The 55,200-nt window shown below is 60.8% G+C and carries 57 protein-coding genes and 1 riboswitch (1 of these 58 only partly in view); of the genes, 35 read left to right on the top strand and 22 right to left on the bottom strand.

The features are described from left to right. Positions 1-1,522, bottom strand: the 5' portion of a protein-coding gene (locus JTJ32_RS22565) for a ribonucleoside-diphosphate reductase subunit alpha (RefSeq protein ID WP_099229278.1). Its footprint begins 1,391 nt before the window's first position; the window shows 1,522 of its 2,913 coding nt (coding positions 1-1,522); its start codon is at positions 1,520-1,522; its stop codon lies off the left edge, out of view. 700 nt (positions 1,523-2,222) lie between these two features. On the opposite strand from JTJ32_RS22565, the gene JTJ32_RS22560 reads away from it, so the two are divergent. The 3 genes from JTJ32_RS22560 to fhuF all read left to right on the top strand — a co-directional run bounded on the left by JTJ32_RS22560 (position 2,223) and on the right by fhuF (position 5,323). Further along, on the top strand, positions 2,223-2,960 hold the full coding sequence (locus tag JTJ32_RS22560; RefSeq protein WP_180274377.1) for a response regulator: 738 nt from the start codon (positions 2,223-2,225) through the stop codon (positions 2,958-2,960). Between the two features lie 6 nt (positions 2,961-2,966). Next, positions 2,967-4,577 carry an ATP-binding protein gene (locus tag JTJ32_RS22555; RefSeq protein ID WP_210043328.1) on the top strand — a complete coding sequence of 537 codons (1,611 nt, stop codon included), beginning with the start codon at positions 2,967-2,969 and terminating at the stop codon, positions 4,575-4,577. Positions 4,578-4,666: 89 nt separating this feature from the next. Beyond that, complete coding sequence (fhuF, locus tag JTJ32_RS22550; protein WP_408004616.1) at positions 4,667-5,323, top strand: siderophore-iron reductase FhuF; 657 nt, start codon at positions 4,667-4,669, stop codon at positions 5,321-5,323. A gap of 30 nt (positions 5,324-5,353) precedes the next feature. Here fhuF and JTJ32_RS22545 read toward each other — a convergent pair whose 3' ends face one another. Both JTJ32_RS22545 and JTJ32_RS22540 read right to left on the bottom strand, forming a co-directional pair. Next, positions 5,354-6,079 carry a 4'-phosphopantetheinyl transferase family protein gene (locus tag JTJ32_RS22545; RefSeq protein ID WP_210043324.1) on the bottom strand — a complete coding sequence of 242 codons (726 nt, stop codon included), beginning with the start codon at positions 6,077-6,079 and terminating at the stop codon, positions 5,354-5,356. Between the two features lie 222 nt (positions 6,080-6,301). Continuing rightward, on the bottom strand, positions 6,302-7,090 hold the full coding sequence (locus JTJ32_RS22540) for a dienelactone hydrolase family protein (RefSeq protein WP_099229274.1): 789 nt from the start codon (positions 7,088-7,090) through the stop codon (positions 6,302-6,304). Between the two features lie 159 nt (positions 7,091-7,249). Between JTJ32_RS22540 and JTJ32_RS22535 the strand changes: the two genes are divergently transcribed. The 4 genes from JTJ32_RS22535 to JTJ32_RS22520 all read left to right on the top strand — a co-directional run bounded on the left by JTJ32_RS22535 (position 7,250) and on the right by JTJ32_RS22520 (position 11,322). After that, complete coding sequence (locus tag JTJ32_RS22535; RefSeq protein ID WP_099229273.1) at positions 7,250-7,594, top strand: hypothetical protein; 345 nt, start codon at positions 7,250-7,252, stop codon at positions 7,592-7,594. A gap of 33 nt (positions 7,595-7,627) precedes the next feature. Then, the gene (locus JTJ32_RS22530; RefSeq protein ID WP_099229272.1) at positions 7,628-8,305 is read left to right on the top strand and encodes a response regulator; all 678 of its coding nucleotides are present in this window, start codon (positions 7,628-7,630) and stop codon (positions 8,303-8,305) included. Further along, positions 8,302-9,648, top strand: coding sequence for an ATP-binding protein (locus tag JTJ32_RS22525; RefSeq protein ID WP_099229271.1), 1,347 nt, complete (start codon positions 8,302-8,304; stop codon positions 9,646-9,648). Before JTJ32_RS22530 ends, JTJ32_RS22525 begins: the two co-directional genes overlap by 4 nt. A 321-nt stretch (positions 9,649-9,969) precedes the next feature. Continuing rightward, complete coding sequence (locus tag JTJ32_RS22520; protein WP_180274376.1) at positions 9,970-11,322, top strand: dicarboxylate/amino acid:cation symporter; 1,353 nt, start codon at positions 9,970-9,972, stop codon at positions 11,320-11,322. 63 nt (positions 11,323-11,385) lie between these two features. Here the strand turns inward: JTJ32_RS22520 and JTJ32_RS22515 are convergent, their stop codons facing one another. Continuing rightward, positions 11,386-11,880, bottom strand: coding sequence for a SprT family zinc-dependent metalloprotease (locus tag JTJ32_RS22515; protein ID WP_004884196.1), 495 nt, complete (start codon positions 11,878-11,880; stop codon positions 11,386-11,388). Between the two features lie 121 nt (positions 11,881-12,001). Further along, positions 12,002-12,601 carry a Yip1 family protein gene (locus JTJ32_RS22510; protein ID WP_099229270.1) on the bottom strand — a complete coding sequence of 200 codons (600 nt, stop codon included), beginning with the start codon at positions 12,599-12,601 and terminating at the stop codon, positions 12,002-12,004. 236 nt (positions 12,602-12,837) lie between these two features. Here JTJ32_RS22510 and ttcA point away from each other — a divergent pair, with 236 nt between their 5' ends. Then, positions 12,838-13,662 (top strand): tRNA 2-thiocytidine(32) synthetase TtcA, encoded by an 825-nt coding sequence (ttcA, locus tag JTJ32_RS22505; RefSeq protein ID WP_099229269.1) that lies wholly within the window; start codon positions 12,838-12,840, stop codon positions 13,660-13,662. A gap of 6 nt (positions 13,663-13,668) precedes the next feature. Here the strand turns inward: ttcA and JTJ32_RS22500 are convergent, their stop codons facing one another. From JTJ32_RS22500 to arsC, 4 genes are read right to left on the bottom strand one after another with little or no spacing between them, the layout of a single operon-like run. Beyond that, positions 13,669-14,340 carry a DNA-3-methyladenine glycosylase I gene (locus tag JTJ32_RS22500; protein WP_099229268.1) on the bottom strand — a complete coding sequence of 224 codons (672 nt, stop codon included), beginning with the start codon at positions 14,338-14,340 and terminating at the stop codon, positions 13,669-13,671. A gap of 38 nt (positions 14,341-14,378) precedes the next feature. Continuing rightward, positions 14,379-14,795 (bottom strand): DUF2069 domain-containing protein, encoded by a 417-nt coding sequence (locus tag JTJ32_RS22495; protein WP_210043322.1) that lies wholly within the window; start codon positions 14,793-14,795, stop codon positions 14,379-14,381. Next, positions 14,788-15,393 (bottom strand): NAD(P)H:quinone oxidoreductase, encoded by a 606-nt coding sequence (gene wrbA, locus JTJ32_RS22490; RefSeq protein WP_210043320.1) that lies wholly within the window; start codon positions 15,391-15,393, stop codon positions 14,788-14,790. Before wrbA ends, JTJ32_RS22495 begins: the two co-directional genes overlap by 8 nt. Beyond that, positions 15,390-15,743, bottom strand: a complete 354-nt coding sequence (gene arsC / locus JTJ32_RS22485) for an arsenate reductase (glutaredoxin) (protein WP_184320553.1) — start codon at positions 15,741-15,743, stop codon at positions 15,390-15,392. Before arsC ends, wrbA begins: the two co-directional genes overlap by 4 nt. A gap of 131 nt (positions 15,744-15,874) precedes the next feature. On the opposite strand from arsC, the gene JTJ32_RS22480 reads away from it, so the two are divergent. Beyond that, positions 15,875-16,342, top strand: a complete 468-nt coding sequence (locus JTJ32_RS22480) for a TlpA family protein disulfide reductase (protein ID WP_099229264.1) — start codon at positions 15,875-15,877, stop codon at positions 16,340-16,342. Positions 16,343-16,523: 181 nt separating this feature from the next. Here JTJ32_RS22480 and JTJ32_RS22475 read toward each other — a convergent pair whose 3' ends face one another. The 4 genes from JTJ32_RS22475 to JTJ32_RS22460 form a co-directional block, all read right to left on the bottom strand. Then, on the bottom strand, positions 16,524-16,931 hold the full coding sequence (locus tag JTJ32_RS22475) for an META domain-containing protein (RefSeq protein WP_210043319.1): 408 nt from the start codon (positions 16,929-16,931) through the stop codon (positions 16,524-16,526). After that, a complete protein-coding gene (locus JTJ32_RS22470; protein ID WP_210043318.1) occupies positions 16,928-17,365 on the bottom strand; it encodes a hypothetical protein in 438 nt (145 codons plus the stop codon). Before JTJ32_RS22470 ends, JTJ32_RS22475 begins: the two co-directional genes overlap by 4 nt. Before the next feature lie 45 nt (positions 17,366-17,410). Further along, entirely contained in the window at positions 17,411-18,400 is a 990-nt protein-coding gene (locus tag JTJ32_RS22465) for a 2-hydroxyacid dehydrogenase (RefSeq protein ID WP_184320545.1), read from the bottom strand. A 237-nt stretch (positions 18,401-18,637) separates the two neighbouring features. Next, a complete protein-coding gene (locus JTJ32_RS22460; protein WP_210043317.1) occupies positions 18,638-21,391 on the bottom strand; it encodes a response regulator in 2,754 nt (917 codons plus the stop codon). Between the two features lie 247 nt (positions 21,392-21,638). Here JTJ32_RS22460 and cysM point away from each other — a divergent pair, with 247 nt between their 5' ends. The 5 genes from cysM (at position 21,639) to JTJ32_RS22435 (ending at position 27,775) form a co-directional block, all read left to right on the top strand. Continuing rightward, positions 21,639-22,541: a cysteine synthase CysM gene (cysM, locus tag JTJ32_RS22455; protein WP_099229259.1), complete on the top strand. Its 903-nt coding sequence runs from the start codon at positions 21,639-21,641 to the stop codon at positions 22,539-22,541. Further along, the gene (gene rlmD, locus JTJ32_RS22450) at positions 22,541-23,896 is read left to right on the top strand and encodes a 23S rRNA (uracil(1939)-C(5))-methyltransferase RlmD (RefSeq protein ID WP_210043316.1); all 1,356 of its coding nucleotides are present in this window, start codon (positions 22,541-22,543) and stop codon (positions 23,894-23,896) included. The genes cysM and rlmD overlap by 1 nt, the downstream gene beginning before the upstream one ends. A 157-nt stretch (positions 23,897-24,053) precedes the next feature. Next, positions 24,054-26,297, top strand: a complete 2,244-nt coding sequence (gene relA / locus JTJ32_RS22445; RefSeq protein ID WP_025993800.1) for a GTP diphosphokinase — start codon at positions 24,054-24,056, stop codon at positions 26,295-26,297. Positions 26,298-26,372: 75 nt separating this feature from the next. Then, a complete protein-coding gene (mazG, locus tag JTJ32_RS22440) occupies positions 26,373-27,206 on the top strand; it encodes a nucleoside triphosphate pyrophosphohydrolase (RefSeq protein WP_184320534.1) in 834 nt (277 codons plus the stop codon). A gap of 26 nt (positions 27,207-27,232) precedes the next feature. Further along, a complete protein-coding gene (locus tag JTJ32_RS22435; protein WP_099229256.1) occupies positions 27,233-27,775 on the top strand; it encodes a DUF2058 domain-containing protein in 543 nt (180 codons plus the stop codon). Between the two features lie 65 nt (positions 27,776-27,840). Here JTJ32_RS22435 and JTJ32_RS22430 read toward each other — a convergent pair whose 3' ends face one another. The 4 genes from JTJ32_RS22430 to purM all read right to left on the bottom strand — a co-directional run bounded on the left by JTJ32_RS22430 (position 27,841) and on the right by purM (position 30,853). Beyond that, positions 27,841-28,020: a hypothetical protein gene (locus JTJ32_RS22430; protein WP_099229255.1), complete on the bottom strand. Its 180-nt coding sequence runs from the start codon at positions 28,018-28,020 to the stop codon at positions 27,841-27,843. A 402-nt stretch (positions 28,021-28,422) separates the two neighbouring features. After that, positions 28,423-29,136, bottom strand: coding sequence for a DUF3108 domain-containing protein (locus JTJ32_RS22425; protein WP_099229254.1), 714 nt, complete (start codon positions 29,134-29,136; stop codon positions 28,423-28,425). 8 nt (positions 29,137-29,144) lie between these two features. Then, on the bottom strand, positions 29,145-29,795 hold the full coding sequence (gene purN, locus JTJ32_RS22420) for a phosphoribosylglycinamide formyltransferase (protein WP_184320531.1): 651 nt from the start codon (positions 29,793-29,795) through the stop codon (positions 29,145-29,147). Then, the gene (gene purM, locus JTJ32_RS22415) at positions 29,795-30,853 is read right to left on the bottom strand and encodes a phosphoribosylformylglycinamidine cyclo-ligase (RefSeq protein WP_099229252.1); all 1,059 of its coding nucleotides are present in this window, start codon (positions 30,851-30,853) and stop codon (positions 29,795-29,797) included. Before purM ends, purN begins: the two co-directional genes overlap by 1 nt. A 356-nt stretch (positions 30,854-31,209) precedes the next feature. Here purM and JTJ32_RS22410 point away from each other — a divergent pair, with 356 nt between their 5' ends. The 6 genes from JTJ32_RS22410 (at position 31,210) to JTJ32_RS22385 (ending at position 36,510) form a co-directional block, all read left to right on the top strand. Further along, positions 31,210-32,283, top strand: coding sequence for a DUF2066 domain-containing protein (locus JTJ32_RS22410; RefSeq protein ID WP_210043315.1), 1,074 nt, complete (start codon positions 31,210-31,212; stop codon positions 32,281-32,283). Positions 32,284-32,322: 39 nt separating this feature from the next. After that, positions 32,323-33,396, top strand: coding sequence for an AI-2E family transporter (locus JTJ32_RS22405; RefSeq protein WP_099229250.1), 1,074 nt, complete (start codon positions 32,323-32,325; stop codon positions 33,394-33,396). 216 nt (positions 33,397-33,612) lie between these two features. Continuing rightward, a complete protein-coding gene (gene hda, locus JTJ32_RS22400) occupies positions 33,613-34,317 on the top strand; it encodes a DnaA regulatory inactivator Hda (protein WP_054986322.1) in 705 nt (234 codons plus the stop codon). After that, a complete protein-coding gene (locus tag JTJ32_RS22395) occupies positions 34,311-35,075 on the top strand; it encodes an NAD-dependent deacylase (RefSeq protein ID WP_210043314.1) in 765 nt (254 codons plus the stop codon). The genes hda and JTJ32_RS22395 overlap by 7 nt, the downstream gene beginning before the upstream one ends. A 75-nt stretch (positions 35,076-35,150) precedes the next feature. Then, positions 35,151-35,873 carry a C40 family peptidase gene (locus JTJ32_RS22390; RefSeq protein WP_210043313.1) on the top strand — a complete coding sequence of 241 codons (723 nt, stop codon included), beginning with the start codon at positions 35,151-35,153 and terminating at the stop codon, positions 35,871-35,873. A gap of 94 nt (positions 35,874-35,967) precedes the next feature. Next, positions 35,968-36,510 (top strand): C40 family peptidase, encoded by a 543-nt coding sequence (locus tag JTJ32_RS22385; RefSeq protein WP_099229248.1) that lies wholly within the window; start codon positions 35,968-35,970, stop codon positions 36,508-36,510. Positions 36,511-36,680: 170 nt separating this feature from the next. On the opposite strand, the gene JTJ32_RS22380 is transcribed toward JTJ32_RS22385, so the two are convergent. Further along, on the bottom strand, positions 36,681-38,009 hold the full coding sequence (locus tag JTJ32_RS22380) for a PQQ-dependent sugar dehydrogenase (protein ID WP_210043311.1): 1,329 nt from the start codon (positions 38,007-38,009) through the stop codon (positions 36,681-36,683). A 161-nt stretch (positions 38,010-38,170) separates the two neighbouring features. Then, a riboswitch (cobalamin riboswitch) is annotated at positions 38,171-38,386 on the top strand. Between the two features lie 92 nt (positions 38,387-38,478). Here JTJ32_RS22380 and cobO point away from each other — a divergent pair. From cobO to JTJ32_RS22320, 13 genes are all read left to right on the top strand, one after another. Continuing rightward, positions 38,479-39,090, top strand: a complete 612-nt coding sequence (gene cobO / locus JTJ32_RS22375) for a cob(I)yrinic acid a,c-diamide adenosyltransferase (protein WP_004884152.1) — start codon at positions 38,479-38,481, stop codon at positions 39,088-39,090. A gap of 25 nt (positions 39,091-39,115) precedes the next feature. Then, on the top strand, positions 39,116-40,411 hold the full coding sequence (locus JTJ32_RS22370) for a cobyrinic acid a,c-diamide synthase CobB (protein WP_210043310.1): 1,296 nt from the start codon (positions 39,116-39,118) through the stop codon (positions 40,409-40,411). After that, on the top strand, positions 40,408-41,058 hold the full coding sequence (gene bluB, locus JTJ32_RS22365) for a 5,6-dimethylbenzimidazole synthase (protein WP_210043309.1): 651 nt from the start codon (positions 40,408-40,410) through the stop codon (positions 41,056-41,058). The genes JTJ32_RS22370 and bluB overlap by 4 nt, the downstream gene beginning before the upstream one ends. Continuing rightward, positions 41,055-41,963 (top strand): adenosylcobinamide-phosphate synthase CbiB, encoded by a 909-nt coding sequence (gene cbiB, locus JTJ32_RS22360; RefSeq protein WP_210043308.1) that lies wholly within the window; start codon positions 41,055-41,057, stop codon positions 41,961-41,963. Before bluB ends, cbiB begins: the two co-directional genes overlap by 4 nt. Continuing rightward, positions 41,956-42,957 (top strand): threonine-phosphate decarboxylase CobD, encoded by a 1,002-nt coding sequence (gene cobD / locus JTJ32_RS22355; protein ID WP_210043307.1) that lies wholly within the window; start codon positions 41,956-41,958, stop codon positions 42,955-42,957. Before cbiB ends, cobD begins: the two co-directional genes overlap by 8 nt. Beyond that, positions 42,957-44,417: a cobyric acid synthase gene (locus tag JTJ32_RS22350; RefSeq protein ID WP_210043306.1), complete on the top strand. Its 1,461-nt coding sequence runs from the start codon at positions 42,957-42,959 to the stop codon at positions 44,415-44,417. Before cobD ends, JTJ32_RS22350 begins: the two co-directional genes overlap by 1 nt. 1 nt (position 44,418) lies before the next feature. Beyond that, a complete protein-coding gene (gene cobU / locus JTJ32_RS22345) occupies positions 44,419-44,940 on the top strand; it encodes a bifunctional adenosylcobinamide kinase/adenosylcobinamide-phosphate guanylyltransferase (protein ID WP_099229241.1) in 522 nt (173 codons plus the stop codon). Then, complete coding sequence (cobT, locus tag JTJ32_RS22340; protein WP_210043305.1) at positions 44,937-45,989, top strand: nicotinate-nucleotide--dimethylbenzimidazole phosphoribosyltransferase; 1,053 nt, start codon at positions 44,937-44,939, stop codon at positions 45,987-45,989. Before cobU ends, cobT begins: the two co-directional genes overlap by 4 nt. Beyond that, a complete protein-coding gene (gene cobC, locus JTJ32_RS22335; RefSeq protein ID WP_099229239.1) occupies positions 45,986-46,558 on the top strand; it encodes an alpha-ribazole phosphatase family protein in 573 nt (190 codons plus the stop codon). Before cobT ends, cobC begins: the two co-directional genes overlap by 4 nt. Position 46,559: 1 nt before the next feature. Next, positions 46,560-47,291: an adenosylcobinamide-GDP ribazoletransferase gene (locus JTJ32_RS22330; RefSeq protein ID WP_210043304.1), complete on the top strand. Its 732-nt coding sequence runs from the start codon at positions 46,560-46,562 to the stop codon at positions 47,289-47,291. A 105-nt stretch (positions 47,292-47,396) separates the two neighbouring features. Continuing rightward, positions 47,397-48,605, top strand: a complete 1,209-nt coding sequence (locus JTJ32_RS22325) for an MFS transporter (protein WP_099229237.1) — start codon at positions 47,397-47,399, stop codon at positions 48,603-48,605. Then, on the top strand, positions 48,602-48,724 hold the full coding sequence (locus tag JTJ32_RS26555) for a hypothetical protein (RefSeq protein ID WP_257108943.1): 123 nt from the start codon (positions 48,602-48,604) through the stop codon (positions 48,722-48,724). Before JTJ32_RS22325 ends, JTJ32_RS26555 begins: the two co-directional genes overlap by 4 nt. Before the next feature lie 61 nt (positions 48,725-48,785). Continuing rightward, entirely contained in the window at positions 48,786-49,337 is a 552-nt protein-coding gene (locus JTJ32_RS22320) for a glutathione peroxidase (RefSeq protein ID WP_099229236.1), read from the top strand. Positions 49,338-49,465: 128 nt separating this feature from the next. Here JTJ32_RS22320 and JTJ32_RS22315 read toward each other — a convergent pair whose 3' ends face one another. The 4 genes from JTJ32_RS22315 to JTJ32_RS22300 form a co-directional block, all read right to left on the bottom strand. After that, a complete protein-coding gene (locus JTJ32_RS22315) occupies positions 49,466-50,740 on the bottom strand; it encodes an OmpP1/FadL family transporter (protein WP_210043345.1) in 1,275 nt (424 codons plus the stop codon). Between the two features lie 159 nt (positions 50,741-50,899). Then, positions 50,900-51,379 carry a hypothetical protein gene (locus tag JTJ32_RS22310; protein ID WP_099229234.1) on the bottom strand — a complete coding sequence of 160 codons (480 nt, stop codon included), beginning with the start codon at positions 51,377-51,379 and terminating at the stop codon, positions 50,900-50,902. Positions 51,380-51,655: 276 nt separating this feature from the next. Next, the gene (locus JTJ32_RS22305) at positions 51,656-51,880 is read right to left on the bottom strand and encodes a hypothetical protein (RefSeq protein WP_083184807.1); all 225 of its coding nucleotides are present in this window, start codon (positions 51,878-51,880) and stop codon (positions 51,656-51,658) included. Between the two features lie 483 nt (positions 51,881-52,363). Further along, positions 52,364-52,669 (bottom strand): hypothetical protein, encoded by a 306-nt coding sequence (locus JTJ32_RS22300; protein WP_099229233.1) that lies wholly within the window; start codon positions 52,667-52,669, stop codon positions 52,364-52,366. Positions 52,670-53,449: 780 nt separating this feature from the next. Between JTJ32_RS22300 and rmuC the strand changes: the two genes are divergently transcribed. Both rmuC and JTJ32_RS26550 read left to right on the top strand, forming a co-directional pair. Next, the gene (rmuC, locus tag JTJ32_RS22295) at positions 53,450-54,814 is read left to right on the top strand and encodes a DNA recombination protein RmuC (protein ID WP_210043344.1); all 1,365 of its coding nucleotides are present in this window, start codon (positions 53,450-53,452) and stop codon (positions 54,812-54,814) included. 176 nt (positions 54,815-54,990) lie between these two features. Beyond that, entirely contained in the window at positions 54,991-55,113 is a 123-nt protein-coding gene (locus tag JTJ32_RS26550) for a PA1414 family protein (RefSeq protein ID WP_143518980.1), read from the top strand. Positions 55,114-55,200 lie beyond the last annotated feature (87 nt).

Below are 55,200 nucleotides of genomic sequence, written 5' to 3'. Positions count from 1 at the left end.
CTTCGGATGGCGAGAACAGGGTCCACGGGCCGTCATCGAAGACGCGCTTCATGAACAGGTCGGGGATCCAGTTGGCGGTGTTCATGTCGTGGGTACGACGACGGTCATCACCGGTGTTCTTGCGCAGCTCGATGAACTCTTCGATATCCATGTGCCAGGTTTCCAGGTAGGCACAGACAGCGCCCTTGCGCTTGCCGCCCTGGTTGACTGCTACTGCGGTGTCGTTGACCACTTTCAGGAACGGCACGACGCCCTGCGACTTGCCGTTGGTGCCCTTGATGTAGGAGCCCAGCGCACGAACCGGCGTCCAGTCGTTGCCCAGACCGCCTGCGAATTTGGACAGCATGGCGTTGTCGTGGATCGCATGGTAGATGCCCGACAGGTCATCCGGCACGGTGGTCAGGTAGCAGCTGGACAGCTGTGGACGCAGGGTGCCGGCGTTGAACAGCGTCGGGGTCGACGACATGTAGTCGAAGGACGACAGCAGGTTGTAGAACTCGATGGCGCGGTCTTCGCGGGCTTTCTCTTCGATGGCGAGGCCCATGGCCACGCGCATGAAGAAGATCTGCGGCAGTTCGAAACGCACGCCATCCTTGTGGATGAAGTAGCGGTCGTACAGGGTCTGCAGGCCCAGGTATGTGAACTGCTGATCGCGCTCGTGGTTGATCGCCTTGCCCAGCTTCTCGAGGTCGAATTCGGCCAGCACAGGGTTGAGCAGTTCGAACTTGATACCGGCAGCGACATAGGCAGGCAGCGCCTTGGCGTACAGGTCGGCCATCTCGTGGTGCGTAGCGCTTTCAGCCACTTGCAGGAAGCTCAGGCCTTCGGCACGCAGGGTGTCCATCAGCAGGCGGGCGGTGACGAACGAGTAGTTCGGCTCACGCTCGACCAGCGTACGGGCAGTCATCACCAGCGCGGTGTTGACGTCTTTCAGCGCAACGCCGTCGTACAGGTTCTTCAGGGTTTCGTTCTGGATCAGGTCGGCGTCGACTTCGGCCAGACCTTCGCACGCTTCGGTGACGATGGTGTTCAGGCGGCCCATGTCGAGCGGCGCGAAGCTGCCGTCAGCGCGGGTGATGCGGATCGAAGGGTGAGCCTGGACTTCGTCTTCCGGTGCACGAACGGCACGCTCCTTGGCGCGCGAGTCACGGTAGATGACGTAGTCGCGGGCCACTTTCTGCTCGCCGGCACGCATCAGGGCCAGTTCGACCTGGTCCTGGATTTCTTCGATGTGGATGGTGCCGCCCGAAGGCATGCGACGCTTGAAGGTGGCGGTGACCTGTTCGGTCAGGCGGGCAACGGTGTCGTGGATGCGCGACGAGGCGGCAGCAGCGCCGCCCTCAACTGCAAGAAACGCCTTGGTGATGGCGACGGTAATCTTGTCATCGGTGTAGGCGACGACAGTGCCGTTACGCTTGATCACGCGCAGTTGACCAGGGGCGGTTGCGGACAGGTCCTGCTGGGCCTGGCCTGACAACGGCGCAGTGGCCGGCGAGTTCTCGCGAGTTGTGTCTGTTTGCATGGGTGTCTCCACGTTCTTTAAGTTTGTTCGGGCAATGGCTGCCCACCGTTCCGTTTTGTGACAGTGAGTCGCCAACCGGACGACTCAATGACTCCAAAACGGAGGTGGAGGCGGGTTTGGCCGCTTCCGGGTTTTGAAGTCAAAAAGGGACTGGGTCAGGTGCCCAATCCCTTGCAGATCTGTTGAAGCTTGCGTGCTCTATGTTGCAAGACGTGTACCGGGTCGCCTGGGTGTGAGCGCGAGCGGTTTGGTTACCGATTACGTCTTAAAGTTCAACCCCTCAAACGCAAGAAAAATGCTTGAATTTCTCGATTGAGTTGTGCTGGAGTTTTCGCAGAAAACCCTACATGTAGGGTGTGACTGCAGGTCGGGCTACAAGATAATGCGTTTCGGACATCAATTGCAACGTACGACCTGTGGATAAACTTGTGAGTACTTTGTGTATGAATCACCTACATCGCGTGTAGGCCGCATGGCTGCTGCGTTGGACCGTTTGTCACTGATTTTTACAGATGTCGTTGGGCCACAGCGGATTTTTACGGGCGCGAACCCTATCACATAAAAAGCGGCCTGCAAGGGGCATCTGGCATCTCGTGTGGTTTGCCGCGCGATTGCTACAATCGCCGGACATCTGCCGGACATTGGCCTGATGCAGCGATGCCCGAATCCGCTTTACGATAACAACAAAAGGAAGCCCCTCGTGGAGCCACATACCTGGCAGGTGCTCATCGTCGAGGACGATCAGCGATTGGCGGAACTGACCTGCGACTACCTGCAGAACAACGGCCTGAGCGTCAGCATCGAAGGCAACGGCGCGCTGGCGACGGAGCGCATCATTCAGGAACAACCGGATCTGGTCATCCTCGACCTGATGCTGCCCGGCGAAGATGGCTTCAGCATCTGCCGCAAGGTACGCGACCGCTACGACGGGCCGATCCTGATGCTCACGGCCCGCACCGACGACACCGACCATGTTCAGGGGCTGGACACTGGCGCTGATGATTTCGTCTGCAAGCCGGTCCATCCGCGCGTGCTATTGGCGCGCATTCACGCTTTGCTGCGCCGTAGTGAAGCGCCACAAGTGCCCGCTGCCGAGCTGCGTCGGCTGGTGTTCGGGCCGCTGGTGGTGGACAACGCGCTGCGCGAAGCCTGGCTGCGCGAAGAGAGTATCGAGCTGACCGGTGCCGAATTCGACCTGTTGTGGCTGCTGGTTGCCAACGCCGGGCGCACGCTGTCCCGTGAAGAAATCTTCACGGCCCTGCGCGGCGTGGGGTATGACGGACAGGACCGCTCCATCGATGTACGCATCTCGCGCATTCGTCCCAAGATTGGCGACGACCCCATCCACCCGCGTCTGATCAAGACCGTGCGCAGCAAAGGCTATCTGTTTGTGCCTGAAGCCGCGCAGGACATGAGCGGCCATGTGTTCAGCGGCTGACCTGTCATGAACTCGATCTTTCTGCGTATCTATGGCGGCATGCTGGGCGTTCTGGTGCTGGTGGCGCTGCTCGGCATGCTGGCGCTGCATGGCCTTAATCAGGCGCGTGGCGAGCAATACCGTGAGCGTCTGGCCCACGGCACGTTCACGGTGATGGCCGATAACCTGATCGCCCTCAACGACGTTGAGCGCCGCCGTGCGCTGGCGGTCTGGGAGCGTTTGCTGGGTATTCCGCTGAGCCTGCAAACCTTCGAACAGTCCCGACTGGACAGCAGCGCACGCAGTCGGCTGGCGCGTGGGCAAGTGGTGGTCGAGCAGATCGGCCCGCATGCGGCGAAGGTTTACCGCCAGTTGAGCGACAAGGAGCCGCTGCTGTTGACGGGCGAGGTGCAGCAGATCACCGAGCAACTGGCGCGGGCCACTATCTACCTGTTGATTGATGAGCTGGTGCGCTACCCGGTCGATGAGCAACCTGCGCGCCTGCAGGCGTTGCGGGTCGACAAGGGTTTCGGTTTTGACATGCACCTGCTGGCGCTGGATCAGGCCGATCTGGATGACGACCAGCGCCGCCGTATTTATGAAGGCGACACTGTCATGGCGCTGGGCAAGGGCGGTGATTCGATCCGCGTGCTGGCCGGGATCGTCGACACTAACTGGGTGCTGGAAATCGGTCCGTTGTATCAGATGAACCCGTATCCGTTGCAGTGGCTGGTGCTGATTGCCCTGCTGGGGCTGTGTTTCATCGGGGTGGTGGTGTACCTGTTGGTGCGGCGTCTGGAAAGAAGGGTGCAGGAACTGGAAGCGGCCGCCACGTTGATCGCCCAGGGCAGCCTGCAGACGCGTGTGCCCACCGAGGGGTCGGATTCGGTCGGGCGGCTGGCGGCGGCTTTCAATAGCATGGCGGAGCATTTGCAGCGCTCGCTGATGATCCAGCGCGAGCTGGTGCGCGCTGTGTCTCATGAACTGCGCACGCCGGTGGCGCGTTTGCGTTTCGGGCTGGAGATGGTCAGCGACGCGACTACATCTGAGGCGCGCCTCAAGTACATGCGCGGCATGGACAGCGACATTCAGGATCTCGACAAGCTGGTGGATGAGATGCTGACGTACGCCCGGCTTGAGCAGGGCGCGCCGACGTTGAATTTCCAGCGCATCGATCTGGAGGCGTTGATCGATCAGGTGATTGCCGAGCTGGCGCCGTTGCGCGCTGAAGTTCGGGTTTCGCGGGGCGAGTGCATCACGGCGGCGGAAGGCGAGACGGCATGGGTCGAGGCTGAACCGCGTTACATGCACCGGGCGCTGCAGAACCTGGTCAGCAACGCCATGCGCCATGCCGAAACGCAGGTGTCCATCAGCTATCGCCTGGGCGCGCAACGCTGCCGCATCGACGTGGACGACGATGGCCCCGGCGTCCCGAAAGACGCCTGGGAACAGATATTCACACCCTTCATGCGCATCGACGACAGCCGCACACGCGCCTCGGGCGGACACGGGCTGGGGCTGTCGATTGTGCGGCGTATCATCAACTGGCACGAAGGGCGTGCGTTGATCGGGCGAAGCGAAAGCCTGGGCGGCGCATGCTTCAGCCTGTCCTGGCCGCGTACGCAGGCGCCGAAGTGAGCCGAGCGTTTATGGGGGATGCCGCTATGTCGCAGCAAGCCGCCTCCCACAAAAGCGTGAACGTCATACAGCCGATTGAGAGGGGACGCTTGAAACACAGTCCTGGCAAGCAGTCTGTAGCGCTGCCCGATTTGCTGCACCCCGAGCGGTTGGATGCGTTGCTGCTGAATCTCTATGGCACAGAGCTGATGCCCAGCCATTTGCCGGTGCTGGTGTCGCAGTGGGCCAAGTACTACTTCATGCAGATCATTCCGGTGGTGCTGTCAGCCAGCCTGCTGGAGGGGCTTCATTATGCGCTGCACCTGGATCAGGTCTCGCTGGTGCTGGATGAGCGAGGTCTTCCGGTGGGTATCCGGTTCGCAGGAGAGGGCGTAGCGTTGGCGCAGACGGAGCTTGATCCGTTCCAGCGCTTTGCCGGTCTGCTCGACGATAACCTGCAGCCTTTCATCACCACGATGAGCCGTTACGGCGGGCTGGCGAGCCGTGTGCTGTGGAGCAGCGCGGGGGATACGCTGGAAACCTGCCTGACCGGACTCGCCGCGAGCAGCAAGGCATCATTGGCCGCAGGGCTCGCCTTGCTGACTGAGCGCAAACGTCCTGATGGTCGCCTCAACCCGCTGTATCACACGGTGAGGTATATACAGCAGGCCGAAAACGCCGCGCCGCGCAGGCAGCGAAAAGCCTGTTGCCTGAGTTATCAGGTCGAGTGGGTCGGTCGGTGCGAGCATTGTCCGCGGCGCGATTGACCCCGACGAAAACGATCACCTAAACACTGATCAAACAGCTATCGCGATCAGGCTCAGCAGATGATCGTCCTGCACGCTGAACTGGCCTTCCAGCTCCTTGCCGTGGTGCCATTCGCTGGACAGGTTGGTCAGCAGACGCAGGCGGGCGCTGCCGTCTTGCGACCACTCCACTAATTCAGCGTGCTCGAAGTAGAAGCGTTGTTGCACGATTGGATAAAGGGCCTTGAACAGCGCTTCCTTGATCGAGAAGGTCAGCGTCACGCGCAGGGCGATCTCATCGTCCGGACCATTGGCCATGTCGGCCAGCTCGTTGGCCGTCAGGATTTCTCCGGCCAGACGCGAGGCGCGGTCGTGGCTCAGCAGGTGTTCGGTGTCCAGCCCCAGTCCGCGCCACTGCTTTTTATGCGCCACGACCGCTGCGGCCCAGCCGGTGCTGTGGGTGATCGAGCCGCAGACATCGTTTGGCCAGACCGGCGCACGGTCCTCAGCGATACCAGGGATATACAGACGCTCGTCGAGCCTGCGCAATGCGTCGCGAGCACACAGACGACCGGCGAGAAACTCGGTCTGGCGCTTGGCAACCGAGCGCTGGATGCTGGCAGGTTTGTCGACAACGGTGCGCTGAAAGTCGCCATCGACCAGCTTGAGCGGATCGAAACGGCCACTGACCAGCACCGCACCGGGAACTGCGTGAGGCAGAGGCCAGTGCTGGATGAGTTCGGGACAGCAGGCGGGAAGGGCGGGTAATGGAGTCATGAACGGCATTTTGCCGGGCGATCAGGTTTGAGGGAAGGCTTGCAATGATGTTCCCATACTCCAGTGCCCATCGTTATAGACACGTCTTGCCGCAATCACGGGCTGTGGGAAGCGGCTTGCCGGCGATGCTTTTTCTGAAGCGGCATCGGGGTGTCTGAACTGACGCCATCGCCGGCAAGCCGCCTCCCACGGGAAGCATGGGCACAATCGGTTGTCGATCAATCAACCAAAGATTTTCTTGAAGAACACCTGCATGTCCGACCACGAGCTCTGGTCGGCGGCCTTGTCGTAGCCGATGTCCGGGCCGCCGTGTTCGCCATGGCTCAGGCGGTCGGCGTCGGGGTTGGTGAAGCCGTGCTTGGCGCCGTCGATGCTGACGAATTTATAGTCAGCCTTGGCGTCGTCCATTTCCTTCTTGAAGGCCGCCACGTTTTCGGGCGTGACCATGCTGTCCTTGGCGCCATGTTCGACCAGCATCGGCACCTTGATGCCCGGTTTGGCTGGTGTGTTGGTGACCAGTGCGCCGTGGAAGCTCACCACGCCTAGCAGCGGCTCACCACGACGGGCCGCGTCGAGAACGATCTTGCCGCCGAAGCAATAGCCGATGGCGGCGATTTTTGCAGGATCGGTCTGTGGCTGTTTTTTCAATTGCTCAAGACCCGCATCGAAACGCTTGTCGGCGGCATCGCTGTCCTTGAGGGCGGCCTGCATGAAGGCCATGGCGTCTTTCGGGTGCTCGGTGTTCTTGCCGTCGCCATACATGTCGATGGCCATGGCGCTGTAACCCAGTGCGGCCAGATCACGGGCGCGGCGCTTGGCGTAGTCATTCAAGCCCCACCATTCATGCACCACCAGCACGCCGGGGCGCGGGCCTTTTATCGCGTCGTCGTAAGCGTAGTAACCCACCAGTTTGGTGCCGTCGGCACTTTTATAGTCGACCTGTTCGGTCTTGATCGCGGCCTGGGCAAGTCCCGCAAGGCCCATCATGATTATTGCCATCCACACGCGCATGTTCAGCTCCTTCTTGAGTGGGTGTCGCATTGAAGGGCAACAATAGCCGATTCGGGGCCATTCAGCGCAGGTTCATGCAGTGTTCAGTCGGGGTTCAGGGCGGCACGCTTACTGTTGAGGCGTACCTTGACAGCGTCCCCGAGCGCAAAAGGAGTCCGCATGTTGAACATCAACAAGTTTTTCCTGGCCCTGGCTTTTCTGGGTGGCAGTGCGGCGGCGCAAGCCGGTGATGGCAGAGTCGAGCCGACGCGTATCGAGTTCGGCAAGACCAGCGAACGCCTTGACGATGCCAACGGCTGGAGCCATGAGCTGGGCCAGCAGGACCGCAGGAATGCTGCGGTGGGGACGCTTTATTCGCCGCCGGTTTACGCCGTCGTGACAGGCACCCACAATGGCGTGCCCGTGAGCCGCGACATTTTGCTGGGCAGCTATGATGTAACCCGGCATATACCTGTAAGTGCTCGGCTGCTGAGTACCGATGCGACGCTGTCGATTCATTCCTGATATTAAGGCTGGGGCTGTGCCTGGGAGGGCTGCATGAAGTTGTTGGTGGTTGAGGATGAAGCGCTGTTGCGGCATCACCTGCGGACCCGTCTGACCGAAGCGGGGCATGTGGTCGAGGCGGTGGCCAATGCCGAAGAGGCGTTGTATCAGGTCGGACAGTTCAATCATGATCTGGCCGTCATCGATCTGGGTCTGCCCGGCATTGGCGGTCTGGACCTTATTCGTCAGTTGCGCACTCTGGGCAAGGCTTTTCCGATCCTGATCCTGACCGCTCGCGGCAATTGGCAGGACAAGGTCGAAGGGCTGGCCGCCGGTGCCGACGACTACGTGGTCAAACCGTTTCAGTTCGAAGAACTGGATGCACGGCTCAACGCCTTGCTGCGTCGCTCCAGCGGTTTCATTCAGTCCACCATCACTGCCGGGCCTTTGCTGCTGGACCTCAATCGCAAGCAGGCCGCGTTGTCCGAACAGCCGCTGGCGCTGACCGCCTATGAATACCGGATCCTTGAGTACCTGATGCTTCATCACCAGCAGGTGGTGCCCAAGGAGCGATTGATGGAACAGCTGTACCCCGATGATGACGAGCGCGATCCAAACGTGATCGAGGTGCTGGTCGGTCGTCTGCGTCGCAAGCTGGACAGCAACATGGCCTTCAAACCTATCGAAACCGTTCGCGGCATGGGCTACCTGTTCACTGAGCGCTGTACGTGATTCGTTCGCTGCGCCTGCGCCTGATGCTGGGCGCTGTGACACTGGCGATCATCTTCATGCTGTTGATGCTGCCTGCGTTGCAGAGCGGCTTCAGCCTGGCACTGCGCGGCGCGATCGAGCAGCGGTTGGCGTCGGACGTGACCACGATGATCTCCGCAGCGCGGGTCGAGGATGACCACCTGTTGATGCCGTCGGTGCTGCCGGGCGAGCAGTTCAACCTGCCCGGCAGCCGCCTGATGGGCTACATCTATAACCGTCAGGGGCAGATGGTCTGGCGCTCGCTGTCCACCGAAGACCTGGACATCGATTACCACCCCAACTATGACGGGCAGGGCAGTCAGTTCACCAAGATCAAGGAAATCAACGGCGACGAGTATTTCGTCTACGACGTCGAGATTCGCCTGCTGGGGGGACGCAATGCCGCTTTCAGTATTGTCGCGGTGCAGCCTTTACGCGGTTATCAGGAAACCGTCAACAATTTGCGTCAGAAGCTCTATCTGGGCTTCGGCGCGGCTTTGCTGGTGTTGCTGGGATTGTTGTGGGGCGGTCTGACCTGGGGCTTGCGTGCCCTGAGAGGACTGAGTCAAGAGCTTGATCAGGTGGAAGCCGGCGAGCGCGACAGCCTGAGTGAAAAGCACCCCAGTGAACTGCTGCGCCTGACCGATTCCCTTAACCGCCTGCTGCGCAGCGAGCGCGAACAGCGGGCACGCTATCGTGATTCCCTCGGCGACCTGGCCCACAGCCTGAAAACCCCGTTGGCCGTCTTGCAGGGCGTCAGCGAAAACATCGCCAAACGTCCCGAAGACGTCGAACAGGCCCGCGTGCTGCAATCGCAGATCGAACGCATGAGTCAGCAGATCGGCTATCAACTGCAACGCGCCAGCCTGCGCAAGAGCGGGCTGGTGCGGCACCACGTCATGCTGCGGCCGGTAATCGAAAGCCTGTGCAACACGCTGGACAAGGTGTATCGCGACAAGCGGGTCAAGGCCACGCTGGACCTGCCCGAGGATTGCCAGGTGCACATGGAAGAGGGCGCACTGCTGGAAATGCTCGGCAACCTGCTGGAAAACGCCTACCGACTGTGCCTGAGCGAAGTGCGCGTCAGCTTCAGAGCATCGGCGTCCGGTGACGAGCTGTGCATCGAAGACGACGGTCCGGGTGTTCCTCAGTACCAGCGGGCTCGCATTCTTGAACGCGGCGAACGTCTCGACCGCCAGAATCCGGGGCAGGGCATCGGCTTGGCAGTGGTCAAGGACATCATCGAAAGCTACAGCGCACGGCTCACGCTGGATGATTCGCCCTTGGGCGGCGCGGCGTTCAGGATTCACTTCATGGCGGAGTAGGTGTCGAACGTGACGCGCTGCGTCCGGTCTCGTGCCCACTGCGAAAGGCGGATACCCGCCACTGCAAGCCGGTTTTCCGCTCAATACGGCGGAAAACCGCCATCTCTTTTTCCGGTTTCCGGCTATCGTTACCCCAGCGCCCTTGTAATACGTGGCGTTGATATCCTTTTGCCTGCATGGCACGCCTATTGCTATTTAACCCGTAGAGGTCTGCCCCGCGCAGCTCGACAAAACAAATCCCTCCAATGCAGGAGGGTTAGCGCTTTATAGGCTCGCGTGCATCCGGTGAAGATGCCGACGACGCCCTTGAGGATAACTGCAATGACGACTCGTCAGCCCATCTACAAATCTCTCTATTTTCAGGTAATCGTAGCGATTGTCATCGGTATCCTGATCGGCCACTTCTACCCTGAAACCGGCAAGGCTCTGAAGCCGCTGGGTGATGGGTTCATCAAGCTGATCAAGATGGTCATCGCCCCCATCATTTTCTGTACGGTCGTCAGCGGCATCGCCGGCATGCAGAACATGAAGTCGGTCGGCAAGACCGGTGGTTACGCGCTGCTGTACTTCGAAATCGTTTCGACCATCGCCCTGTTGATCGGCCTGATCGTTGTGAACGTGGTTCAGCCGGGTGCCGGCATGAACATCGATGTCAGCACGCTCGATGCCTCGAAGATCGCCGCTTACGTGACCGCTGGTAAAGACCAGAGCATTGTCGGCTTTATCCTCAACGTCATTCCGAACACCATCGTCGGCGCGTTCGCCAACGGCGATATCCTGCAGGTCCTGATGTTCTCGGTGATCTTCGGTTTCGCCCTGCATCGCCTGGGTGCCTACGGCAAGCCGGTGCTGGACTTCATCGATCGCTTCGCCCACGTGATGTTCAACATCATCAACATGATCATGAAGCTGGCGCCAATCGGTGCGTTCGGTGCCATGGCCTTCACCATCGGTGCCTACGGCGTAAGCTCGCTGGTGCAGTTGGGTCAGCTGATGATCTGCTTCTACATCACCTGCTTCCTGTTCGTGGTAGTGGTACTGGGTGCGATCTGCCGCGCTCACGGCTTCAGCGTCTTCAAGCTGGTTCGCTACATCCGTGAAGAGCTGTTGATCGTACTGGGCACGTCCTCGTCGGAATCGGCCCTGCCACGCATGCTGATCAAGATGGAACGTCTGGGTGCCCAGAAGTCTGTCGTAGGTCTGGTTATCCCGACCGGCTACTCATTCAACCTGGACGGCACGTCGATCTACCTGACCATGGCGGCTGTGTTCATCGCTCAGGCGACCAACACCCACATGGACATCACCCACCAGATCACCCTGTTGCTGGTCCTGCTGCTGTCCTCCAAGGGTGCTGCTGGCGTGACCGGTAGCGGCTTCATCGTTCTGGCTGCAACCCTGTCGGCTGTCGGCCACCTGCCGGTTGCCGGTCTGGCGCTGATTCTGGGTATCGACCGCTTCATGTCCGAAGCCCGCGCCCTGACCAACCTGGTGGGTAACGCCGTTGCCACCGTTGTGGTTGCCAAGTGGGTGGGCGAGCTGGACACCGACAAGCTGCAGTCCGAACTGGCTTCCGGTGGTTCTGCGATCCTGGAAACCCGTCCTGAAGACGACCTGGGCGTTGCTGAAGGCCCGACGCCAGCCAACGCTGTGAATACCGGTAAACCAGTCTGATTGTCAGGCCATGAAAAAACCCATCTTCGGATGGGTTTTTTTATGCCTGAATTTCAGCGGCGATTATTCGGTTCGCGTCTCGCCGCTGAACACCAACGTCTGACGGCAGCGCCTGCACAGGTAGCGTCGGCCTTTGCTGACCATGCTGTGGCGCTGTGCTGTGAACGGGAAGTCGCTGTCGGCGCACGGGCAACGGTAGATGTAGCGCGTCACGCTGCGACGCTTGACCGCATAGGTGTGGCAACGGTTGGGCGGCAGTTCGTAAACGCCACGCATGATCAGTTGCCACTCTTCGCCGTGCGGCTGGATGCTGCCGCCGAACAGTTGGTGGGCGATCAGGTGCGCGACTTCGTGCGGCACCGTCTGGCGCAGAAAGTCTTCGGCGTTTTCCTGATACAGCTGCGGATTGAAGCGCAGCAGGTTTTCATGCAGATGGGCAACGCCAGCCTTCTGACCGCGCAGCTTGAAGCTGACGACCGGGCGTTTGAACGTGCGTTTGAAGAAGGCTTCGGCTTGTTGGTAACAGGTTTCGACGCGGGAATTGAGTTGCTCGGGCATGCTGTGTGGCTCTCCAATGCGCCAAGTATGCCGTAATGTGGAGGCCGGCTGAAAACGTCAGCCGCCCGGTGGTCATTTACATAGACGGGTCTGTACTGCGACAGACCCGCTCAGCTCCTGCTCAATTGGTGTATTCCGGACCTATTCCGATGCCCCACAGCACGACGGTAAAAGCCATGATTGCGACCAGCATGACCATACCGACCGCCAGTACGGAACTGGAGAACATGAACCCTTCCTCGGAAGGCAGGTTCATGAAGGTCGGAAGGCCAACGTACAGCAGATAGACCGTATAACAGACCGCCGCAGTCCCGGCGACCATGCCGAGCCACAGGTGCGGATAAAGCGCCGCCAGTCCGCCGAAGAACAGGGGTGTGGCGGTATAGGTAGCGAACGCGATGCACTGCGCGAGGGTGGGCGTCGCGTCGTAGGTGCGTGCCATCCAGTGAATGAAACTGCCCATGACTGCCACGCCTGTCAGCATGGAGACATACGACATGATCGCCATCCAGATGGCGCTGCCGTGGGTGAGCATGACCGGCGGGCGCTCGCCGATTACCCAGCCCACTTGCGTGGTGCCTATGTAGGCGGAAACAACCGGAATTGCCGCCAGAATCAATGTGTGCGAGAGGTAAAGGTGGCCGATGGTCTCTTCCTCGCCGCGGATCTGCTTCCATTCCTGGTCGGGGTGCGTGAACAGGCCCCAGACATGGTGGATCATGAGCGTACTCCTTGATATTCGGATTCGGCTTCATGAACCAGTATAGAAACCTGAACCGTCGATATAACCGAATGCTTAGAGCGTTTGGCGATTTCCCCGGTTCTGTTAATAGCCCGAGGCACGCTGGATAGCGCAAGGCGTGGGCACAGGCACGCGTCCATTGTTTAACCCGACTACGGTTTTGCGTAAAATGGCCGCCTTTTCTCACTGTCATCGTCAGCGGATACCACCAGTACATGGGCACCCTTTCAGTCAATCAGAACAAACTGCAGAAACGCCTGCGTCGGCTGGCCGGCGAAGCGGTTGCCGACTTCAACATGATTGAAGAAGGTGACAAGGTCATGGTCTGCCTGTCCGGTGGCAAGGACAGCTACACCATGCTCGATGTGCTGATGCATTTGCAGAAGGTCGCGCCGGTGAAGTTCGACATCGTCGCCGTCAACATGGACCAGAAGCAGCCGGGCTTTCCCGAGCATGTGTTGCCGGCCTACCTGAAAGCGCTGGGCGTCGAATACCACATTGTCGAGAAAGACACTTATTCGGTGGTCAAGGAACTGGTGCCGGAAGGCAAGACCACCTGCTCACTGTGCTCGCGTCTGCGTCGAGGCACGCTGTACACGTTTGCCGATGAGATTGGCGCGACCAAGATGGCGCTGGGTCACCATCGCGACGACATCGTCGAGACCTTCTTCCTCAATATGTTCTTCAACGGCTCGCTCAAGGCCATGCCGCCCAAGCTGCGCGCCGATGATGGTCGCAATGTGGTGATCCGCCCGCTGGCTTACTGCCACGAGAGAGATATTCAGGCGTATTCGGACCTCAAGGCGTTCCCGATCATTCCGTGCAACCTGTGCGGCTCGCAGGAAAACCTGCAGCGTCAGGTGGTCAAGGAGATGCTTCAGGACTGGGAGCGCAAGACGCCCGGCCGTACCGAAAGCATTTTCCGCGCCTTGCAGAACGTGCAGCCTTCACAACTGGCCGACCGCAACCTGTTTGATTTCACCAACCTGCGCATCGACGAAACCGCCGCCTCGCGGTTCGTCAATGTGGTCAATATCTGAGCGTGATCAGTGGTTGACCGTGAACGCCAGCATGGCTGACAGCTGGCACATCGGTCTGCCGCTTTCGGCGTGCCACTGATTGAACGCGTCCTGCACGATGGCCTGATCGCGCTTGCTGGTCGGCACCCGGTCGACGATGTCCTGTGCGTTCAAGGCCGCCACTACGTCGTAGCTGGGAATGAAGGTGTCCTTGCCGACCATGCGCAGGAAGCGTGGCGCGGACAGCCCGCCCATCTGGTTGCCATGTTTGGCCAGGTATTGCCAGAGGCCGGTGATGTCATCGACCGGCCATTGGGCGATGAACTGGCCGAAACTGCCGTGTTCCTGCTCGATGTCCAGAATCAGTTGCGCGTTTCGCGGTACGCTCTTGAGCTTGCCCAGATGACGAATGATGCGCGCGTCCTGCATCAGGCGTTCCAGATGATCGGCCCCCATCAGCACGACTTTTTCCGGATCGAAGCGAAAGAACACCTCTTCGAACGCGGGCCACTTCGAGTCCACCAGACTGTGCTTGAGGCCGGCACGAAACACGCGCAGTGCCAGGGTCGACAGGTAGCGGTCGGCACTGATCGCTTGCAGTTGTCTGGGTGTCTTGGGGGTAGGCAGGTGGGCTTCCAGTGCTTTGGCGGAGCCGAAACGGTTCAGGCAGTACTCGTTCAGCCATTTGTAATCGTGCATCGGTTCTCCAAAGGACAGTCAAAAGGCAGGTCGAGGCTTCAGACCTGCTGCGGTGCTGCAAGTTTGCGGTTTAGCTGAAAGCGCCAGCGTACGTAAAGCAGCGTGCTGATGAAGACCGCGACGCTGAACGCCATTTCCAACAGGCCGAACAGCCAGCGATTCGGGTCAAAAGCGGCGACTGCGCCCTTGATGAAATACAGATTGATGACAAAGCAGGCCCACGAATGGCCGCGTGGACTGCCGCTGATCATACCCGGCGTCAGGATCAGCAAGGGCAGCAGTTCGATGGCCAGAATCACGCCCGGTCGCGCGCCGTGCAGATCGGCGAACATCAGGTAATACACTGACAGCAGCGCGATCATGCCCAGAAAGCAGATCAGGCTCGCTGCCCGGCTGAAGCGCACCCGTGGCTCCAGCCATTCCCTGGCCGGTAGCGCCTTGGGCGTTTTAGCCACGCGGTGTTTCCAGTTGCAGGGCGGTTTTCGCCAGACGCTGACCCAGTGCGCGACACAGATCGGTTTCGTGGCGGTCCAGCGGGCGTTTGCCGTCAGCACCGGCGTGGTGGCTTGCGCCGTAAGGGGTGCCGCCGCCAGTGGTTTCCAGCAGTGCCGACTCGCTGTACGGCAGGCCCATGACCAGCATGCCGTGGTGCAGCAGGGGCAACAGCATCGACATCAGTGTGGTTTCCTGACCGCCGTGCAGGCTGGCGGTGGAGGTGAACACGCTGGCAGGCTTGCCGACCAGCGCACCGGTCAGCCACAGGTTGCTGGTGCCGTCGAGGAAGTACTTGAGCGGCGCCGCCATGTTGCCGAACCGGGTCGGGCTGCCCAGTGCCAGGCCCGAGCAGTGCTTGAGATCATCGAGGGTCGCGTATAGCGCGCCGTTTTCCGGAATGCTCGGCGCAGTCGCTTCGCAATCGGCGGAGATGGCCGGCACGGTGCGCAGCCGCGCTTCCATGCCGCCCAGTTCGATGCCACGGGCGATCTGGCGGCCCATTTCGCTGGTGGAGCCGTTACGGCTGTAATACAGAACCAGAATATAGGGTGTGCTCACGGCAATAGCTCCAGAACGTTCTCGGGTGGGCGGCCGATGACGGCCTTGTCGCCAACGACCAGAATCGGCCGTTCGATCAGTTTCGGATGGGTGGCCATCGCGGCGATCAGTTGTTCGTCGCTCAGGCTCGCGTCGGCCAGGTTCAACTGCTTGTAATCATCCTCGCCGGTGCGCAGCAGTTGTCGAGCGCTGATGCCCAGCTTGTCGAGCAATTGGCGCAGTCGGGCGGCGTCCGGCGGGGTTTCCAGGTACAGGACGACATCGGGACTCAGGCCGCGGGCCTGAAGCAGTTCCAGCGCGCCGCGGGATTTGCTGCAGCGCGGGTTGTGATACAGCGTCAGATCGGTCATTTGCAGGTCGCATCTTGCAGGGAGTGACGCGTATTCTACCCACGCGACGGCACTGTTCGACATATCGGGCGGTCAATAGTCGTATTCGGGTCATAAGTAACCGATCTTCAGAGTCTAGGAAGGAAGCACAGATGGTTAGGCGATTGGCAGCAGCGGTGGCACTTGTCGGCAGCATGCTGCTCAGCGGATGTGGCGCGGATCTGGGGATGGACCAGAACGGCCAGAAAGTCGCTAGCGACCGGATTGACGGTCATTGGCTGGTGGTGAACTACTGGGCCGAATGGTGCGGCCCATGCCGTGTCGAGATTCCGGAATTCAATCAATTGTCCGAACAGTTGAAGGACAGGAAAGTCACGGTGCTGGGCGTCAACTTCGACAACCTGCAGGGTGACGAGCTGAAAAAAGCCGCGAATGCACTGGGCATCAAGTTCACCGTACTGGCGCAGGACCCGGCCGAGCACTACGACCTGCCACCTTCCGAAGCGCTGCCGGTGACCTACATCATCGACGACAAGGGGAAGATGCGTGAACAGTTGCTGGGCGAGCAATCCGCCGCAACCGTGATGCAGAAGCTCAAGGCGTTACGCGGCGAGGGGTGATTCAAGGCTGACGCGGTGACGGCTGAACTGTGCTGTCTTGCAGCAGACGGCCGCGAACAGAGAACCGCGGGAGCCAACTTGCCGGCGGTTCGATTTTTCAGGCGACCTGTCATCGACTGAATTGACGCCTTCGCCGGCAATCCGCCTCCCACAAGTAACGTGTTTGTTCAGCCGTTTTTTCTCAGCTCTCTTCCAGCCAGAACCGCAGCGGCTTGCCTTCGGCGGGCCACAGGCGCAGTTGCTGGATAGGTGAGATGTCCCAGCGCTGTACGCTGGACATGGATTTCAGGAAGCGCTCTTCCTGTTCCATTAGCGCCGGGGCGCACATCTTGCGGGTCTTGCCCAGGGGACCGAAGCTGATGGTGCCATCGCGCAGGGTGTAAGGCGCGAACCAGTGGTTGCACCCGGCATTGCCGTAGGCGCGGCCGTCGGCACCCAGGGTCATGGTCAGGCGGCTGTTGTCGATCAGCGGACGTTCACCGATCCATTCCATCACGTAGCTTTGATCCTGCCGAATGGTGGGCGCTTGCGTCGAGCAGCCCGCCAACAGGGCGCTACCGATCAGGCTCGCCAGCAAAAACTGTTTCATGCCGCCTGCCCCTGGCACTTCTTGCAGAGGTGCTTCTCGCCTTCGGTTTTCCAGCCCAGCTCCGCAATGCGTGCAGTGGCGGCAGGTTTCTGCGCCTTGACGCCCAGCTTGCTCTCGACCATGAACTCGAACTTCAACTCGGCGTTGCAGCTGTCGCAGTGGACCTGCCACTCGTGAATCGCCAGTTCGTCGAAGACCGGACCGTGAGCCACCGCGACCCACTGGCCGGCAGGGTTGATCAGGTGCCGGACTTTTTCGACCGACAGGCGCATGTACAGGCTTTTGCTGCCCTTGATGGTCACCAGCAACTGGTCGTTGTTGTGGATCGAGCCGCCGTTGCCGGTGACCTGATAGCGACCAGGCCCCAGTGTGCGGCACTCGGTCAGGGTGTGTTGAGGGTTGAGCATGCTGTAGCGGAAATCGTGTTCGACCATGGGTCCTCCAAAATTGCGCGCATCCTAACACGCAGCGACGCGAGGTTAACCCTCTACCCGATTCTGCGGCGTGCCCGCCGACCAGGCGACGATGTTGTCCAGCGTGGTGCGGGCAATGGCACCCAGCGCTTCCCTGGTCAGGAATGCCTGATGCGCGGTGACGATGACATTGGGGAAGGTCAGCAGCCGCGCCAGCACGTCATCCTGCAGCGGCAGGTCGGAGCGGTCGGCGAAAAACAGCTGGGCTTCTTCTTCGTACACATCCAGCCCCAGATAGCCCAGTTGACCGGTCTTGAGGGCATTGATCAGTGCTGGCGTTTCCACCAGTGCGCCGCGTCCGGTATTGATCAGCATCGCACCGGGCTGCAGGGTCGCCAGGGACTGCTCATTGATCAAGTGGCGAGTCTGCTCGGTCAGCGGGCAATGCAGGCTGATGATCTGCGCTTGTGCCAGCAGGTCGGGCAGGCTCAGGTATTGCGCGCCCAATGCTTCAACGTCGGGATTGCGGAAGGGGTCATGTGCCAGCAGTTTGCAGCCGAACCCCGCCATGATTTTCGCGAAGGTCGCGCCGATCTGTCCGGTGCCGATGACCCCTACGGTCTTGCCGACCAGATCGAAGCCAGTCAGGCCATGCAGGCTGAAATCGCCGTCGCGGGTGCGATTGCAGGCACGGTGCAGGTGACGGTTGAGCGACAGGATCAGCGCCACCGCATGCTCGGCCACGGCATGCGGCGAATAGGCCGGAACCCGCACCACGCTCAATCCCAGGCGCAGGGCAACAGGCAGGTCCACATGATTGAAGCCGGCCGAGCGCAGGGCGATCAGCTGTGTGCCGCCAGCGGCCAGGCGTTCGAGTATCGGGGCGCTCAGGTCATCATTGATGAATGCGCAGACCACCTCATGACCTTCGGCCAGCGCGGCGGTTTCGATGGTCAGGCGAGCGGGCTGGAAGCTCAGCTCCAGTCCATCCGGCAGGCGTTCGGCGAGGAAACTGGCGCGGTCGTATTCCTGGCTGCTGTAGATGAGTACACGCATGGGGGAGGGTCCTTTTGCGGAATCAAAAATAGATCGTGCCATTGCTCAGCGTTCGCATGCCGCCCGGGACGCGGAGCGGTATACACACATGTGCGGCAACCAACGGACTGTGGGAGGCGGCTTGCCGGCGATGCTTTTTCTGCAGTGCCCTATAGGTGACTGAACTGACGCCATCGCCGGCAAGTCGCCTCCCATGGGGCGTGCATTCAGTCATGCCCGCCCGGGTTCAGCACGTAATCAAGCCGTCACCCGCGCTTCGGCCTCGAGGCGGGTAATGGCCTTGTCCAGATCGTCCAGTGCGTCTTCGGTGTGCGGCGCGTTCTGTTTGAGCAGGGTTTCGGCGCGCTGGCAGGCGGTGCGCAGTTGCGGAACACCGCAGTAACGCGTCGCGCCATGCAGACGATGGACTCGTTCGATGAGGCCTTGAATATCGTCGTTGGCACGTGCCGCCCGAATGGCTTCGCGGTCGGCGTCCAGTGAGGCCAGCAACATGGCCAGCATATCTGCCGCAAGATCCGGCTTGCCGGCTGCCAGGCGCAGCCCTTCTTCGTGATCCAGCACCAACGGGCCGACGTGTGCGGCGGCGCTTTCCGTCTGGCGTTCCGGTATCGGATTACGCAATGCCAAACCGGTCCATTTGAGCACCACCTGCGCCAACTGTCGTTCGCTGATCGGCTTGGTCAGGTAGTCGTCCATACCGCTTTGCAGCAGCGAGCGTTTTTCATTGGCCATGGCGTGGGCGGTGAGGGCGACGATCGGCAGCGATGTCTGATTACGCTCGTTCTCCCATGCGCGAATCGCTTCGGTGGCCTGACAACCGTCCATGCCTGGCATCTGCACGTCCATCAACACGAGATCGAACGCTTCCTGCTGCACCGCGCTGACGGCCGCGTAGCCACCGTCCACCGCCACGACCTCGGCACCCATGTCTTCGAGCAGGGTCTGCACCAGCAACAGGTTGGCCGGGTTGTCGTCGACACACAGCACACGCGGCGCGCGGCTCGACAGCGGCAGGGCGATATCGGTGCGCACGGCCCGCGGGGCGATCAGTTCGGAGAGCGCTTTCTGCAATTTGCGGTTGCACGCCGGTTTGGCCTGCAACTGGGTGTACACATCATGAACCGACATCTGAAACAGCGCGTGCTCGGTGGTCGGACACAGAACCATCACTTTGCAGTTGAGGTTTTCCAGGTCCCAGATGTGCTGGCGCAGCCGTTCCGGCGAAATCTCCAGCGCCGTCACGCCCAGCACCACAAGGTCGATGGCCAGCGGCGTTTCGTGCGCAGCGGTCACGCCGTTGAGCAGGTTTTCCAGATTGCTGAAGACCACGGTTTTCAGGCCACAGTCTTCCAGTTGATGCTCCAGCGCCTGACGCGCCAGGTCGTGATGTTCCAGCACGGCCGCACGCAGGCCTTCGAGGGCCCGGTTGGCGGTCTCCTCCCTGTCTTCCCGCGCCTTGGGCAGGCTGAGGCTGATCCAGAATTCCGAACCCTCGCCCGGCGTACTGTCGACGCCGATTTCGCCGCCCATCTGTTCGATCAGACGCTTGGATATCACCAGCCCCAGACCCGTGCCACCCGGTTGCCGGGAAATGGAATTGTCGGCCTGGCTGAACGCCTGAAACAGCGCCCGCACATCCTGGCTCGACAGGCCGATGCCGGTGTCCTGCACGCTGATGCGCAGTTGCGCGTGTTCTTCGGTTTCTTCTTCGAGCATGGCGCGGGCGACGATCGTGCCCTGACGGGTGAACTTGATCGCGTTGCTGACCAGATTGGTCAGGATCTGCCGGAGCCGCAGCGGGTCGCCCGACAGCGCCAGCGGCGTATCGCGGTAGACCAGACTGACCAGCTCCAGCTGTTTGGCGTGGGCGGCCGGTGCGAGGATGGTCAGGGTGTCCTGCAACAGGTCTCGCAGGTTGAACGGAATGTTGTCCAGCACCAGCTTGCCGGCCTCGATCTTCGAGAAGTCGAGAATCTCGTTGATGATGCTCAGCAGGTTGTCGGCGGATTTTTCGATGGTGCCCAGATAATCGTACTGGCGCGGAGTGAGCTCGCTTTTCTGCAGCAGGTGGGTAAAGCCGAGGATCCCGTTGAGCGGCGTGCGGATTTCGTGGCTCATGTTGGCCAGGAACTCGGATTTGATCCTGCTGGCCTCGAGCGCTTCCTTACGGGCCAGGTCCAGTTCGATGTTCTGGATTTCGATGGTTTCCAGATTCTGCCTGACGTCCTCGGTCGCCTGATCAATGCTCATCTGCAGTTCTTCCTGCGCATTCTGCAGGGTCGCGGCCATGCGGTTGATGCCTGAGGCGAGTTCGTCCAGTTCGCGGCTGCCCAGCAGCGGCAGACGTGTCTCCAGGTTGCCGTCCTTCAATTGCGACACGGCCTGCTTGATCTGGCTCAGTGGGCCGTTGATGGTGCGGCTCATGCGCACCGCCAGAATGGCCGTCAAGGCCAGTCCGGTGAAAATCAGCAGCAGGCTGGCGAACAGGCTGCGATAACCGCGCAACAGCGTGCCGTTGTGGGAAATCTCCAGTTCAACCCAACCCAGCAGTGTATCGGCTTCGGCAGGGATGATCGGGCTGGTCAGGTGGCGTTGATGACCGAACACCGGCAGCAGGTAGCGGGTGGCGTCATTGCCCGACGAGCTGAGCAATTGGGTGCTGCTGCCGATGGGCGACGGGCTGATCATGGTCGGCCCGGCGTGGGCAAGTACGCTGCGGTCGGTATCCAGAAACGACACGGCGCGCACATCGGATTGTTCAAGGGTCTGGGTTGCTATGCGGGTCAGCAGGATTTTGTCCTTGCGACCCAGCGCATTGGCCGACAGCGGTGCCAGGTCCTGCGCGATCATCTCGCCACGCTGCAACAGCTGGCTCTGCAACTCGTACAGTTGCATCCAGGTGAAATAGCCACCCAGCACCGCCGCCATCAGGCTGGCGGGCAAGATGGTCAATAGCAGTACGCGGCCTTTGATGCCCAGCTTGTTCAGCACGCTCGTTCTCCAGCAACCGGTATCAGTCCGTCGATTTCAGGCAGCAGTCGCCTGGCGTTATCGGCACAAGGGGATGAGTTTAGCCATTTACCGACAGTGTGGGCACATTAGTGTTGCGGTCCGCATCCACGGAGTCGCACAGGTCTGTTTATGCGTTTCAGTTATAGGCCGCGCACTTTGCGTGATATGGGGTTTGAGCGTTTGCCGTTATGATAGGCGTCCCCGCAGTCTGGATTGCGAATACGCCATGACCCTGCAGTATCAAACCATTGCCGATTGCGTCGGCAACACCCCGCTCGTGCGTCTGCAACGCATGGCGGGTAACACCAGCAATACCCTCTTGTTGAAGCTTGAAGGTAACAATCCGGCCGGCTCGGTGAAAGACCGTCCTGCGCTGTCGATGATCACCCGCGCTGAACTTCGCGGCCAGATCCATGCCGGTGATACCCTGATCGAAGCCACTTCCGGCAACACCGGGATTGCGCTGGCCATGGCTGCTGCCATCAAGGGCTACCGCATGATCCTGATCATGCCGGACAACTCCAGCGCCGAGCGCAAGGCCGCGATGACGGCCTACGGTGCCGAGCTGATTCTGGTCAGCAAGGAAGAAGGCATGGAAGGCGCGCGTGATCTGGCCGAGCGCATGCAGGCCGAAGGTCGTGGCAAGGTGCTGGATCAGTTCGCCAATGGCGATAATCCCGAAGCGCATTACACCTCCACCGGTCCGGAAATCTGGCGGCAGACGGGCGGTACGGTCACTCACTTCGTCAGTTCCATGGGCACCACCGGCACCATCATGGGCACGTCGCGCTACCTCAAGGAGCAGAATCCCGAGGTGCAGATCGTCGGTCTGCAGCCAATGGAAGGCGCTTCCATTCCCGGCATCCGTCGCTGGCCCTACGAGTACCTGCCGAAGATTTATCAGGCCGATCGCGTCGACCGCATCATCGACATGGGGCAGGCCGAAGCCGAAGACACCATGCGCCGACTGGCTCGCGAAGAAGGCATCTTCTGCGGTGTGTCCTCCGGTGGTTCGGTGGCGGGCATGCTGCGTATTTCCCGTGAAGTCGAAAACGCCGTGATCGTGGCAATCATCTGTGACCGAGGCGACCGTTACCTGTCGACTGGCATTTACGACGCGCCCAACTGATGGCCAAGCATGAGAGAGGGTTGCGCTTCCAGCCGACTGGAGGCGTCAAGTCCGTGCAGGTGCCTGTCGGTAAAAAACAGCGCCTGACCATCGAGCGCCTGTCGGATGACGGGCGTGGCATTGCGTTTCTGGAAGGCAGGACCTGGTTCGTCGCCGGCAGTCTGGCGGGCGAAGAAGTTGAAGCGCGGGTGCTCAATGCCCGCGGCAAGGTCGTCGAGGCGCGCACCGAGCGTGTGTTCACCGCCAGCGAAATGCGCCGTGCGCCCCTGTGCAAGCACTTCGGGCGTTGCGGGGGCTGCAGCGTGCAACATGTGCCTCATGACGAACAGCTTGCCCTGAAACAGCGCATGCTCACCGAGCAGCTTCTGCGCGTGGCCAACGTTGCACCTCAGGAATGGGCACCGCCGCTGACCGGCTCCGAACTGGCCTACCGCAGACGCGCGCGGGTCGCCGTGCGCTGGGACGTGAAGGCCAGACGGCTGGAGGTCGGCTTCAGGGCGACGGCCAGTCAGGACATCGTCAGCATCGAGGAATGTCCGGTGCTGGTACAGGCCTTGCAACCGATCATGGTGCAACTGCCGACGATGCTGCGCAGCTTGAGCAAACCTCAGGCGCTGGGGCATGTCGAGTTGTTCAGTGGTTCTGCAACGACGGTCCTGCTGCGCCATACCGCGCCGCTGGCCGATGCGGATCTTGCGATTCTCAAGGCATTCTGCGCAGAACACGGCGCGCAGTTGTGGCTGCACGGCGAGGGCGATCCGCAACCGGCAAACCCGGACGATCAACCGGGCTATCGCCTGGAGCCCTGGAACCTGCAACTGGACTGGCGTCCGGGGGATTTCATTCAGGTCAACGCGGCGGTCAACACCGCGATGATCCAGCAGGCGCTGGAGTGGTTGGCACCGCAGGCCAATGAAAGGGTCATGGACCTGTTCTGCGGCCTCGGCAATTTCGCCTTGCCGCTGGCCGGGCTGGCGAAGGAAGTGGTGGCGGTCGAAGGCGTTGCGACTATGGTCGAGCGTGCGGCGGCAAACGCAGTGAGTAATGATCTGCACAATGTGGCGTTTTTTCAGGCGGATCTTTCGCAGCCGCTGACGAACGCGAGTTGGGCAGCCGAGGGGTTTTCTGCGGTACTCTTGGACCCACCGCGTGACGGTGCATTTGAAGTGGTGCGCCAGATCGGCAAAACAGGCGCCCGGCGGTTGCTTTATGTGTCATGCAACCCGGCAACTTTGGCTCGTGATACGGTCGAATTGGTCAATCAGGGCTACCGTTTAAAACGTGCCGGAATACTCGATATGTTTCCTCAGACGGCGCATGTCGAGGCGATGGCTTTATTTGAAATGAGTAAGTGAGCAGCGGTTCATTGGATCGAGTCAGCGGCTGACAGGGAATCTCATTTAATCCGACTGGCCCGCGAATGCCGGTCCTTGCTTGCCCGGCAAGTGGCATTCGCTCAGAAGGCTGGCGACTGATGGCGCTATTCATCGCGCCGTAGGGAAGGTAAGCAGCATGGTACAGGTGAGAGCGCACCAGCCGATAAACACAGACGGCAGCATCAACCTCGACGCATGGCTTGATCATATTGTCAGCGTCGACCTGGTCCTGGACCGGGAAGTCATGAAAAAGGCCTGTGAGTTCGCCCGGCAAGCCGAGCAGAACGACAAGGCACTCAAGAATCACTGGGCAGACGGCACCTCCAGTTTCCAGACCGGTCTGGAAATCGCGGAGATCCTGGCTGACCTCAAGCTGGATCAGGATTCGCTGGTCGCAGCGGTCATCTACCGGGGCGTGCGCGAAGGCGTGATTCCGCTGCCGGATGTCGAGCAGCAGTTTGGTGCAACAGTGGCCAAGCTGATCGACGGCGTGCTGCGCATGGCGGCGATCAGTGCCAGTCTCAGCCCGCGCCAGTCGCTGGTGTTGGGCAGTCAGGCGCAGGTCGAGAACCTGCGCAAGATGCTGGTGGCAATGGTCGACGACGTGCGCGTCGCACTGATCAAGCTTGCCGAGCGTACCTGTGCGATTCGGGCGGTGAAAAACGCCGACGATGAAAAGCGCAACCGCGTGGCGCGGGAAGTCTTCGACATCTATGCGCCGCTGGCCCACCGGCTGGGTATCGGGCACATCAAGTGGGAGCTGGAAGACCTGTCTTTCCGCTACCTTGAGCCTGACCAGTACAAGCAGATCGCCAAGCTGTTGCATGAGCGTCGTCTGGATCGCGAGCGGTTCATCAGTGACGTCATGTCCCAGCTGGAAAACGAGCTGCTGGCGACCGGCGTCACCGCCGATATCAGTGGCCGTGCCAAACACATCTATTCCATCTGGCGCAAAATGCAGCGCAAGGGGCTGGCGTTCAGCCAGATCTATGACGTGCGTGCGGTGCGTGTGCTGGTCCCGGAAATGCGCGACTGCTATACCGCGCTGGGCATCGTGCACACCTTGTGGCGGCACATTCCCAAGGAGTTCGACGACTACATCGCCAACCCCAAGGAAAACGGCTACCGCTCGCTGCACACTGCGGTCATCGGACCGGAAGGCAAGGTGCTGGAAGTCCAGATCCGTACTCATTCGATGCACGAAGAGGCCGAACTGGGCGTCTGCGCGCACTGGCGCTACAAGGGCACGGACGTCAAATCCGGCTCCAACCATTACGAAGAGAAAATCTCCTGGCTGCGTCAGGTGCTGGAATGGCACGAAGAGCTGGGTGACATCGGCGGGCTGGCGGACCAGTTGCGGGTCGATATCGAACCGGACCGGGTTTACGTGTTCACGCCTGATGGTCACGCCATCGACCTGCCCAAGGGCGCGACGCCGCTGGACTTCGCCTATCGGGTGCACACCGAGATCGGCCACAACTGCCGTGGTGCGAAGATCAACGGCCGGATCGTGCCGCTCAACTACAGCCTGCAGACCGGTGAGCAGGTCGAGATCATCACCAGCAAGCACGGCACGCCGAGCCGCGACTGGCTGAACTCCAACCTGGGTTACATCACCACGTCGCGGGCGCGGGCCAAGATCGTTCACTGGTTCAAGCTGCAGGCGCGCGATCAGAACGTCGCGGCGGGCAGAACCTTGCTCGAGCGCGAACTGGCGCGCCTGGCGTTGCCGCAGGTCGATTTCGACAAGCTCGCCGACAAGGCCAATCACAAGACCGCCGACGACATGTTCGCCGCGCTCGGTGCCGGTGATCTGCGTCTGGCGCAACTGGTCAACCTCGCTCAGCAGCAGGTCGAACCCGACCGCATGAACGAACAGCTTGAGCTGATTCCGCGCAAGGCCACCGGCTACAAGCCGGGCAAGCGCGGCGATATCCAGATCCAGGGCGTGGGCAACCTGATGACGCAGATGGCCGGCTGCTGCCAGCCGCTGCCGGGCGATGCCATCGTCGGTTACATCACCCAGGGGCGCGGGGTGAGCATTCACCGTCAGGACTGCGCCTCGGTGCTGCAACTGGGCGGACGCGAACCCGAGCGGATCATTCAGGTCAGCTGGGGGCCGGTGCCGGTGCTCACGTATCCTGTGGACATCATCATCCGTGCCTACGACCGTTCCGGTCTGTTGCGTGACGTGACCCAGGTGCTGCTCAACGAGCGGATCAACGTGCTGGCGGTCAACACGCGCTCGAACAAGGAAGACAACACCGCGCTGATGTCGCTGACCATCGAGATTCCGGGTCTGGACGCGCTGGGGCGGTTGCTGGGACGTATTTCCCAGCTGCCGAACATCATCGAGACGCGCCGTAACCGGACGCCCTGATCCGGGGTATCCATCGTCGTCATTGCCCGCAGATATTCCGGGCAGTGGCGACCCTGCGGTAAAAGAGATTTTGCAATGCACACACTTCAAGATCTGCTGCACCTCATGGCCCGGCTGCGCGACCCGCAGTACGGTTGCCCCTGGGATCTGAAGCAGACCTACGCCACCATCGTCCCGCACACGCTGGAAGAAGCCTATGAAGTGGCCGACGCCATCGAACAGGGCGACTTCGATCAGCTTCAGGGCGAGCTCGGCGATCTGCTGTTTCAGGTGGTGTTCTACGCCCATCTGGCCAGGGAAGAAGGGCGCTTCGAATTCGAGGGCGTGGTCGATGGCATTGTCCGCAAACTGCTGCGCCGTCATCCGCATGTGTTTCCGACCGGCGAGTTGTATGCGCCTGAGGAAACCCCGCGTCTGACGGACGAAGAGGTTAATCGGCGTTGGGATGAGATCAAGGCTCAGGAGCGTGCGGAAAAATCGTCCGCGCCCGAACAGTTGTCCCTGCTCGACGACGTGCCCGTTGCACTGCCTGCGCTGAGCCGCGCCACCAAGCTGCAGAAACGCGCCGCTCAGGTCGGCTTCGACTGGCCTGCCGCTTTGCCGGTGATCGACAAGGTGCGCGAAGAACTCGATGAAGTGCTCGAAGCGATGGTCGATAATGACGCTGACGGCATTGCCGAAGAAATCGGCGATCTGCTGTTTTGTGTGGTGAATCTGGCTCGACACCTTAAAGTCGATCCGGAAACTGCGTTACGCTCGGCCAACAGCAAGTTCGACAGACGCTTCCGATTTATTGAACAGGCGTTGCGCCACGCCCGGCGACCCATCGAGGAGTGCAGCCTCGAAGACATGGACGCGCTGTGGGGCGAAGCCAAACGTCAGGAAAAAAACGCACCCCGCTGCGGCTGAGTGGTTGCTTAAGAGAGAGAAAAGAGATGGCGGGTATTTCACTTCGCGACCAGTTGCTCAAGGCGGGCCTGGTCAACCAGAAGCAGGCCAAGCAGGTCAGCAAGGAAAAGCAGAAAGAGCAGCGTCTGGTGCACAAGGGCCAGGCTCAGGTCGATGATTCGCAGAAACGTGCCGCTCAGGAAGCGCTGGCCGAGAAGGTCAAGCGCGATCAGGAGCTCAATCGTCAGCAACAGGAGAAGGTCGAGCAGAAAGCTCGTACTGCACAGGTCAAGCAACTGATCGAGGCCTCGCGCCTGCCCAAGCTGACCACCGAGGATTACTACAACTTCGTCGATGACAAGAAGGTCAAGCGCATCTCGGTCAACACGCTGGTGCGCAACAAGCTCAGCAGCGGCTCGCTGGCCATCGTTCATCATGGCGGCGGCTACGAGATCATTCCGCGCGAAGCCGCGCTGAAGATCCAGGAACGCGATCCGCGCCGCGTGGTATTGCTCAACACCCCGACCGAAGCGCCGGATGCGGACGACCCGTACGCGGCCTATCAGGTGCCCGATGACCTGATGTGGTAAGCACCGCCAGAAAGACAAAACCCGCCATGAGCGGGTTTTGTTTTTTTACGATTCTGAAGTTGCGGTCAATGGTTGCTCTGGCTTTCCAGCGCTTCCAGCTCTTCTTTATACCGGTAAGCGTCGGATTCTATGTGAAACATGCCCACCAGTTGATCCTGTTGATGCACGTCCCAGATCTGAATGCCGTCGGCAACGGCTTCGTGAGAGAGGTGGGCGTCGTCGCGTTCAGTAACTCTGACAGTCATAGTGTTAGCTCCTGACTTTGGCAGCCTTGATGATTAGGCTTCTGGATACTGCGGCGATGTGTCGCAGGACTCTTTTATAGAATCCGTTAGCAGGCTAAGTAAATAGCCCGTTCAGGTTCCCGGCTGGTCAGAAATTAGCCACTGCGCTGCAGCCCTCGGAACACGTGGGCTGCGGCCAAGTGCTGGTTAAATGAAGGATTTTTCATGTGGCCCGGTGGAAGGTGCAACTGCCATAAACGGCGTTGCCTGATGATGCGGACACGGAGCGTCCTGGGAGGCATTACCCTGCTCTGGGTCGGTATGCAGCCGTGGCGCTCTGCGTCACAAGCACGGTGTTGAAGGCCAGACAATAAAAAGCCCCGCATCAAGCGGGGCTTCGTGCAGCGAACAGAGTCAGGTCAATCAGGTGCCTTTGACAGCCTTGCCGTTCACCGTACCGTCCTGCAGCATGATGTTGTATTCCTTGCCGTCGGTTTCGACCTGTTGCAGGCGGACCAGCAGGTAGTCCCAGTCCTTGGCGAACCACAGCACGGTGATACGTTTGCTTTGAGTCGGGTCGCGCACGCGCTCGACCTTGATCGCGTCGACCTGACCGGCCTTGGTGTCGACCTTTTCCGAGCCCAGCACGCGGAAGTCGTAGGTATCGACTTCGTCACCATCAACCACCTGGTAGCTCATGCTTTTCTTGCCCGCAGCGACATCATGCTGCAGGGCGAGCTGATAGGTGGACTTGTCGAGAATACCGCGGTTGAGCGGCAGCTTGATCGCATCACCGCGGTCGGTGCCGGTGACGAACTTGGTGTTCCAGTCGAAGGCCAGATCGACCTTCTTGGACTTGCCCAGACCGCTACGCTCGAAGGTGTAGGTCTGCGGCAGCAGGGTGTCCTTGTCGACTTTCAGCGTGCTGACTTCGGACAGGCTGGCGATCATCATCGATGCCTTGAAGTTCAGGGTCCAGGTGCCGTTGGGTCCGGCTTCCAGGCTGCGTTCTGCCGTGCCGCTCATGGGCAGCTGTTTCCAGTCGGCGGTGTAGCTGGCGGAGAAAGGTTGAAGGTCTGCGGCCTGTGCAGCAGGTATGGCAAGCAGAGCGAAAGCGAAGAGCAAAGCGCGGCGCATAATATCTCCTAGTGTCGAATCAAATGGCCGGTGGCCGGGAGTGCCTGGCCATCCAGTAACGCGCCTTCTTCGCCCAGGCTCAATCGGCCCTCGGCGAACCAGCGTATTGCCAGCGGGTAGATCCGGTGTTCTTCAACATGCACCCGTTGCGCGAGCGTGGCGGGTGTGTCGTGTAACTGTACCGAAACAACTGCCTGTACGACCAGCGGTCCGCCATCGAGTTCCTCGGTGACGAAGTGCACGCTGCAGCCATGTTCGGTGTCACCGGATTCCAGCGCCCGCTTATGCGTATGCAAACCTTTGTAGCGCGGCAGCAGGGAAGGGTGAATGTTGAGCAGACGCCCTTGATAATGCCTGACGAAGTCAGCGCTCAGTATGCGCATGAATCCGGCCAGTACCACCAGTTCGGGCTCGAAAGTATCGATCAGCTCGACCAGCGCGGCGTCGAAGGCTTCGCGACCTTCGTACGCCTTGTGGTCCAGCACGCACGCTTCGATGCCTGCGTCTCTGGCACGTTGCAGGCCGAAGGCATCGTCACGGTTGGAGATCACAGCACGGATGCGGACGGGGCTGGCCCCGTCCTTGAAGCTGTCGATCATCGCTTGCAGGTTGCCGCCGGTGCCGGAGAGCAGCACCACGACATTGCAGGTGGCTGACATCAATGAGCCTTGAGGTTTTTCAGCTCGACCTGTGCAGCACCTTCTGGAGCAGTGGCGATCTGGCCGATCACCCAAGGTTGCTCGCCTGCGTCACGCAGTACGTTCAGTGCAGTCTCGACGTGCTCCTGAGCCACGCAGATCACCATGCCTACGCCGCAGTTCAGCACGCGGTGCATTTCGTTTTCTTCAACGTTGCCTTGCTGCTGCAGCCAGTCGAACACGGCCGGACGCTGCCAACTGGCGACGTCGACCACGGCCTGGGCGCCTTTTGGCAGAACGCGCGGGATGTTGTCCAGCAGACCGCCACCGGTGATGTGGGCCATGGCCTTGACGGCACCGGTTTCCTTGATGAGTTTGAGCAACGGCTTGACGTAGATGCGGGTCGGCGCCATCAGCAGTTCGGTCAGCGGCTTGCCGTCCAGCTGGATGTTTTCGATGTCGGCACCGGCCACTTCGATGATCTTGCGGATCAGCGAGTAACCATTGGAGTGTGGGCCGGACGACGGGAGTGCCAGCAGGGCATCGCCTGCGGCGACCCTGGAGCCGTCGATGATTTCAGCTTTTTCGACAACGCCGACGCAGAAGCCGGCCAGGTCGTAGTCTTCGCCTTCGTACATGCCTGGCATTTCAGCGGTTTCGCCGCCGACCAGCGAGCAACCGGCCAGTTCGCAGCCTGCGCCGATGCCGGTCACGACCTGGGTTGCGGTCTCGACGTTCAGCTTGCCGGTGGCGTAGTAGTCCAGGAAGAACAGCGGCTCTGCACCGCAGACCACGAGATCGTTGACGCACATGGCAACCAGATCGATGCCGATGCTGTCGTGCTTGTTCAGGTTGAGTGCCAGACGCAGCTTGGTGCCGACACCGTCGGTGCCGGAAACCAGAACCGGTTGCTTGTAACCAGCCGGGATTTCGCAGAGGGCGCCGAAACCTCCCAGGCCGCCCATGACTTCCGGACGCTTGGTGCGCTTGGCGACGCTCTTGATGCGTTCGACCAATGCTTCACCGGCGTCGATGTCTACACCGGCGTCTTTGTAGCTCAGGGAGGGTTGCTTGCTCATAAAAAATCCAGGCCTTTAGGGGGGATTCGGAGGTATCGACCGCTGCGGTGGCACCCGTTCAGCAAAGTGCTGTCGCGCAGTGCTATGTTGGGCCATCGCGATTGCCGGTCTGCGAAGGCGCGCGATTTTATCAGGCTTGCCCTCGTGGGGCCATCCTTGCGCCGACGGTAGGAGGAGGTTCTACTAAATAAACCTCACGGTCTTGCCGGGGCCGACTTCGACTCCAGATGTTTAGGGTGTACTTTAGGCGGGCAGTGAATGATTGGTGGCAAAGCGCTGTCTCACGCTTGTCCATTCAATGAATCCACCTTCCGAGACCGCTCTTTCTTTACCTTTTTTCCGTTCGGGAACTGTCCATGCGTTTTTCCAGAATTCTTCTCATCGGCTGTCTGTCGCTGTTCAGCCTGCCGACCCTTGCTGAAACAGTGAACAACCTCTATCAGGTGCGCGAGCCGGTCAACGGCCAGTCGCCCGATGAGCGTACACGCGCCACTCAGGCGGCCGTCGAAACCCTGGTGCTGCGCCTGACCGGCGACACCAAGGCCGCGCAGGGTTCGGCGCTGGCCGCCTTGCGCAAGGACCCGCAGCAGATCATCAGTCAGTATGGTTACGAAGCGGGTCCGCCCGAGACCCTGCTGGTGGATTTCGATCCGGCGACCACCGACCGCGCCTTGCGTCAGGCCGGCTTGCCCATCTGGGGCAGCAATCGCCCGTCGATTCTGGGCTGGTGGCTGAATGACTCGGTCGAAGGCTCCAATCTGGTCGGCGACGGTCAGGCGGCTGCCGAGCCTTTGCGCCGCGCCGCGCAGCACCGTGGTCTGCCGTTGCGTCTTCCCCTGGCGGACCTGAGCGAGCAGGGCATCGGCACCGCCAAGACCCTTGAAGGCATTGATGCCGCACCGCTCAAGCAAGCCTCGGAACGTTATGGTGCCGACGCGATTCTGGCGGTTCATGCCAAAGAGGACGCCGGGCAATGGCAAGCCAAGTGGAATCTGTGGCTGGGCGAGCAGCGTGAACAGGGCACTGCCACCGGTGCCACGTCCGACGCCCTGGCTGACGCGGTACTGCTGTCGGTGAGTCAGCGTCTTGCCCCGCGTTTTGTGGCTAAACCGGGTGCGTCAACCGGGCTGCTGATGCAGGTTCAGGGCATGAACCTTGAGCGTTATGCGCAACTGTTGCAGTTGCTCGATCCGTTCGGCGTGCGTGTGACGCTGGTCGAAGGTGATCGTGTGACATTCGAAGTCAACGGCAGCGCCGATCAGCTTCGTTCGCAGATGTCACTGGCTAAACTTCAGGAAGTACCGGCGAGCGAGGCAGCAGCGGCTGTGCCGCCTGCACCTGCGGCACCGGTCGATGCGTCGGCGCCTGTCGCTGCGCCAGCGCCGATGATCGTCCCGGCGTCCGCGCCACAACTGTATTTCCGCTGGTAATGCGGCAAGCGCAATTTTCCCTTGGGTTGAGAGACATTGATGACTGATACGCGACGTTGGTTCTGGATTGGCGGGCTGGCCCTGCTGGTCGCATTCGTGGTGTTGCTGCACACGATCCTCACCCCGTTTCTGGTGGCGCTGCTGCTGGCGTACATGGGCGATCCACTGGTGGATCGTCTGGAACGGGCAGGCCTGTCTCGTACGTTGAGCGTCGTGGCGGTATTCGGCCTGTTTACACTGGTGCTGATGGCATTGCTGCTGGTGCTGGTGCCGATGCTCGCCAAGCAGTTGTATCGCCTGTATGAGCTGGCCCCGCAGATGCTCGACTGGTTGCAGCATTCGGCGCTGCCGTGGGTGCAGACCAAGTTCGGGCTGTCCGATGGCTTCTGGAAGTTCGACAAGATCAAGGCCGCGCTGTCCGAGCACATGGGGCAGGCGGGCGATATCGTCTCCATCGTGCTGTCCCAGGCCACGGCATCGAGCCTGGCTCTGATCGGCTGGCTGACCAATCTGGTGCTGATCCCGGTGGTGTGCTTCTACCTGCTGCGTGACTGGGACGTGATGGTGGGCAAGATTCGCGGCCTGCTGCCGCGCCAGCGCGAAGGGCAGATCGTCAAGCTGGCTGGTGAGTGTCATGAAGTGCTGGGTGCGTTCATTCGCGGACAGTTGCTGGTCATGGTCGGCCTCGGAGTGATCTACGCAAGCGGCCTGATGCTGGTCGGCCTGGAACTGGGGCTGTTGATCGGCGTGATCGCGGGTCTGGCGGCCATCGTGCCTTATATGGGCTTCGTGATCGGGATCGGTTCGGCGCTGGTGGCGGGGCTGTTCCAGTTCGGCGGCGACCTGTACCCGATGATGGGCATCGTCGCGGTGTTCATGATTGGTCAGGCGCTGGAAGGCATGGTGCTCACGCCTTTGCTGGTGGGAGACCGTATCGGACTGCACCCGGTGGCGGTGATCTTCGCGATCCTTGCCGGCGGCGAGCTGTTCGGCTTCACCGGCATTCTGCTGGCCTTGCCGGTGGCAGCGGTGATCATGGTGCTGGTCCGCCATGCCCATGACGTGTACAAGGATTCACAGATCTACGCCGGGGCCGAAGACCCTGATCTGTAAGCCGTTCCAGCCGCTGATCAAGCGACCCTTTCACGGACGCAGGCCAGGTCCGTGAAGGGGGCGCAGATGCCTGAAACACCTCATCGCTTTACACAGCCTGACGCAACCCTTTGATTTTGCTTGGGGTCTGTCGCATTGTGCGACCAGCGTCACGGGTATAAACTTTGCGCACTTTACACAGAGGCCCTTGGCGGTTCGCATGAACCGTTCGTCAGCATGAAACCGATTCAGCTGCCCCTGAGTGTGCGTCTGCGTGATGACGCCACTTTCGTCAATTATTATCCAGGCGCCAATGCCGCTGCACTCGGCTATGTCGAGCGGCTGTGCGAAGCCGACGCCGGGTGGACGGAAAGCCTCATTTATCTGTGGGGCAAGGACGGGGTAGGGCGTACGCATCTGTTGCAGGCGGCCTGCCTGCGCTTCGAGCAAATGGGTGAACCTGCGGTCTATCTGCCGCTGGCCGAAGTCATTGATGAAGGGATCGAGCTGTTCGACCATCTCGAACAATACGAACTGGTGTGTCTGGACGACTTGCAGGCCGTGGTCGGCAAGCCGGACTGGGAAGAGGCCCTTTTTCACCTGTTCAACCGCCTGCGTGACAGTGGACGGCGTCTGCTGATTGCGGCGTCCAAGTCGCCTCGCGAACTGCCGGTCAAGCTGCCGGACCTCAAGTCCCGCCTGACCATGGCGCTGGTGTTCCAGATGCGCGGCCTGTCCGATGAGGACAAGCTGCGCGCTCTGCAACTGCGTGCTTCGCGACGCGGCCTGCACCTGACGGACGAAGTCGGGCATTTCATCCTCACCCGCGGCACCCGCAGCATGAGTGCGCTGTTCGAATTGCTGGAGCGCCTCGATCAGGCCTCGCTGCAGGAGAAGCGCAAGCTGACCATTCCTTTCCTTAAAGAGACGCTGGGGTGGTAGACGACGCACTGGTCATGCAAACGGCGGCGGCACTGCGTCACGCCAGGCGAATTCTGATCATTACCGGTGCCGGACTGTCCGCCGACTCGGGCTTGCCGACTTACCGAGGCATAGGCGGACTCTATAACGGTCGAACCGATGACGGTCTGCCCATCGAAGTGGCATTGTCCGGTCCCATGCTGCGGCGTGATCCCGAGCTGTGCTGGAAATACATCGCTCAACTGGGCAAGGCCTGCCTGGGCGGGCAACCCAATTCTGCTCATTACGCCATTGCCCAGTTGCAGCGCATCAAGCCTGAGTGCTGGGTGTTGACCCAAAATGTCGATGGTTATCATAGGGCTGCAGGCAGCCCGCCTGAGCGTCTGATCGAGATTCATGGCCAGATGGCTCCGCTGTTCTGTCAGTCCTGTGGCGCAGAAGATCCGCAACTGAGCGAGCACCTGCAACGGCCGTTGCCACCTTTATGCTCAATGTGTAGTGGCGTTTTGCGACCGTCCGTCGTTCTTTTTCAGGAAATGCTCCCGGAACAGGCCCTGGAAACACTGTATGAACAACTGGCTATAGGCTATGACGCGGTGCTGACCATTGGCACTACGGCAAGCTTCCCCTATATCCACGAACCGGTAATCAGGACCAGAGTTTCCGGGGGGTTTACCGCTGAAATCAATCCTGAAGCAACCGATCACAGCGCGCAAATGGACGTATTTTTGAGGTGCCGGGCGGCACATGTCATGGAAAAACTCATAAGTCACATTTAGTTCGATTGAATTTGCAAATGACTTGGATAGCGGGCATAGTCTCGCCTTCTTAACAGTTCAGCCACGGTCGTGCCCATGCAAGTTGTTCGCTTCGCACCCCTCGTGCCCCTCGCACTCGTTACATTCCTGTTCGGTTGCTCGGCCAATATGCCGGTTTCTCAGCAAGAACAGGCTCAGCAAGCGCCTCGTTATCAGAACACTGTCACGGCCCAGTCCGCAGCTCGTCGCGCCGACGCCGCTGCCCTGCAGGACGAGATGGCTACAGAAGACGAACTGGCCCAGTTTGCTGACAACCAGTCCTACAAACTGCCGGTTCTGGCCGACAGTATCCTTGAACGTGGCAAGGCTCTGATCGGTACGCGTTACCAGTTCGGCGGCACTTCGACACGTTCGGGCTTCGATTGCAGCGGCTTCATCGGTTTCCTGTTTCGCGAAGAGGCCGGCATGAACCTGCCACGCTCGACTCGCGAAATGATCAACGTCGACGCACCTCTGGTGTCGCGCAACAATCTCAAGCCGGGTGATCTGCTGTTCTTCAGCACACGTGGCCGCGGTCGTGTCAGCCATGCAGCAATCTATGCCGGTAACGATCAGTTCATCCACTCCAGCAGCCGCCGCAGCGGTGGCGTGCGCATCGACAGCCTCGATGACGCGTACTGGAGCAAGACCTTCATCGAAGCCAAGCGTCCTCTGGCAATGGCACCCGGTGCCGTTGCAGTGAAGGCGCCCGGAGTTGCCGAGCAGACAACGGCGATGACATCGACTACAGTCAAGCCCGCAGTAAAACGCCATAAGTAAACGAAATATGGAAAACGCAGACAGGCCGATGGCCTGTTTTCGTTTTTGAGCTTCTCGGCAGCGTAAGCCGCATCCGGATCAGGTTGTTGTGGTTATGTCGATTGCTTTGCGCCTGATGGTCATCTCTGTTGTTGCGTTGCTTGGCGCCTGCGCCAGCGCACCGCCGCCTCCCCAGCCCCGGGTCGTTCAGCGTCCGGTGGTGACTGCTCCTCCCCAGATTCTTTCCCAGGCTGCCGAAGATGTGCTGTTTCGCGCATTGGGACTGGTCGGCACGCCTTATCGTTGGGGTGGCAACACCCCGGATTCGGGTTTCGATTGCAGTGGCCTGATCGGCTATGTGTACCGTGATGCTGCGGGGATATCCCTGCCACGCTCCACGCGTGACATGGTGGTGATGGGCGCGCCGAACGTGCGCCGTGAACAGCTGCAATCAGGGGATCTGGTTTTCTTCGCCACCTCGGGTGGCTCGCAGGTTTCCCATGCCGGGATCTACGTTGGCGAAGGCCGCTTCGTGCATGCGCCGGCCACCGGTGGCACGGTCAAGCTGGACAGCCTCGACAAGCCGTATTGGCAGAAGGCCTACCTCAACGCCAAACGCGTGATTCAGCCGTCGAGCCTGGCACAGAATCGTCCCTGATTACCGCCGTTTCGAGGGCGCAAGCGCCTGCCGATGTCTGGCAGTTGGCAGGGGAATGCGGGAGGCGGCTTGCCGGCGATCCGGTTTCCTGGCCAGCGTCTCAGCGCCTGAAACAGCCCTGTCGCCGGCAACCGCCTCCCATAAAACTTACGCCCTGAGGCGGCTTGTATCTACTGGGCCGCCTTTATCGACGTCACCCGCCAGATCTTATTGCCCACATCATCCGCCACCAGCAACCCGCCGCGATGGTCATTGACTACTCCTACCGGGCGGCCCATGGCTTTTTCGTCTTTGTTGAGGAAACCGGTCAGCACATCAACCGGTGCGCCGTTGGGTTTGCCGCCGCTGAAGGGCACGAACACGACCTTGTAGCCGCTGTGCGGTTTGCGGTTCCAGGAGCCATGCTGGCCGATGAACAGACCTTCGTTGAACGGTGCTGCCAGTGTCTTGCCGTCAGCGAAGACCAGCCCCAGTGAAGCCGTGTGCGGGCCGACCGCGTAATCCGGGGAGATGGCCTTGGCGACCAGGGCCGGGTTCTGCGGTTTGACGCGCTCGTCCACGCGCTGGCCGTAGTAACTGTAAGGCCAGCCGTAAAAACCGCCGTCCTGCACCGAGGTCACGTAGTCGGGCACCAGATCGCTGCCGATCTCGTCACGCTCGTTGACGGCGGTCCACAGCTTGCCAGTGGCAGGTTCCCAGTCCATGCCATTGGGGTTGCGAAGGCCCGAGGCGAAGATGCGGTGGTTGCCGGTGGCAGGGTCCACTTCCCAGATCGCTGCACGGCCTTCTTCCTTGTCCATGCCGTTCTCGGCCACGTTGCTGTTGGAGCCGACGGTTACGTACAGCTTGCTGCCGTCCTTGCTGGCAATGACGTTCTTGGTCCAGTGGTGGTTGAGCGTGCCGCCCGGCAAATCGACCACTTTGGTCGGCTGCGCGCTGATCGAAGTCTGGCCGCTTTCGTAGGGGAAGCTGATCAGCCGGTCGGTGTCGGCCACGTACAGCTTGTTGCCCACCAGCGTCATGCCGAACGGCGAATTGAGGTTCTGCAGGAAGACACTGCGGGTTTCGGCCACGCCGTCGTTGTCGGTGTCGCGCAGCAGGGTAATGCGGTTGGCGCTCGGTACGCCTGCACCGGCGCGGCCCATGACCTTTTCCATGACCCAGCCGCGGATGCCTTTTCCGTCGTCCGGCTTGGCCGGTGAGTTGGTTTCGGCAACCAGCACGTCGCCATTGGGCAGCACATACAGCCAGCGCGGGTGATCCAGATCTTCAGCGAAGGCGCCGACCTGGGTGCCTGGCGCAGCCACCGGTTTGGCGTCTTTTTCCCAGCCGATGGCCGGAGCGATGTTGACCGTCGGAATCAGTGTCTTATTGGGCTCCGGCAGTGTGGGAGAAGGCCCTGTTCCATCCGAGACCTGCAAGGTCGAAGACTCGCCGCACGCCGCAAGGCCGCCTGCGAGCAGAAGCAGTACGGCGTACTGTGGTCTGATTTTGAACATCGTGAATCTCCATCGAAAAAGGCTGGGTCCAGTAAGGGATAGAGACACCCTGATGGCCGAGGTTCAATTGCGTGTCGCCCTCCGGCGCTGCCGTGCAGCTGAATGGCCTTTATGCCCTTGGGACTGCGGTGTCGATTGACGCTCCACCCCCAACCCTCTACCCTTCGCGGTTTGTTTCAGGTGCTCTGCAATCCTCCCGATTGGCAGGGTGAAACAGGGAAGCCGGTGAGGGTCTGACGATCCGATTCCGGCGCTGCCCCCGCAACGGTAAATGAGTCAAGGCTGTGCATGATGCCACTGCGTTTCGACGCGGGAAGGCGCACTGTCAGGATGACCCGCTCATGAGCCCGGAGACCGGCCTGAAATACTCAATGGCATCACGGAGGGTGATGCTCTGTGCAGGGCGTTGCCGTGCTGTTCAGTGCTGTCCTTCCGTCTGCTTTCGCGACCCCCCCAGCGGAGAGCCGAGATGAACGAATCCCCCGAACGCGACGAACGCCATCTGGCGCGCATGCAGCGCAAGAAAGCCGTGATGGACGAGCGTATCGCCAGCTCACCCAATGAATGCGGTCTGTTGCTGGTGTTGTCCGGCAACGGCAAGGGCAAAAGCAGCTCGGCGTTCGGCATGCTCGCGCGCGCCATGGGCCATGGCATGCAGTGCGGTGTGGTGCAGTTCATCAAGGGGCGCAACAGCACAGGCGAGGAAATGTTTTTCCGCCGTTTCCCCGAGCAGGTGCGCTATCACGTGATGGGCGAGGGCTTCACCTGGGAAACCCAGGATCGCCAGCGCGATATCGCGGCCGCCGAAGCCGCCTGGGCCGTGAGTCTCGAAATGCTGCGCGACCCGGCCATCGGTCTGGTCGTGCTCGACGAGCTGAACATTGCCCTCAAGCACGGCTATCTGGATCTTGAGCAGGTATTGACCGACCTGCAGGCCCGTCCACCGATGCAGCATGTGGTGGTAACCGGCCGTGGTGCCAAACCCGAATTGATCGACCTGGCGGATACCGTTTCGGATATCGGCGTCGTCAAACATGCATTTCAGTCCGGCATTCGGGCGCAGAAAGGTATAGAACTGTGAGCCTTTCAGTTGTGAGCATTCGGTCATGAGAACCCCCAGGGATTGTCCGGCAGTACTGATCGCTGCACCCGCGTCTGGTCAGGGCAAGACCACGGTCACGGCGGCGCTGGCACGCCTGCACCGCAATCAGGGGCGCAAGGTGCGCGTATTCAAGTGTGGTCCGGACTTTCTTGATCCGATGATTCTGGAGCGCGCGAGCGGGGCACCGGTGTTTCAACTGGACCTGTGGATGGTCGGTGCCGACGAAAGCCGTCGCCTGTTGTGGGAGGCGGCCGGAGAGGCGGACCTGATCCTGATCGAAGGCGTGATGGGCCTGTTCGACGGTACGCCGTCCAGCGCTGATCTGGCGCGCCATTTCGGTGTGCCGGTGCTCGGCGTGATCGATGGCACGGCCATGGCACAGACCTTTGGTGCTCTGGCGCTGGGGCTGGCGCGCTATCAGCCTGATCTGCCGTTTGCCGGCGTGCTGGCCAACCGCGTGGGTACGGTACGTCATGCGCAGTTGCTGGAAAACAGCCTGACCGAAGGCTTGCGCTGGTACGGTGCGCTGTCCCGTGAAACCGGCTTCGAGCTGCCCAGTCGCCATCTGGGGCTGGTCCAGGCCGACGAACTCAACGACCTTGATCTGCGCCTGGACATGGCTGCCGCAGCGTTGGCCAGCACCTGCGAGGTAGCCTTGCCTCCAGCGGTAACATTCACGGCGCCAGAACCTGTTCATGTCGAGCGCTGGCTGGAGGGCGTGCGCATTGCGGTGGCCCGCGATGGAGCCTTTGCGTTCACCTACGGCGCAAGCCTCGACCTGCTGCGCACCATGGGCGCCGAACTGACCTTCTTCTCGCCGATCCGCGACAGCCATTTGCCGGAGGCTGACAGCCTGTACTTGCCCGGCGGCTATCCGGAGCTGCATCACGTCGAACTGTCCGCCAACACCACGATGCTGGCCGACATCCGCGCGCACCATGCGGCCGGGAAACCCACGCTGGCCGAATGTGGCGGCATGTTGTATCTGCTGCAAGCCCTGACCGATGTCGAAGGCGTGCGTGCCGAGCTGGTTGGCCTGCTGACGGGCGAGGCGGCCATGCAGAAGCGTTTGGCAGCGCTGGCCCTGCAAGCAGTCGAGATGCCGGAAGGGGAGTTGCGCGGCCACACCTATCACCACTCGCTGACCACGACTGAATTGCAGCCGATTGCCCGAGGCATCAGCCCCAACGGCGGGCGCGGTGCCGAAGCGGTTTATCGCGAGGGTCGCCTGACCGCTTCCTACATTCACTTCTATTTCCCGTCCTGTCCCCAGGCGATTGCGGCCCTGTTCAAGCCATGACCGAGCACGCGTTCAATGATGAAGAGCGGGCAGCGGTGTACCGCGCTATTGCCGAGCGTCGCGACATGCGGCACTTCGTCGGTGGCAGCGTGGCGCCCGAACTGCTCGCCCGTTTGCTGGAGGCTGCACACCAGGCACCCAGCGTCGGACTGATGCAGCCCTGGCGGTTCATCCGGATCAGCGACCCGGCACTGCGCGGCAGGATGCAGGCGCAGGTCGAAGAAGAGCGGGTCCGCACGGCCGAGGCACTGGGCGAGCGCACCGAAGCGTTCATGAAGCTCAAGGTCGAAGGCATCAATGACTGCGCCGAGGTGTTGGTTGCCGCGCTGATGGAAGGTCGCGAGCAGCACATCTTTGGTCGTCGCACCTTGCCGGAAATGGACATGGCGTCGTTGTCTTGCGCGATCCAGAACCTGTGGCTGGCCGCACGCGCCGAAGGGCTGGGCATGGGCTGGGTGTCGCTGTTCGACCCTGATGCATTGGCCGATCTGCTGAACATGCCCGAAGGGGCCAAGCCGCTGGCGATTCTCTGTCTGGGCCCGGTAAAGGAATTTTATCCCGCACCGATGCTGGTGCTGGAAGGCTGGGCGCAGGCGCGTCCGCTGAGTGAGCTGTTGTATGAGAATCAATGGGGAGTGAGTCAATGAGTGTGGCGCTGTTGAGCGTGGCCGGGGTTGCGCTGGACGCGCTGCTGGGCGAGCCGAAACGCTCTCATCCACTGGTGGCGTTCGGACGCTTTGCCAATCGTCTGGAACAGCGCTTCAACAGCGGCGGTCGCGGCTGGCGCAGCCATGGCGTCACCGCCTGGTTCGTGGCGGTGATTCCGCTGACGCTGTTGGCCACGCTGCTGAGCTGGGCGCCGTTCGTAGGCTGGCTGGTGGAGATTCTGGCGCTGTATTGCGCGCTGGGCATGCGCAGCCTCGGTGAGCATGTGCAGCCGGTGGCTCAGGCATTGCGCAGCGATGATCTGGAAGAGGCGCGCCGTCGGGTCGGCTATCTGGTCAGCCGCCAGACCAGCGAACTGGATGCCACTGAAGTCGCCCGCGCGGCCACCGAGTCGGTGCTGGAAAACGGCAGTGATGCGGTGTTTGCTGCGCTGTTCTGGTTTGTGGTGGCCGGTGTTCCGGGCGTGGTGCTCTATCGACTGAGCAATACGCTGGACGCCATGTGGGGCTACCGCAACGAACGTTTCGAGCGATTCGGCTGGGCGGCGGCAAAGATCGACGACCTGCTCAACTACATTCCGGCGCGTCTGGTGGCGTTGACCTACGCGCTGCTGGGCAAAACCCGGCTGGCACTACGCTGTTGGCGCACTCAGGGACCGACCTGGGACAGTCCCAACGCAGGTCCGGTGATGGCGGCCGGTGCTGGCGCATTGGGCGTCGAACTCGGTGGCGCGGCGATTTATCACGGCGAGTTGCACCAGCGTCCGCAACTGGGCGAGGGCGTTCCGGCCGATGCCGACGCTATCGACCGTGGCTGGGAGCTGGTGCAGCGCGGCGTGTGGCTGTGGTTGCTGGTGCTGTGCATCGGGACGGAATTCTATGCTTGAGCACGGCGGCCGACTGCGTGCAGCGGCGCAGCATTACGGCATCAATCAGGCCGACTGGCTGGACCTGTCTACCGGTATCGCGCCGTGGTCCGCGCCGGTACCGGACATTCCTTTGCGTGCATGGGCGCGCCTGCCCGAGAACGATGACGGTCTCGAGACTGCCGCCTGCGCTTATTACGGCGTGTCACAGGTGTTGCCGGTAGCGGGGTCGCAGGCGGCGATTCAGGCGTTGCCGCGGGTGCGCAGCGCCGGTCGGGTGGGTGTACTGTCGCCGTGCTATGCCGAACATGCCCATGCCTGGCGCAAGCATGGTTATGTGGTGCGCGAAGTCGGCGAGCACGAAGTGGATTACTTTCTCGACAGCCTTGATGTGCTGGTGGTGGTCAACCCCAATAACCCGACCGGTTTGCACCTGAGCGCCGAGCGCCTGCTGGGATGGCATGCGCGGCTGGCAGAGCGGGGCGGCTGGCTGGTGGTGGACGAAGCCTTCATGGATAACACGCCTGAGCTGAGTCTGGCAGCCGAGACCTGGCGCATCGGACTGGTCGTGCTGCGTTCGTTCGGCAAGTTTTTCGGGTTGGCCGGCGTCAGGCTTGGCTTCGTGCTGGCCGAACCCACACTGCTCAGGCTGCTGGCGCAGGAAATCGGCCCGTGGTCGGTCAGCGGCCCGACGCGGATGCTGGGGCAGGCGTGTCTGAATGACCGCGAATGGCAGGTGCAGCAGCGCTTGCGCAGCGATCAGGCGCGTGACCGTCTGGTGGCCCTGCTTGAGCTGTACGGACTCGCACCACATGGCGGCTGTGCCTTGTTTCAGTGGCTGGTCACGCCTGAAGCCCAGGCCATTCATGAGTTCTGTGCCCGACGCGGGGTGTTGCTGCGCTTGTTCGAAGGCCTGACCCCTGAAGTCTCCAGCCTGCGTTTCGGGCTGCCCTGCGACGAAGCCGACTGGCGGCGTCTGCACACTGTTCTGTTCGAATACCGCAAGGAATCCTGATGGCCACGCTGATGGTACAAGGCACCACGTCCGACGCCGGCAAAAGCACGCTGGTGACCGCGCTGTGCCGCTGGTTGACGCGACAGGGTGTCAAGGTCGTGCCGTTCAAACCGCAGAACATGGCGCTCAACAGCGCCGTGACCGCCGACGGCGGCGAGATTGGTCGTGCACAGGCGGTGCAGGCGCAGGCCTGCTACCTGCAACCGCACACCGACATGAATCCGGTGCTCCTCAAGCCCAACAGCGACACCGGCGCACAGGTCATCATCCATGGCCGTGCGGTCACCACCATGAATGCGGTGGCGTATCACGGCTATAAAGAGATCGCCATGCGCGCGGTGCTGGAGTCCCATGAGCGGCTGGGGCACAGCTATCCGGTGATCATGGTCGAAGGCGCCGGTTCGCCTGCCGAGATCAACCTGCGTGCCAACGACATTGCCAACATGGGCTTCGCCGAAGCCGTCGATTGTCCGGTGCTGCTGATCGCCGACATCAACCGTGGCGGCGTTTTCGCGCATCTGGTCGGCACCCTGGAGCTGCTGTCGCCCAGCGAGCAGGCGCGGGTCAAAGGCTTCATCATCAACCGTTTTCGCGGTGACATCGCCTTGCTGCAGCCGGGCCTGGACTGGCTGGAAGCGCGCACCGGCAAGCCGGTGGTGGGCGTGCTGCCGTACGTGATGGACTTGCATCTGGAAGCTGAAGACGGTCTGGATCAGCGTCAGACCGACAAGGTCGAGCAGGTGCTGAATGTGGTGGTGCCGGTGTTGCCGCGCATCAGCAATCACACCGACTTCGACCCGCTGCGCCTGCATCCTCAGGTCAATCTGCAATTCGTCGGGCCCGGTCAGGCGATACCGCCTGCCGATTTGATCATTCTGCCTGGCTCGAAAAGTGTGCGCAGTGACCTGACATACCTGCGTGCCAATGGCTGGGAAGACGCCATCCGCAAGCACCTGCGCTACGGCGGCAAGCTGATGGGAATCTGCGGCGGGTTGCAGATGCTCGGCGAGCAGATGCATGACCCGCTGGGTCTGGAAGGCGCGGCGGGTTCAAGCCCGGGTCTTGGTCTGTTGGCGATGAGCACCGTGCTGGAATCCGAGAAGCAACTGCGTAACGTGCGTGGCCGCCTGACGCTGGAAGACGCCGAGGTCAGCGGCTATGAGATCCATGCCGGTGTCACCACGGGGGCGGCGCTGGAACAGGCTGCCGTTCGGCTGGACGACGGCCGTTGCGATGGCGCGCAGAGCGCAGACGGGCAGATTCTCGGGACCTACCTGCACGGGCTGTTCGAGTCGCCTGCCGCGTGCAGCGCCTTGCTGCGCTGGGCCGGTCTTCGCGATGTGCAGGCGGTGGATTATCACGCCCTGCGCGAGCGTGACATCGAGCGTCTGGCGGATCTGGTAGAAAAGCACCTGGACGGCACCTTGCTGCGTCAACTGTGCGGGCTGGAGGCAAACTGAAATGCTGCAACTGATTTTGGGGGGCGCGCGCTCCGGCAAGAGTCGACTGGCTGAAAAGCTGGCGGCGGAATGCGGCCTCAACGTGACCTACATCGCCACCAGTCAACCGCTGGACGGCGAGATGAACCAGCGCGTCGCCAGCCATCGCGCCCGTCGCCCCGAGCAATGGGGATTGGTGGAAGAACCGGTCGAGCTGGCACGCGTGCTGCGAGACAATGCCGCGCCCGATCACTGTTTGCTGGTGGACTGCCTGACCCTGTGGTTGACCAACCTGCTGATGCTCGACAACCCTGAGCGTCTGGCGCAGGAGCGTGATGCGTTGCTCGACTGTGTGGCAGCGCTTGCGGGCGAAGTCATTTTCGTCAGTAACGAAACCGGACTTGGCGTTGTGCCCCTCGGCGAGCTGACCCGTCGCTATGTCGACGAAGCCGGCCTCCTGCATCAAGCCTTGGCCGAACGCTGTCAGCGCGTAGTGCTGACCGTGGCGGGCTTGCCCCTGACTTTGAAAGGAACTGCGCTATGAGTAACGCCTGGTGGCTCGAGCCCGCACAAGCCATCGACGCGTCGATGCGTGAAGCCGCGCTGGCCCGTCAGCAACAATTGACCAAACCGGCCGGCTCACTGGCGCAATTGGAGCGTCTGGCCGTGCAGCTTGCCGGTCTGCAGGGGCGTGAGCGTCCGGCGGCTGATCAGGTGTGGGTCGCGATTTTTGCCGGTGATCACGGCGTGGTCGCTGAAGGCGTTTCGGCTTATCCGCAGGCAGTGACCGGCCAGATGCTGCACAACTTCGTCAATGGCGGCGCAGCCATCAGCGTGTTGGCGCAGCAGCTTTCGGCGCAGCTGGATGTCGTGGATCTGGGCACGGTTCTGCCGGTGGACCTGCCGGGTGTGCGTCATTTACACCTGGGCGCAGGTACCGCCAATTTCGCCCAAGGGCCGGCCATGACGGCCGACCAGGGGCTGGCAGCGTTGCAGGCCGGGCGCGACAGCGTCTTGCGCGCCAAGGCGGCAGGGACCGAATTGTTCATCGGTGGCGAGATGGGCATCGGTAATACCACCGCTGCCAGTGCGGTTGCCTGTTCGATGCTGGAGTGTGCGGCTCAGTTGTTGGTCGGCCCAGGCACTGGCCTGAACGCCGAAGGCATCGAACACAAGACTCGGGTCATCGAGCGTGCCTTGAAGCTGCACGCCGAGGATGCAGGCGATCCGCTGCACAGCCTGTTCAGCCTCGGCGGTTTCGAGATTGCCGCGTTGGCGGGCGCTTATCTGGCCTGCGCGCAGGAAGGTATCGTGGCGCTGGTGGACGGTTTTATCTGCAGTGTGGCGGCATTGGTGGCGGTGCGCCTGAATCCGTCGTGCCGCAACTGGCTGTTGTTCGGCCATCGTGGCGCTGAAACGGGTCATCGTCATGTGCTGGAGATTCTCCAGGCCGAACCACTGCTCGACCTCGGTCTGCGACTGGGCGAGGGCAGCGGTGCTGCGTTGGCCGTCCCCTTGGTGCGCATGGCCTGTGCGCTGCACAACGGCATGTCGACCTTTGCCGAAGCCAGCGTGTCGGATCGCCCGGCATGACCCTGCGTCTGGACTTGCTGCGCCATGGTGAAACCGAACAGGGCGGCGGCCTGCGGGGCAGCATCGACGATGCGCTGACTGATCGGGGGTGGCAGCAGATGCGCTCGGCCGTCACTGAAGCCGGGCCTTGGGACCGAATCGTCAGCTCACCCTTGCAGCGCTGCGCGCGTTTCTCTGAAGAGCTGGCCGGCCGCCTGTCCCTGCCCATCGAGCTTGAGCCTGGACTGCAGGAACTGCATTTCGGTGACTGGGAGGGTCACAGTCCTGCACAACTGATGGAAACGGATGCCGAAGGTCTGGGGCTGTTCTGGAACGACCCTTACGCCTTCACACCGCCCAATGGCGAGCGTGTAATCGACTTTTCAACACGGGTGCTGAGTGCGGTGCAACGTCTGCATGACAGGTACACCGGCGAGCGGGTGCTGCTGGTCAGCCATGGTGGCGTGATGCGCCTTTTGCTGGCCCAGGCGCGTGGCTTGCCGCGTGAACAATTGCTGCAAGTGGTGGTGGGGCATGGCGCTCTGTTGTCGATTGATGTCGCCGCTCATGGCGTGTTGACGGAGGTCTGAGATGCTCCCGTTCTGGATTGCCCTGCAATTTCTCGGCAGCTTTCCGATCCGTTTGCCCGGCATGCCGAGGCCTGAAGAAACCGGCCGCTCGCTGTTGTTCTATCCACTGGTGGGCGTGCTGTTCGGCATCGTATTGATGAGCCTGAATGCATTGCTGGCCGGTGCACCCTTGATGCTGCACGCTGCCTTGCTTCTTTGTGCCTGGGTGCTGCTCAGTGGCGGATTGCATCTGGACGGCCTCGCAGACAGCGCCGATGCCTGGCTGGGTGGCTTTGGTGATCGCGAGCGAACACTGGCCATCATGAAAGATCCGCGCAGCGGGCCGATTGCCGTGGTCACGCTGGTGCTGGTGCTGCTGCTCAAATTCACCGCCATTCTGGCGCTGATCGAAAATCATCACAGCATCGCATTGCTGTCGGCACCGCTGATTGGGCGCAGTGCCATACTGGGTCTGTTTCTCAGCACGCCCTATGTGCGTGCCGGTGGTCTGGGGCAAGCGCTGGCCGACCATTTGCCGCGTGGCGCTGCACGTCAGGTGCTGCTGGTCAGCGGCGCGGCCTGTGTGCTGCTTGCGGGCTGGTCGGGGCTGGCTGCTGTGGTGGCTTCGATCGCCTGTTTTCTGTGGTTGCGTCAGGTGATGATCCGACGTCTGGGCGGTACTACCGGTGATACGGCGGGCGCGCTGCTGGAACTGCTCGAAGTGGTGGTACTGCTGGCGATGGTGCTGTTCTGAGCATCCGCTGATATCCGATTGACAGGCTCTTGCACCAAGGCGTAATTTCGCCGTTATCGATTTACGGGTATATCCACGCATTTCCGTTCAGGGAGCATGAGAACAATGACATCAGTCTGGCGTACCAGTGGCTGGATACTGCTTGGGAGTGCGCTGATCCTCGCGCTTTCCTTGGGCACACGGCACGGTTTCGGTCTGTTTCTCGCGCCCATGAGCGCAGACTTCGGATGGGGTCGTGAGGTCTTCGCGTTCTCCATCGCCCTGCAAAATCTGATGTGGGGTCTGGCCCAGCCATTTGCCGGCGCGCTGGCCGATCGGTTCGGCGCGGCCAGGGTCGTGTTTGTCGGCGGTGTGCTGTATGCCGTCGGCCTGCTGTGCATGAGCATGGCGGATTCGCCGCTGAGTCTTTCGCTGAGCGCGGGCCTGCTGATCGGCATCGGTCTGTCCGGCACATCGTTTTCCGTGATCCTTGGCGTCGTCGGGCGGGCCTTGCCAGCCGAGAAACGCAGCATGGGCATGGGAATCGCCAGTGCTGCCGGTTCTTTCGGCCAGTTCGCGATGCTGCCCGGCACGCTGGGTCTGATCGGTTGGCTGGGCTGGTCCGGCGCTTTGATGGTGCTGGGTGTGATGGTGGCGCTGATCCTGCCGCTGGTGGGCATGCTCAAGGACAAGCCGACCGAATCCGTGGGCATTCAACAGACGCTGGGTGAAGCGTTGCGCGAGGCCTGTTCGCATTCGGGCTTCTGGCTGCTGGCGTTGGGTTTTTTCGTCTGTGGTTTTCAGGTGGTATTCATTGGTGTGCACCTGCCGGCCTATCTGGTCGACCAGCATTTGCCCGCCAAGGTCGGCACCACGGTGCTGGCGCTAATCGGCCTGTTCAACATCTTCGGTACTTACACGGCGGGCTGGCTGGGGGGGCGCATGTCCAAGCCGCGCCTGTTGACGACGCTGTATCTGCTGCGCGCCGTTGTGATCGTGCTGTTCCTGTGGATTCCGCTCAGCCAGACCACCGCTTACCTGTTTGGTGTCGCAATGGGCCTGTTGTGGCTGTCCACAGTGCCGCTGACCAACGGTACGGTCGCGACCCTCTTCGGGGTACGCAACCTGTCGATGCTCGGGGGTATCGTCTTCCTGTTCCACCAGTTGGGCGCGTTCCTCGGCGGCTGGCTGGGTGGGCTGGTGTATGACCATACCGGGAGCTATGACTTGATCTGGCAAGTGTCGATCCTGCTCAGCCTGTTGGCGGCGGCCCTCAACTGGCCGGTGCGTGAGCGTCCTGTGGCGCGGTTGCAGGCGCAGGCAGGTGTCGCGTGAGCCGGCACTGGCCTTTGCTGGCGGCGCTTGTATCTGGCGGCGCAGTGCTGGCGCTCGTCTGGTGGGGCTGGCAGCAGGTCGGGCTGGCCGCGTTGCAACTGGGCATGGGCGCTTGCTAGGCAGAAGGCGTCCGTTGCGGTAGCGTGTCGGCAGACAGCCACCGACTCCAGGGACGCCTTGATGAACACTCGCTTTGTATCGATTCCCTTCCTGCTGCTGGCCATGAGCGGCACTGCCATGGCCGCCGACTGCCCGGCACTGCTGCAAGGGGAACTGCCCAAGCTGCGCTCCAAGGAAAACATCGACCTGTGCCAGCGCTATGCAGGCAAGCCGATGGTGGTGGTCAACACGGCCAGCTTCTGCGGCTTCGCTCCCCAGTTCAAAGGGCTCGAAGAACTCAACCAGCGCTACAAGAGCCAGGGCCTTGAGGTGCTGGGTGTGCCTTCCAACGACTTCAAGCAAGAGGCTAAGGACGGTGAAGAAACCGCCAAGGTCTGCTACGTCAATTACGGCGTAACCTTCACCATGACCGAACCGCAGGCTGTGCGAGGCGATGACGCCACCCACCTGTTTAAGGTGCTGGCCGAACAGAGCAGCGCCCCGCGCTGGAACTTCTATAAGTACGTGGTGGATCGCCAGGGCAACGTGGTCGCCAATTTCTCGAGCATGACCAAGCCGGATGATCCTGATCTGATTGCGGCGATCGAGAAGGCGATTGCTTCGAAGCCTTGAGGTGGCCGGCATGAGGAGACGCTCTGCGTCGTTCGAGATCAGACGCAAAGCCTTTACCGAGCACAACAAAAAACCCGCCATCCCTGAGGATGTGCGGGCTTTTTTTTCAGCCGGTTCTTAGTCGTTTATCAGAAGCGATAGGTAACCGAGGTGCCGATGCCGTGCGCAGTGTTGCGGAAGTCCGCGCTGTACGAGCCTTTGGTGGCGCTGCTGTTGCGGATCTTGGCTTCGTCTTCACGCAGGTACGAGTACGCCACGTCGATGGTCAGATCGTCGGTCGGGCTCCAGCCAGCACCGAAGCTGACGATCTTGCGGTCGCCGGTCGGGATGCGTGGAGAGCGATTGACGTTGTTGGTCGGTGCCTGATCCACGGAGAAGCCAGTGCGCAGTGTCCACTCCTTGTTGACCTTGTAGGAAGCACCGATGGCGTGAGCCCAGGTGTCGTGCCAGTCCTGCTCTTCGGAGATGGTACCGATCGGGCCTGCAGAGCCACCCAGTTGTGGGGGAACGCCGTCGTTGTTGACGGTGATGTCGGACAGACGACTCCAGCGGGTCCAGGTGCTGCCTGCGTAGACAGTCCAGTTTTCATCGATCTGCTGGGTGATGGAGAAGTCCACCGACTCGGGCGTGGAGATGTCCAGCGAGGCGTCGTATTTCTGGCCGCCGAACGGACCGAAGCCGGAGCCTTCTACCTTGGTCTTGCCCTTGAGCTTGTAGTCCACCTTGGAGTGGTAGGTCAGACCCAGGCGCGTGGTGTCAGTGGCCTGTACCAGCACGCCGACATTGAAGCCCAGCGCGGTGTCGTCACCTTCGATCTTCACCTTGCCGTCGTTACGACCCGGCGTTGCGGCGTTGAGGGTGGAGGAGGTCAGCTCGCCGTCGATACGGTTGATCGTGGGGCCGAAACCGATGGATACCTTGTCATTGAAAGCGTAACTGACGGTCGGCTGGAGGGTCACGACCTGTACGTGACTCTTGTCGCCCCAGTAGCGGCCGGCGAAGCCGCTTTCGTAGTCGGTTACGAGGCCGAACGGGGCGTACATGCCCAGGCCGAATGCCCAGTGATCATCGATCGGCTTGACGTAGTAGCCCATGGGCACGCCCACGACAGGGACCATGTCGCCGTCGTTGCTGCCACCGAAGGTTCCACGGCCATTGTCGATGTCGGTCTTGGCAATCACGGCTGCCGCGCCCACGCTGATTTCTTCGCGCTTGAGACGGGACATGCCGGCAGGGTTGCCAAAAACGGTGCTTGCATCATCGGCAGACGAGGAGCGACCGGCAAAACCGGTGCCCATGCCGCTGACGCTTTGTTCGTTGAGTGCGAAGCCGGCAGCGAAGAGCTGAGAGGAAGCCAGACCGATAGCCAGACCCAGTGTTGTCCTGTTCATTACTTTTGTCATTGTTTTCATTATTAGAACTCCTTGTGATCACCGGGCGGAAATTACCAACATTTTCGACGGCGCGCTATAGCCTGAAGAGCCCGAGTTAGAGCTATTCTTGTAGGACAATCCATCTATCTTGCAGCGAACACTGCCGATCTTCGAATTCCGGTGTCGGCCTCATGCCGGCAAATACAAAGGTGCGACACTGGCATTCCAGCATGCGACGAAGTCTCTGAGCCGTCCCTGCGGCTGAAAAACAGTTCTCCAGATTCTGGCCATTGCCAATGGATCGTATTCGGCGGGCAGGACGGTGTTTCCGGCTTCGATCATCATCCAGGCGATGGCGGTCGAATAGCGCAGATTAACGGTCAGTTCCAGGTGCGGGCCGCTGAGGAACGCGTGCTGGCTGGCCAGGCCTCTGACTCTGCTGGCGAGGTCGGGGTCCAATGCCAGATAGTCATCCCAGAGTTGCCGGTGCCTGGGCTCCGGGATGCGGTAGAGACCATGCCCGCGGCGGCTGTCCAGGGCGGCACCGAGTGCTGACTGGCTGGCGGCAATGCCCAGCAGCAGGGATTCGGCACGGTGGCTTCGGCGATCCAGATACGTCAGGGTCGGGCGGATGACGTGACGGCATAAATCTATGGCTGCAATACCCATAATACTGTCGGCGCTCGGATGTGAGACTGATTGCCCCTGTTACATGGCGGAGGTAATGATGCGGGGGCTGCCCTGGGCGGCTTCAGGTCGCCCGAGTTGAAGTGTAGTGTCAAATTTGCAGCGTAAAGGTCTGTTTTTAAATTGTTTGCAGCCTTGCCATCAAAGAGATAGATCAGTTGGTGATTAGCCAGACGGAGCGGGCCGCCGGATGCCGGGCAATAAAAAACCCCGCCAGGTGAGGGCGGGGTTTGGGGCTTGCGGTGTTGTGTTCGTCTTTTAGGCGGTGAGGGCCTGACGGGTACGCTCGATCACGGCCTGCAGCGGTTCGGCGCTGGCGTATTGATCGGGGTACAGGCGCTCGCTATGGCGGGCGATGCCGTGCTCGTTGACGATGGTGAAGCTGAAGCAGCCTTTACGGGCCGCCATGATCAGGCAATTCATGGGCGCGAATGCGTTGGTCAGCGTATGAATGGCATGTTGGGTCTGGTTATGGTGAGTCATGTTAGGTGTTTCCTGAATCAACACGGAACAATACCGTGCATAAATAAAGATTCCAGTAAACGCGGGCCGGCAGTGATTGGTAAAGCCTGGCTGGGCGGAGAACCTGACTGGAACAAGACAGTCAATTGAAGCGCGCTTTATCGTATGGCGCTCTGGCTGGCTGGTAGGTACTTAGGAGGGCAGGCAACACAACAGGAGCAAAGGTTCGACGCTCCGGGTGAAGATCCTGATCAATTGCAGGCTGGTTGAAGCAGAACATGATAGCCGTGACTGCATTGTCGCCAAGGTATGGCTCACATGTGCGAAAGGGTCATGCCTGGAAACCATCGAGGTGGTCGATCCCTTGTAGCCAGCATTCTCTTTCCTTGGAAAGAGCTGAAACTGGGGGACTTGTCGACCGGAATTGATTTTCAGCTTGGTACTAACGGCGACCATGCTAATCAAGCCCGAAGCGAATTGCAAGGGTGCACAAAAAATAAACGGTTACCAAGGGCCCGAGATTCGATAGATCAGCACCGTGGCACAGGCGACCATCGAGCAGCCCAGCACGTAGGCTGCCATGGTGAGGCGTGTGGACGTGCGACTTTCGATGGCGCGCATGATATCGCCGACGTTGTTGATGCGGCCCGTGCTCAGGTCACTGCAGATGATCAGGGCAACGGCGATACCCGACAGCAGAATGGTGTAGGCGAAAACGGCGCCATCCGGCGGCGGCAAGACGATGCTGGCACCCACCGCCGTGATGCAGACAGCCATCAGCAGCACGAAGAACTTCACTACTTCTTTCATCGTGTCCCTTCAATAATCGAGGCATGAGCCGTGACGCGCTGTTCTCGGCGCTCGTTTGGACCACAGTGGACGCCTTTTGTCGCACCCAAGGATTTAGAGACGCGATCCGGCTCGCCCTCGGGTCGTCGGAGGGTGATGCAGCGTGTTGAGAAAATGCCCTGTGAGCCACGGTTTTATTGAGAAAACGTCGCAATCAGGTGGCTTCTGCAACGGATTTGAAACGCTTGAAAATACGGTCGTTTCAGAGTTGTGCACATTAGCGTCACAAGCTGCCACATCACTGTCACATGCATCGCTAAGGGTTTGATTTCTGATGGTGAATTATTAAGTCAATGAAAAACATCGTTTTTTTAAACTGGTGAAAAAATCGTCAGTTTGAGCGCAAGCCCCATTCTGCCTGCGTTTGAGAGAGTTAAAGGGGTGTTGTCCACTGAGTTATCCACAGCTTCTGTGGATTGTCCCGATCCGAAACGACACAGAATGGGGGTGTCGCTGACACCAAAAGCGAGTAGAATCTCGCCCCCCCTATTTGCCCGGCGCTGGTCTCGATGGCTGTCCGAGGCGCTGTCACTGCTGCCCGCTCCATCGTCATTGATGCACTCTCTATTTTTCTGAACGCTTTACGCATAATGCGGCTGGCACTCACTCGCCACGTACGGAGTCGTTATGGCATTTGACTTGAACAGCCTGTTGTTTGGCCTTGGCGCTGCAGCGTTGCCGTTGCTGGCGTGGGTCTGGCAGCTGCAACGCCGTCTCACACGTCGTGATGCCGATACCGCCTTGCTGGACGAGCGCCTGAGCATGGCGCAGATGGCTCTGGACGGCCTCAATGCGCAACTGGACGCCAGCCGTGACGAGATCAGCGATCTGAGTCAGGCCAACGCCGCCAAGCAGGCTGACCTTGCGGCCTTGCGTCGGGAAGTCGAGTTGTTGCGGCAGGAATCCGATAATGCCCGCGATGTTGCTCAGGGCCTGAACCAGGAGCGCGCCATCAAGGAAGCCGAGTTGCGTCGCCTGGATGCGCAATGCGCGGCGCTCGGTGCCGAATTGCGTGAGCAGCAGGACAGCCATCAGCAGCGGCTGACGGACCTTCAGGGTTCTCGTGACGAATTGCGTGCCCAATTCGCGGAACTGGCGGGCAAGATTTTCGATGAGCGCGAGCAGCGCTTCGCCGAAACCAGCCAGCACCAGTTGGGGCAATTGTTGACGCCCTTGAAAGAGCGTATTCAGTCGTTTGAAAAGCGCGTTGAAGAGAGCTATCAGAATGAAGCCCGTGAGCGATTCTCGCTGGCCAAGGAGCTGGAGCGCCTTCAACAGCTCAATCTGCGCCTGAGCGACGAGGCCACTAACCTGACGCGCGCACTCAAGGGGCAGAAGACTCAAGGGAACTGGGGGGAGTTGATCCTCGAGCGAGTGCTGGAACATGCAGGGCTCGAGAAAGGGCGCGAGTATCAGACCCAGGTCAGCCTCAAGGGGCCGGATGGCGAACGGTTTCAGCCTGACGTGCTGATCATGCTGCCGGGCGACAAGCAGGTGGTGGTGGACGCCAAGGTCAGTCTGACGGCTTATCAGCAATACGTTTCGGCAGATGACGAGGTCATCGGACAGGCCGCACTCAAGCAACACGTCCTGTCTCTGCGCAATCATGTCAAAGGTCTTTCGGGCAAGGATTACAAGCGCCTTGAAGGACTGCACAGTCTGGATTTCGTGTTGCTCTTCGTGCCGATCGAAGCCGCCTTTTCCGCCGCGCTGCAGGCCGAGCCGAACCTGTTTCAGGAAGCCTTCGACCGTAACATCGTGATTGTCAGCCCCACGACGCTGCTGGCCACGCTGCGGGTGATCGACAGCCTGTGGAAGCAGGAGCGCCAGAGTCAGAATGCCCGCGAGATCGCCGAACGTGCCGGCTGGCTGTACGACAAGTTCGTGCTGTTCATTCAGGATCTTGACGAGGTGGGCAATCGTCTTCAGCAATTGGACAAGGCCTATTCGGCCGCTCGTAACAAGCTGACGGAAGGGCGCGGGAATCTGGTCAGTCGCAGTGAACAGTTGAAGCTGTTGGGGGCGCGTGCCAGTAAAAGCCTGCCGCCCGATCTGCTTGAGCGGGCGATGACCGACGAAGAAGGTCTGGTCCGTTTGCCTGAATAAGAAAATGTCGGTGTCCGTCCGTCGCAAAGACTAGAAGGAATTTCCCGCAGCTGTCACATTGCCCATATCGGGAAAATTGTTTTCCGTAACGCTCGGCGAACCGAACGGATGCTTCTATGATCTCTATTGAGTGATCAGCACAGGTTGGTTGCCGTGTTTTCCCTGAAGGGGGCTTTATGAACAGCAAACTGCAAGAATGGCTCCATGATCTGGGTGTTGCGCTGGGTCTGATCGAACGACCAAAGCTGCAGCCCATTCCGGTTCGCACGAACGACACACGTCGCCGCCCGCGCCGATAAGCTGTACCGGCTCGTGCTGTCGCAAGGACAGCACAACAATGCCATTGCATCGGGGCGCGCCCGCGTCCCGACATGAAACCACGCTAT

This window comes from Pseudomonas alliivorans (assembly GCF_017826695.1).
GTDB lineage: Bacteria > Pseudomonadota > Gammaproteobacteria > Pseudomonadales > Pseudomonadaceae > Aquipseudomonas > Aquipseudomonas alliivorans.
Note: the sequence above shows the minus strand (reverse complement) of the source record. Positions and strands in the feature narration are given on the sequence as shown.

Excerpts from the sequence above, each read along its gene's own strand:
- JTJ32_RS22555 (WP_210043328.1), top strand. The coding sequence starts at position 2,967 with ATGAACTCGATCTTTCTGCGTATCTATGGCGGCATGCTGGGCGTTCTG.
- JTJ32_RS22545 (WP_210043324.1), bottom strand. The coding sequence starts at position 6,079 with ATGACTCCATTACCCGCCCTTCCCGCCTGCTGTCCCGAACTCATCCAG.
- JTJ32_RS22540 (WP_099229274.1), bottom strand. The coding sequence starts at position 7,090 with ATGCGCGTGTGGATGGCAATAATCATGATGGGCCTTGCGGGACTTGCC.
- JTJ32_RS22535 (WP_099229273.1), top strand. The coding sequence starts at position 7,250 with ATGTTGAACATCAACAAGTTTTTCCTGGCCCTGGCTTTTCTGGGTGGC.
- JTJ32_RS22530 (WP_099229272.1), top strand. The coding sequence starts at position 7,628 with ATGAAGTTGTTGGTGGTTGAGGATGAAGCGCTGTTGCGGCATCACCTG.
- JTJ32_RS22520 (WP_180274376.1), top strand. The coding sequence starts at position 9,970 with ATGACGACTCGTCAGCCCATCTACAAATCTCTCTATTTTCAGGTAATC.
- JTJ32_RS22515 (WP_004884196.1), bottom strand. The coding sequence starts at position 11,880 with ATGCCCGAGCAACTCAATTCCCGCGTCGAAACCTGTTACCAACAAGCC.
- JTJ32_RS22510 (WP_099229270.1), bottom strand. The coding sequence starts at position 12,601 with ATGATCCACCATGTCTGGGGCCTGTTCACGCACCCCGACCAGGAATGG.
- ttcA (WP_099229269.1), top strand. The coding sequence starts at position 12,838 with ATGGGCACCCTTTCAGTCAATCAGAACAAACTGCAGAAACGCCTGCGT.
- JTJ32_RS22500 (WP_099229268.1), bottom strand. The coding sequence starts at position 14,340 with ATGCACGATTACAAATGGCTGAACGAGTACTGCCTGAACCGTTTCGGC.
- arsC (WP_184320553.1), bottom strand. The coding sequence starts at position 15,743 with ATGACCGATCTGACGCTGTATCACAACCCGCGCTGCAGCAAATCCCGC.
- JTJ32_RS22480 (WP_099229264.1), top strand. The coding sequence starts at position 15,875 with ATGGTTAGGCGATTGGCAGCAGCGGTGGCACTTGTCGGCAGCATGCTG.
- JTJ32_RS22475 (WP_210043319.1), bottom strand. The coding sequence starts at position 16,931 with ATGAAACAGTTTTTGCTGGCGAGCCTGATCGGTAGCGCCCTGTTGGCG.
- JTJ32_RS22470 (WP_210043318.1), bottom strand. The coding sequence starts at position 17,365 with ATGGTCGAACACGATTTCCGCTACAGCATGCTCAACCCTCAACACACC.
- JTJ32_RS22465 (WP_184320545.1), bottom strand. The coding sequence starts at position 18,400 with ATGCGTGTACTCATCTACAGCAGCCAGGAATACGACCGCGCCAGTTTC.
- cysM (WP_099229259.1), top strand. The coding sequence starts at position 21,639 with ATGACCCTGCAGTATCAAACCATTGCCGATTGCGTCGGCAACACCCCG.
- rlmD (WP_210043316.1), top strand. The coding sequence starts at position 22,541 with ATGGCCAAGCATGAGAGAGGGTTGCGCTTCCAGCCGACTGGAGGCGTC.
- relA (WP_025993800.1), top strand. The coding sequence starts at position 24,054 with ATGGTACAGGTGAGAGCGCACCAGCCGATAAACACAGACGGCAGCATC.
- mazG (WP_184320534.1), top strand. The coding sequence starts at position 26,373 with ATGCACACACTTCAAGATCTGCTGCACCTCATGGCCCGGCTGCGCGAC.
- JTJ32_RS22435 (WP_099229256.1), top strand. The coding sequence starts at position 27,233 with ATGGCGGGTATTTCACTTCGCGACCAGTTGCTCAAGGCGGGCCTGGTC.
- JTJ32_RS22430 (WP_099229255.1), bottom strand. The coding sequence starts at position 28,020 with ATGACTGTCAGAGTTACTGAACGCGACGACGCCCACCTCTCTCACGAA.
- JTJ32_RS22425 (WP_099229254.1), bottom strand. The coding sequence starts at position 29,136 with ATGCGCCGCGCTTTGCTCTTCGCTTTCGCTCTGCTTGCCATACCTGCT.
- purN (WP_184320531.1), bottom strand. The coding sequence starts at position 29,795 with ATGTCAGCCACCTGCAATGTCGTGGTGCTGCTCTCCGGCACCGGCGGC.
- purM (WP_099229252.1), bottom strand. The coding sequence starts at position 30,853 with ATGAGCAAGCAACCCTCCCTGAGCTACAAAGACGCCGGTGTAGACATC.
- JTJ32_RS22410 (WP_210043315.1), top strand. The coding sequence starts at position 31,210 with ATGCGTTTTTCCAGAATTCTTCTCATCGGCTGTCTGTCGCTGTTCAGC.
- JTJ32_RS22405 (WP_099229250.1), top strand. The coding sequence starts at position 32,323 with ATGACTGATACGCGACGTTGGTTCTGGATTGGCGGGCTGGCCCTGCTG.
- hda (WP_054986322.1), top strand. The coding sequence starts at position 33,613 with ATGAAACCGATTCAGCTGCCCCTGAGTGTGCGTCTGCGTGATGACGCC.
- JTJ32_RS22390 (WP_210043313.1), top strand. The coding sequence starts at position 35,151 with ATGCAAGTTGTTCGCTTCGCACCCCTCGTGCCCCTCGCACTCGTTACA.
- JTJ32_RS22385 (WP_099229248.1), top strand. The coding sequence starts at position 35,968 with ATGTCGATTGCTTTGCGCCTGATGGTCATCTCTGTTGTTGCGTTGCTT.
- JTJ32_RS22380 (WP_210043311.1), bottom strand. The coding sequence starts at position 38,009 with ATGTTCAAAATCAGACCACAGTACGCCGTACTGCTTCTGCTCGCAGGC.
- cobO (WP_004884152.1), top strand. The coding sequence starts at position 38,479 with ATGAACGAATCCCCCGAACGCGACGAACGCCATCTGGCGCGCATGCAG.
- JTJ32_RS22370 (WP_210043310.1), top strand. The coding sequence starts at position 39,116 with ATGAGAACCCCCAGGGATTGTCCGGCAGTACTGATCGCTGCACCCGCG.
- bluB (WP_210043309.1), top strand. The coding sequence starts at position 40,408 with ATGACCGAGCACGCGTTCAATGATGAAGAGCGGGCAGCGGTGTACCGC.
- cbiB (WP_210043308.1), top strand. The coding sequence starts at position 41,055 with ATGAGTGTGGCGCTGTTGAGCGTGGCCGGGGTTGCGCTGGACGCGCTG.
- cobD (WP_210043307.1), top strand. The coding sequence starts at position 41,956 with ATGCTTGAGCACGGCGGCCGACTGCGTGCAGCGGCGCAGCATTACGGC.
- JTJ32_RS22350 (WP_210043306.1), top strand. The coding sequence starts at position 42,957 with ATGGCCACGCTGATGGTACAAGGCACCACGTCCGACGCCGGCAAAAGC.
- cobU (WP_099229241.1), top strand. The coding sequence starts at position 44,419 with ATGCTGCAACTGATTTTGGGGGGCGCGCGCTCCGGCAAGAGTCGACTG.
- cobT (WP_210043305.1), top strand. The coding sequence starts at position 44,937 with ATGAGTAACGCCTGGTGGCTCGAGCCCGCACAAGCCATCGACGCGTCG.
- cobC (WP_099229239.1), top strand. The coding sequence starts at position 45,986 with ATGACCCTGCGTCTGGACTTGCTGCGCCATGGTGAAACCGAACAGGGC.
- JTJ32_RS22330 (WP_210043304.1), top strand. The coding sequence starts at position 46,560 with ATGCTCCCGTTCTGGATTGCCCTGCAATTTCTCGGCAGCTTTCCGATC.
- JTJ32_RS22325 (WP_099229237.1), top strand. The coding sequence starts at position 47,397 with ATGACATCAGTCTGGCGTACCAGTGGCTGGATACTGCTTGGGAGTGCG.
- JTJ32_RS22320 (WP_099229236.1), top strand. The coding sequence starts at position 48,786 with ATGAACACTCGCTTTGTATCGATTCCCTTCCTGCTGCTGGCCATGAGC.
- JTJ32_RS22315 (WP_210043345.1), bottom strand. The coding sequence starts at position 50,740 with ATGACAAAAGTAATGAACAGGACAACACTGGGTCTGGCTATCGGTCTG.
- JTJ32_RS22310 (WP_099229234.1), bottom strand. The coding sequence starts at position 51,379 with ATGGGTATTGCAGCCATAGATTTATGCCGTCACGTCATCCGCCCGACC.
- JTJ32_RS22305 (WP_083184807.1), bottom strand. The coding sequence starts at position 51,880 with ATGACTCACCATAACCAGACCCAACATGCCATTCATACGCTGACCAAC.
- JTJ32_RS22300 (WP_099229233.1), bottom strand. The coding sequence starts at position 52,669 with ATGAAAGAAGTAGTGAAGTTCTTCGTGCTGCTGATGGCTGTCTGCATC.
- JTJ32_RS26550 (WP_143518980.1), top strand. The coding sequence starts at position 54,991 with ATGAACAGCAAACTGCAAGAATGGCTCCATGATCTGGGTGTTGCGCTG.